This window comes from Micromonospora sp. DT4, from assembly GCF_049841675.1.
Lineage (GTDB): Bacteria > Actinomycetota > Actinomycetes > Mycobacteriales > Micromonosporaceae > Micromonospora.
This window is the reverse complement of record NZ_JBNCKT010000010.1, coordinates 1-57671: the sequence shown is the minus strand read 5'-3', so window position 1 is coordinate 57671 and position 57671 is coordinate 1. Positions and strand designations below refer to the sequence as shown.

The 57671-nt window shown below is 70.4% G+C and carries 50 protein-coding genes and 4 pseudogenes (1 of these 54 running past the window's edge); 32 read left to right on the top strand and 22 right to left on the bottom strand.

Translation table 11 applies throughout. From position 1 onward, the window contains the following. A protein-coding gene (locus tag ACLQ24_RS05885; RefSeq protein ID WP_425889423.1) for a prolyl oligopeptidase family serine peptidase crosses the window boundary here: on the top strand, positions 1-918 show its end. It extends 1227 nt beyond the left edge of the window; only the last 918 of its 2145 coding nucleotides appear in the window; its start codon lies off the left edge, out of view; its stop codon occupies positions 916-918. Between the two features lie 95 nt (positions 919-1013). Here ACLQ24_RS05885 and ACLQ24_RS05880 read toward each other — a convergent pair. Next, a pseudogene (locus tag ACLQ24_RS05880) lies at positions 1014-1151 on the bottom strand (uridylate kinase); the annotation flags it as partial. Between the two features lie 39 nt (positions 1152-1190). After that, positions 1191-1484, bottom strand: coding sequence for a hypothetical protein (locus tag ACLQ24_RS05875; protein ID WP_425889422.1), 294 nt, complete (start codon positions 1482-1484; stop codon positions 1191-1193). 313 nt (positions 1485-1797) lie between these two features. On the opposite strand from ACLQ24_RS05875, the gene ACLQ24_RS05870 reads away from it, so the two are divergent. Continuing rightward, positions 1798-2562: a DUF427 domain-containing protein gene (locus tag ACLQ24_RS05870; RefSeq protein ID WP_425889420.1), complete on the top strand. Its 765-nt coding sequence runs from the start codon at positions 1798-1800 to the stop codon at positions 2560-2562. An 82-nt stretch (positions 2563-2644) separates the two neighbouring features. Here the strand turns inward: ACLQ24_RS05870 and ACLQ24_RS05865 are convergent, their stop codons facing one another. The 5 genes from ACLQ24_RS05865 to ACLQ24_RS05845 all read right to left on the bottom strand — a co-directional run bounded on the left by ACLQ24_RS05865 (position 2645) and on the right by ACLQ24_RS05845 (position 8633). Then, positions 2645-4387 carry an ABC transporter substrate-binding protein gene (locus tag ACLQ24_RS05865; RefSeq protein WP_425889418.1) on the bottom strand — a complete coding sequence of 581 codons (1743 nt, stop codon included), beginning with the start codon at positions 4385-4387 and terminating at the stop codon, positions 2645-2647. Between the two features lie 146 nt (positions 4388-4533). Next, on the bottom strand, positions 4534-5520 hold the full coding sequence (locus ACLQ24_RS05860; protein WP_425889416.1) for an ABC transporter permease: 987 nt from the start codon (positions 5518-5520) through the stop codon (positions 4534-4536). A gap of 10 nt (positions 5521-5530) precedes the next feature. Further along, the gene (locus ACLQ24_RS05855) at positions 5531-6538 is read right to left on the bottom strand and encodes an ABC transporter permease (RefSeq protein WP_425889414.1); all 1008 of its coding nucleotides are present in this window, start codon (positions 6536-6538) and stop codon (positions 5531-5533) included. After that, a complete protein-coding gene (locus ACLQ24_RS05850) occupies positions 6535-7593 on the bottom strand; it encodes an ABC transporter ATP-binding protein (protein ID WP_425889412.1) in 1059 nt (352 codons plus the stop codon). The genes ACLQ24_RS05855 and ACLQ24_RS05850 overlap by 4 nt, the downstream gene beginning before the upstream one ends. Beyond that, complete coding sequence (locus ACLQ24_RS05845; RefSeq protein WP_425889411.1) at positions 7590-8633, bottom strand: ABC transporter ATP-binding protein; 1044 nt, start codon at positions 8631-8633, stop codon at positions 7590-7592. The genes ACLQ24_RS05850 and ACLQ24_RS05845 overlap by 4 nt, the downstream gene beginning before the upstream one ends. A 216-nt stretch (positions 8634-8849) precedes the next feature. Between ACLQ24_RS05845 and ACLQ24_RS05840 the strand changes: the two genes are divergently transcribed. The 6 genes from ACLQ24_RS05840 to ACLQ24_RS05815 all read left to right on the top strand — a co-directional run bounded on the left by ACLQ24_RS05840 (position 8850) and on the right by ACLQ24_RS05815 (position 16493). Further along, positions 8850-9398 (top strand): Uma2 family endonuclease, encoded by a 549-nt coding sequence (locus ACLQ24_RS05840; RefSeq protein WP_425889410.1) that lies wholly within the window; start codon positions 8850-8852, stop codon positions 9396-9398. A gap of 32 nt (positions 9399-9430) precedes the next feature. Next, the gene (locus ACLQ24_RS05835) at positions 9431-10867 is read left to right on the top strand and encodes a TldD/PmbA family protein (protein WP_425889408.1); all 1437 of its coding nucleotides are present in this window, start codon (positions 9431-9433) and stop codon (positions 10865-10867) included. 162 nt (positions 10868-11029) lie between these two features. Then, on the top strand, positions 11030-12436 hold the full coding sequence (locus tag ACLQ24_RS05830; protein WP_425889406.1) for a TldD/PmbA family protein: 1407 nt from the start codon (positions 11030-11032) through the stop codon (positions 12434-12436). 245 nt (positions 12437-12681) lie between these two features. Beyond that, positions 12682-13488 carry a hypothetical protein gene (locus ACLQ24_RS05825; protein WP_425889404.1) on the top strand — a complete coding sequence of 269 codons (807 nt, stop codon included), beginning with the start codon at positions 12682-12684 and terminating at the stop codon, positions 13486-13488. A gap of 12 nt (positions 13489-13500) precedes the next feature. Beyond that, positions 13501-15429: a fumarate reductase/succinate dehydrogenase flavoprotein subunit gene (locus ACLQ24_RS05820; protein ID WP_425889403.1), complete on the top strand. Its 1929-nt coding sequence runs from the start codon at positions 13501-13503 to the stop codon at positions 15427-15429. After that, positions 15426-16493 carry a succinate dehydrogenase/fumarate reductase iron-sulfur subunit gene (locus ACLQ24_RS05815; protein ID WP_425889401.1) on the top strand — a complete coding sequence of 356 codons (1068 nt, stop codon included), beginning with the start codon at positions 15426-15428 and terminating at the stop codon, positions 16491-16493. Before ACLQ24_RS05820 ends, ACLQ24_RS05815 begins: the two co-directional genes overlap by 4 nt. A gap of 237 nt (positions 16494-16730) precedes the next feature. Here the strand turns inward: ACLQ24_RS05815 and ACLQ24_RS05810 are convergent, their stop codons facing one another. Next, a complete protein-coding gene (locus ACLQ24_RS05810; protein WP_425889399.1) occupies positions 16731-17171 on the bottom strand; it encodes a (deoxy)nucleoside triphosphate pyrophosphohydrolase in 441 nt (146 codons plus the stop codon). Between the two features lie 183 nt (positions 17172-17354). Here ACLQ24_RS05810 and ACLQ24_RS05805 point away from each other — a divergent pair, with 183 nt between their 5' ends. The 3 genes from ACLQ24_RS05805 to ACLQ24_RS05795 all read left to right on the top strand — a co-directional run bounded on the left by ACLQ24_RS05805 (position 17355) and on the right by ACLQ24_RS05795 (position 19021). Next, the gene (locus ACLQ24_RS05805) at positions 17355-17663 is read left to right on the top strand and encodes a 4a-hydroxytetrahydrobiopterin dehydratase (protein WP_355248457.1); all 309 of its coding nucleotides are present in this window, start codon (positions 17355-17357) and stop codon (positions 17661-17663) included. A 45-nt stretch (positions 17664-17708) separates the two neighbouring features. After that, on the top strand, positions 17709-18071 hold the full coding sequence (locus ACLQ24_RS05800) for a PH domain-containing protein (protein WP_355050625.1): 363 nt from the start codon (positions 17709-17711) through the stop codon (positions 18069-18071). Positions 18072-18289: 218 nt separating this feature from the next. Next, positions 18290-19021: a class I SAM-dependent methyltransferase gene (locus ACLQ24_RS05795; RefSeq protein ID WP_425889397.1), complete on the top strand. Its 732-nt coding sequence runs from the start codon at positions 18290-18292 to the stop codon at positions 19019-19021. Positions 19022-19435: 414 nt separating this feature from the next. On the opposite strand, the gene ACLQ24_RS05790 is transcribed toward ACLQ24_RS05795, so the two are convergent. From ACLQ24_RS05790 to ACLQ24_RS05780, 3 genes are all read right to left on the bottom strand, one after another. Beyond that, positions 19436-19960, bottom strand: coding sequence for a hypothetical protein (locus ACLQ24_RS05790; RefSeq protein ID WP_425889395.1), 525 nt, complete (start codon positions 19958-19960; stop codon positions 19436-19438). 142 nt (positions 19961-20102) lie between these two features. Beyond that, entirely contained in the window at positions 20103-20903 is an 801-nt protein-coding gene (locus tag ACLQ24_RS05785; RefSeq protein WP_425889393.1) for a class I SAM-dependent methyltransferase, read from the bottom strand. A gap of 83 nt (positions 20904-20986) precedes the next feature. Continuing rightward, positions 20987-21457, bottom strand: coding sequence for an ArsI/CadI family heavy metal resistance metalloenzyme (locus tag ACLQ24_RS05780; protein ID WP_425889392.1), 471 nt, complete (start codon positions 21455-21457; stop codon positions 20987-20989). 93 nt (positions 21458-21550) lie between these two features. On the opposite strand from ACLQ24_RS05780, the gene ACLQ24_RS05775 reads away from it, so the two are divergent. The 5 genes from ACLQ24_RS05775 to ACLQ24_RS05755 all read left to right on the top strand — a co-directional run bounded on the left by ACLQ24_RS05775 (position 21551) and on the right by ACLQ24_RS05755 (position 24678). Then, positions 21551-21922 (top strand): ArsR/SmtB family transcription factor, encoded by a 372-nt coding sequence (locus ACLQ24_RS05775; protein ID WP_425889390.1) that lies wholly within the window; start codon positions 21551-21553, stop codon positions 21920-21922. Then, positions 21919-22656, top strand: a complete 738-nt coding sequence (locus ACLQ24_RS05770; protein WP_425889388.1) for an aquaporin — start codon at positions 21919-21921, stop codon at positions 22654-22656. The genes ACLQ24_RS05775 and ACLQ24_RS05770 overlap by 4 nt, the downstream gene beginning before the upstream one ends. Beyond that, the gene (locus ACLQ24_RS05765; protein WP_425889386.1) at positions 22653-23054 is read left to right on the top strand and encodes an arsenate reductase ArsC; all 402 of its coding nucleotides are present in this window, start codon (positions 22653-22655) and stop codon (positions 23052-23054) included. The genes ACLQ24_RS05770 and ACLQ24_RS05765 overlap by 4 nt, the downstream gene beginning before the upstream one ends. Positions 23055-23236: 182 nt before the next feature. Then, positions 23237-24163 carry a reverse transcriptase domain-containing protein gene (locus ACLQ24_RS05760; protein ID WP_425889384.1) on the top strand — a complete coding sequence of 309 codons (927 nt, stop codon included), beginning with the start codon at positions 23237-23239 and terminating at the stop codon, positions 24161-24163. Beyond that, the gene (locus ACLQ24_RS05755; protein WP_425889382.1) at positions 24097-24678 is read left to right on the top strand and encodes a site-specific integrase; all 582 of its coding nucleotides are present in this window, start codon (positions 24097-24099) and stop codon (positions 24676-24678) included. The genes ACLQ24_RS05760 and ACLQ24_RS05755 overlap by 67 nt, the downstream gene beginning before the upstream one ends. Positions 24679-24710: 32 nt before the next feature. Here ACLQ24_RS05755 and ychF read toward each other — a convergent pair whose 3' ends face one another. From ychF to ACLQ24_RS05740, 3 genes and pseudogenes are all read right to left on the bottom strand, one after another. After that, on the bottom strand, positions 24711-25796 hold the full coding sequence (ychF, locus tag ACLQ24_RS05750) for a redox-regulated ATPase YchF (RefSeq protein ID WP_425889380.1): 1086 nt from the start codon (positions 25794-25796) through the stop codon (positions 24711-24713). 217 nt (positions 25797-26013) lie between these two features. Continuing rightward, positions 26014-26582: pseudogene (locus ACLQ24_RS05745) on the bottom strand (Type 1 glutamine amidotransferase-like domain-containing protein); the annotation flags it as partial. A 226-nt stretch (positions 26583-26808) separates the two neighbouring features. Beyond that, a pseudogene (locus ACLQ24_RS05740) lies at positions 26809-27234 on the bottom strand (hypothetical protein); the annotation flags it as partial. 238 nt (positions 27235-27472) lie between these two features. Here ACLQ24_RS05740 and ACLQ24_RS05735 point away from each other — a divergent pair. The 6 genes and pseudogenes from ACLQ24_RS05735 to valS all read left to right on the top strand — a co-directional run bounded on the left by ACLQ24_RS05735 (position 27473) and on the right by valS (position 37568). After that, on the top strand, positions 27473-28885 hold the full coding sequence (locus tag ACLQ24_RS05735; protein WP_425889378.1) for an FAD-binding oxidoreductase: 1413 nt from the start codon (positions 27473-27475) through the stop codon (positions 28883-28885). A gap of 94 nt (positions 28886-28979) precedes the next feature. Next, positions 28980-30452 (top strand): DNA-3-methyladenine glycosylase 2 family protein, encoded by a 1473-nt coding sequence (locus ACLQ24_RS05730; RefSeq protein WP_425889376.1) that lies wholly within the window; start codon positions 28980-28982, stop codon positions 30450-30452. Further along, on the top strand, positions 30449-30958 hold the full coding sequence (locus ACLQ24_RS05725) for a methylated-DNA--[protein]-cysteine S-methyltransferase (protein ID WP_425889374.1): 510 nt from the start codon (positions 30449-30451) through the stop codon (positions 30956-30958). The genes ACLQ24_RS05730 and ACLQ24_RS05725 overlap by 4 nt, the downstream gene beginning before the upstream one ends. Before the next feature lie 37 nt (positions 30959-30995). After that, positions 30996-32800: pseudogene (locus ACLQ24_RS05720) on the top strand (ABC transporter ATP-binding protein); the annotation flags it as partial. A 161-nt stretch (positions 32801-32961) separates the two neighbouring features. Continuing rightward, a complete protein-coding gene (locus ACLQ24_RS05715; RefSeq protein WP_425889372.1) occupies positions 32962-34842 on the top strand; it encodes an ABC transporter ATP-binding protein in 1881 nt (626 codons plus the stop codon). Positions 34843-34898: 56 nt separating this feature from the next. Continuing rightward, a complete protein-coding gene (gene valS / locus ACLQ24_RS05710; protein WP_425889370.1) occupies positions 34899-37568 on the top strand; it encodes a valine--tRNA ligase in 2670 nt (889 codons plus the stop codon). A 28-nt stretch (positions 37569-37596) separates the two neighbouring features. Here the strand turns inward: valS and ACLQ24_RS05705 are convergent, their stop codons facing one another. The 5 genes from ACLQ24_RS05705 to ACLQ24_RS05685 form a co-directional block, all read right to left on the bottom strand. Then, positions 37597-38103: a hypothetical protein gene (locus ACLQ24_RS05705; protein WP_425889368.1), complete on the bottom strand. Its 507-nt coding sequence runs from the start codon at positions 38101-38103 to the stop codon at positions 37597-37599. Between the two features lie 86 nt (positions 38104-38189). Beyond that, positions 38190-38900 carry an ABC transporter permease subunit gene (locus ACLQ24_RS05700; protein WP_425889367.1) on the bottom strand — a complete coding sequence of 237 codons (711 nt, stop codon included), beginning with the start codon at positions 38898-38900 and terminating at the stop codon, positions 38190-38192. Position 38901: 1 nt separating this feature from the next. Beyond that, positions 38902-39816, bottom strand: a complete 915-nt coding sequence (locus ACLQ24_RS05695; RefSeq protein ID WP_425889365.1) for an ABC transporter ATP-binding protein — start codon at positions 39814-39816, stop codon at positions 38902-38904. Continuing rightward, entirely contained in the window at positions 39816-40718 is a 903-nt protein-coding gene (locus tag ACLQ24_RS05690) for an ABC transporter permease (RefSeq protein WP_425889363.1), read from the bottom strand. Before ACLQ24_RS05690 ends, ACLQ24_RS05695 begins: the two co-directional genes overlap by 1 nt. Beyond that, positions 40711-41625: an ABC transporter ATP-binding protein gene (locus tag ACLQ24_RS05685; RefSeq protein ID WP_425889361.1), complete on the bottom strand. Its 915-nt coding sequence runs from the start codon at positions 41623-41625 to the stop codon at positions 40711-40713. The genes ACLQ24_RS05690 and ACLQ24_RS05685 overlap by 8 nt, the downstream gene beginning before the upstream one ends. A gap of 225 nt (positions 41626-41850) precedes the next feature. Between ACLQ24_RS05685 and ACLQ24_RS05680 the strand changes: the two genes are divergently transcribed. The 4 genes from ACLQ24_RS05680 to galT all read left to right on the top strand — a co-directional run bounded on the left by ACLQ24_RS05680 (position 41851) and on the right by galT (position 46988). After that, positions 41851-43365 (top strand): glycosyltransferase family 2 protein, encoded by a 1515-nt coding sequence (locus tag ACLQ24_RS05680; protein ID WP_425889360.1) that lies wholly within the window; start codon positions 41851-41853, stop codon positions 43363-43365. A gap of 87 nt (positions 43366-43452) precedes the next feature. Beyond that, positions 43453-44982: an adenylyl-sulfate kinase gene (cysC, locus tag ACLQ24_RS05675; RefSeq protein WP_425889358.1), complete on the top strand. Its 1530-nt coding sequence runs from the start codon at positions 43453-43455 to the stop codon at positions 44980-44982. 111 nt (positions 44983-45093) lie between these two features. Further along, positions 45094-45918, top strand: coding sequence for a DeoR/GlpR family DNA-binding transcription regulator (locus ACLQ24_RS05670; protein WP_425889458.1), 825 nt, complete (start codon positions 45094-45096; stop codon positions 45916-45918). Continuing rightward, positions 45915-46988, top strand: coding sequence for a galactose-1-phosphate uridylyltransferase (galT, locus tag ACLQ24_RS05665; RefSeq protein WP_425889356.1), 1074 nt, complete (start codon positions 45915-45917; stop codon positions 46986-46988). Before ACLQ24_RS05670 ends, galT begins: the two co-directional genes overlap by 4 nt. Before the next feature lie 294 nt (positions 46989-47282). Here the strand turns inward: galT and ACLQ24_RS05660 are convergent, their stop codons facing one another. Next, positions 47283-48500, bottom strand: a complete 1218-nt coding sequence (locus ACLQ24_RS05660; RefSeq protein WP_425889354.1) for an NADP-dependent isocitrate dehydrogenase — start codon at positions 48498-48500, stop codon at positions 47283-47285. Positions 48501-48637: 137 nt separating this feature from the next. On the opposite strand from ACLQ24_RS05660, the gene ACLQ24_RS05655 reads away from it, so the two are divergent. After that, positions 48638-48874, top strand: coding sequence for a hypothetical protein (locus ACLQ24_RS05655; protein ID WP_425889353.1), 237 nt, complete (start codon positions 48638-48640; stop codon positions 48872-48874). Between the two features lie 346 nt (positions 48875-49220). Here the strand turns inward: ACLQ24_RS05655 and ACLQ24_RS05650 are convergent, their stop codons facing one another. Together ACLQ24_RS05650 and ACLQ24_RS05645 are read right to left on the bottom strand one after the other, a co-directional pair. Beyond that, on the bottom strand, positions 49221-50171 hold the full coding sequence (locus ACLQ24_RS05650) for a malate dehydrogenase (RefSeq protein ID WP_425889351.1): 951 nt from the start codon (positions 50169-50171) through the stop codon (positions 49221-49223). Positions 50172-50297: 126 nt separating this feature from the next. Further along, positions 50298-51158: a bifunctional methylenetetrahydrofolate dehydrogenase/methenyltetrahydrofolate cyclohydrolase gene (locus tag ACLQ24_RS05645; RefSeq protein WP_425889350.1), complete on the bottom strand. Its 861-nt coding sequence runs from the start codon at positions 51156-51158 to the stop codon at positions 50298-50300. 445 nt (positions 51159-51603) lie between these two features. On the opposite strand from ACLQ24_RS05645, the gene ACLQ24_RS05640 reads away from it, so the two are divergent. From ACLQ24_RS05640 to ACLQ24_RS05620, 5 genes are all read left to right on the top strand, one after another. After that, the gene (locus ACLQ24_RS05640) at positions 51604-53205 is read left to right on the top strand and encodes a peptide ABC transporter substrate-binding protein (protein WP_425889348.1); all 1602 of its coding nucleotides are present in this window, start codon (positions 51604-51606) and stop codon (positions 53203-53205) included. A gap of 198 nt (positions 53206-53403) precedes the next feature. Continuing rightward, a complete protein-coding gene (locus tag ACLQ24_RS05635; RefSeq protein WP_425889346.1) occupies positions 53404-54342 on the top strand; it encodes an ABC transporter permease in 939 nt (312 codons plus the stop codon). Between the two features lie 72 nt (positions 54343-54414). Beyond that, on the top strand, positions 54415-55371 hold the full coding sequence (locus ACLQ24_RS05630; RefSeq protein ID WP_425889344.1) for an ABC transporter permease: 957 nt from the start codon (positions 54415-54417) through the stop codon (positions 55369-55371). 6 nt (positions 55372-55377) lie between these two features. Continuing rightward, positions 55378-56415, top strand: coding sequence for an ABC transporter ATP-binding protein (locus ACLQ24_RS05625; protein ID WP_425889343.1), 1038 nt, complete (start codon positions 55378-55380; stop codon positions 56413-56415). Then, positions 56399-57433: an ABC transporter ATP-binding protein gene (locus ACLQ24_RS05620; protein WP_425889341.1), complete on the top strand. Its 1035-nt coding sequence runs from the start codon at positions 56399-56401 to the stop codon at positions 57431-57433. Before ACLQ24_RS05625 ends, ACLQ24_RS05620 begins: the two co-directional genes overlap by 17 nt. Positions 57434-57671 lie beyond the last annotated feature (238 nt).

Here is a 57671-nt window from a genome sequence, read left to right as displayed (position 1 = left end):
TCGGGCTGGCATACGGCGGCCGTCGGCGGGGACGTGCTGGTGGTCGGCACGGCATCGCTGGACCACGCCGGGGTGCGGTGGACGGTGTCGCGCGGCGGCCAGGAGCTTGCCGAGCTGCGGTCGCTGGCCGCCGAGCCGCCGTACTCGCCGCTGCCGCTGCTGGAACGGGTGACCGACCGGCGGCTGCCCGCGGCGGTGCTCTACCCGGACAACCACGTGACGGGCCGGCGGCTGCCGGTGCTGCTGGACATCTACGGGGGCCCGGGCCACCAGGAGGTGGTGGCGGCGCGGGCCGCGTGGTTGGAGCGGCAGTGGTGGGCCGATGCCGGGTTCGCGGTGGTCACGATCGATAACCGGGGTACGCCGGGAGTAGCCCCCTCGTTCGAGAAGGCGATCCACCGGCGACTGGCCGATGTCATCCTGACCGACCAGATCGACGCGTTGACCGCCCTCGCCGGCAAGCATCCCGACCTGGACCTGGGTCGGGTGGCCGTACGCGGCTGGTCGTTCGGCGGGTGGCTGGCCGGGTTGGCGGTGCTGCGCCACCCGGAGCTGTTCAAGTGCGGCATCGCGGGCGCCCCGGTGACCGACTGGACGATGTACGACACCGCGTACACCGAGCGGTATCTCGGCCTGCCGGAGGACGGCATGGACGTGTACGCGCACCACTCCCTCATCGAGCTGGCGGCCGAGCGGGTCACCGGCCCGGACCAGGCCCGCCCGCTGCTGCTGGTACACGGGTTGGCCGACGACAACGTGGTGGCCGCGCACACGTTGCGGCTGTCGGCGGCGCTGTTGTCGTCCGGCCGGCCGCACGCCGTGCTGCCGCTGACCGGCACCACGCACATGGCCGCGAACGGCACCGCCGAGCGGCTTCTCCCACTGGAACTGGAGTTCCTGCGTACGCACCTGCAGTGAGCGGTCGGCATGCCACTCGTTCCAGGTCACGTAACCGGCCGGTGGGTCGTCGACAGGTTCGGAGCCGTCGAGTTCGCCTGGCATCGGGATGTCCAGGCGAGGGTGGTCTTGCCGGTGGCTGGTGGCCCGTCGACGGCAACCCGCACCGGGTGTGCGACATCGATGGACCCCACCGCTGCGGCGAGATGGCCGAGCAACTCCGCACGGCGCGACCCCGGCCATACCTCACTCACCGCAACTCGCAATCTCGGATCTGCCGCCGCAGCCTCACGTCAGTCGTCCTCGATGCGCCCGGTGGTGGGATCGACCATGGCCAGGAAGTCGCGGATGTTCTTCCTGTGCTCGTCGAGCGACAGGCCCCGAGTCGGACCGACACCGAATCCGTAGCCGGGCCTCGGCCCGCTGAGCCACGTGTAGTCGGTGCCGTCGCACTCGTTCGGACGGAGGGCGAACGTCTCTCCGTCGACGTCAACCGTGACCGACGTCGCGTCGTCCGTGGGTACGGGGCGCAGACCGGGTACGGCGTTCCGATCGACATCGCCGTCATCGGGGTAGATGGGCTTCACATGGCCATCATCGCGCGGCAAGGACCACCTGCCGGCGGAACGGCAAGGGCCCCTCCCGACGACACTGTCGAACGAGGGCCCCAGCCTGCCGGCACTACGGCTTCACGTACGCGTTGACGAACGACGGGTAGCCGAAGACGCTGGAGACGAAGATCCCGCCGGCCTTGGAGCCATGCGCGTGCCGCGAAGAACTCGTCACGAAAGGCGACATCGGTTACGGTCTCTGCAACAAACGCATGTGACAACGCGGGGGCCACCCTGATCGTTGAACCGGCGCCTGCCCGAGCCGGCCGTCACATCACGGGAGGACAACGTGTCGGACTATCCGAAGATGATCGTCCCGGTCGACCACATTGAGCCGGTGCCTCGCCGGATCCGAGCCTTCCTCGGCGGCGAGCAGGTACTGGAAACCACGCGGGCGTTGTACGTGTGGGAATGGCCGTTCTTCCCGCAGTACTACATCCCCGTCGATGACCTGAATCGCAACCTGTTGATCGAGGGCCAGCGCACCGAGGTGTCCCGGCGCGGGACCGCGCGGCTGCACGGGCTGCAGGTTGGCGAGACGATCCGTCCTTCGTGCGGGCGGTTGTACGGAGACGACGCGCTGGCCGGGTTGGCGAACACGATCCGGTTCGACTGGGCAGCCATGGATGCTTGGTTCGAGGAGGACGAAGAGGTCTTCGTGCACCCCCGCAACCCGTTTGCGCGGGTGGACGCGCTGCGTTCCACCCGCAGCGTCAGGGTGGAACTGGAAGGGGTCGTCCTGGCCGAGTCGACATCGCCCGTGCTGGTCTTCGAAACCGGTCTACCGCCCCGCTACTACCTCAACCGGACCGACGTGAACTTCAGGCACCTCGTGGCGTCGGCGACGAGGACCGCCTGCCCGTACAAGGGCCAGACCAGCGACTACTGGTCCGTCCGTCTCGATGACCAAACCCACCCGGACCTGGCCTGGTCATACGACTTCCCGACCGCCGCACTCCTGCCGATCGCCGGCCTGATCGCCTTCTACAACGAGAAAGTCGATCTCGTCGTCGACGGCGAGCGACTGAGCCGGCCGACAACGCCCTTTCACTGAACCAACCGCACGCCCTGGCACCGCAAGGGTCCCCGCCCGACGGCGTTGTTGGGCGGGGACCCTTGCCTTTCCGCAGTGTGACTTACGGCTTGACGTACGCGTTGACGAACGACGGATAGCCGAAGACGCTGGAGACGAAGACCCCGCCGGCCTTGGAGCCGTGCACGTGGTAGGCCACGTCGACGTAGAGCGGCACCACCGGCGCGTACTCCTTCATGATCCGCTCGTCCAGCTTGGCCCACTCCGGGCCCTGGTCGGCCGGGGCGAGCGCCAGAATGCGGTCCATCTCGGCGTTGATCGTCGGATCGTTGAAGTAGGCCTGGTTGCTGTTGCCCTCGGCCTTGATGGTGCGACCGTCGTAGAGCACCGGCAGGATCGCCGCGCCGCTCGGCCAGTCCGCCGCCCAGTTACCGATGTACAGGTCCCAGGGGTTGTCCTTCTTCTTGATCTCGTCGAGCTTCGCGTCGTCGGAGATGCTCCGCAGCGTGATCTTGAATCCGGCGCGCTCCAGGTTGGCCTTGAGCTGGGCGCCCTGCTGCTGCTCGGTCGAGTTGTCGGCGACACCGAGGACCAGCTCCGGCGTCTGCCCGCCGAGCAGTTCCTTGGCCTTGGCGACGTCACCGTTGGGGCCCGCCGGGTACGCCTCGTACGCCTTGTAGCCGATCGTGGCCGGCGGCATCAGCGTGGTCAGGGGTGCGGCGACGTTCTGGCCGCCGAGCGCCTTGACCATGCCCTCCCGGTCGATGGCGTAGTTGAGCGCCTGGCGAACCTTGAGGTCCTTGACCCGCTGGTTGTTGATGACGAGCTGGTTGGCGCTCGGCGTCGGCGACAGGATGCTGCGCGACTTCAGCGCGGCGTCTCCGGCGACCTTGGCGACCAGCGAGGCGGGTACGGCGTTGAAGGCGAGCGCGCTCTGGTCGGCGCCGTTGTCGGCGATCACCCGGTTGTTGGCGGCGTCCGCGGTCGGGCCGAAGGACCAGACGAACTGGTCCGGGTACTGGTGCCGGACCGGGTCGGTGTTCGGGTCCCAGTTGGGGTTGCGGTCGAGCGTGATCTGCACGCCGACCTGGTTCTTGGCGACCTTGTAGGGGCCGGACGAGAACGGCTGCTTGTCCAGGTTGATGCCGGTGTCCTTGTCCGGCGGCAGCGGCGCGGTGGTCGGCAGCGAGACCGCGAACGGCAGGTCACAGCGGGGCTTGGCGAACTCGAACCGCAGCGTCTTCGCGTCCGGTGTGGTCAGGCCGGGCGGCAGGGACGTCTTGTTCTTCTTGAAGTCCCACTTGGTGTCGAACTGGGCGGTGTCGGCCAGCCACTCCTGGAGGTAGGTCGGGCCGCCGGAGAGGTCGGGGTCGAAGGAGCGGGCGATGCCGTACGCGATCTCCTTGGAGGTGATCGCCCGACCGTCCTCGAACTTCACCCCGTCCTTGATCGTGAATTCCCAGACCTTGCAGTCGTTGTTGACGTTCTTGCCCGGCGTCTCGGCGAGGTCACCGACGAGGACCAGGCCACCCTTGCCGTCGTCCTTCCAGGTGGTCAGGTAGCGCGCGAAGAGCGGGTTGGTCATGAGCCCGGCGAACGAGTACGTCCGCTGCGGGTCGAGGTGGGAGATCGGCGACTCCCGGATGATGGTGAAGGTGCCGCCCTTCGCGGCGCCGCTCACCTCGGCCGCCGGCCCCTGCGAGTCCTTGGGGTCGGTCGCGATGACCCCGGTCTGCTGCCGGTTGTTGTCCACCGTGCTGCCCTCGCCCGTGTTCTTCGAGCACGCACCCAATGCCACAACCAGAGCGATCGCGCCGCCTGCGGCAACCGCCACGCGTGGTCGCATGAAGTACCTCCTTCACCCAGGTGCCGTGCGGTTTCGTCGGGGCGGGAACCGCCGACGTTTCGAGGATCATAAGGAAAAAAACCTACGATTTTTGTAACAGTTGTCGATAAATTCCGCCACCGGCCACGCGCAGGACGGCGAACGGCTCAGCGCAGCCGGACCCGCGGGTCGATGGTCGCGTACAGCAGGTCCACCAGCACGTTCGCCAGTACCACGAAGACGGCCGCGATCAGCACGGTGGCCATGATGGTGGGCAGGTCACCCGAGCGCACGGCGTCCACCGCCGTACGCCCCAACCCCTGGATGCCGAACGTCGTCTCGGTGATCACCGTGCCGCCCAGCGCCCCGCCCACGTCCAGCCCCGCGATGGTCACCACCGGGGTGATCGCCGCGCGCAGCGCGTGTCGCCCGTACACGATGGGTTTGGCCAGGCCCTTGGCCCGCGCGGTCCGGACGAAGTCCTCGGACAGCGTCTCCAGCATCTGCGCCCGCGACAGCCGGGCGTAGATCGCCGAGAACAGGAAGGCCAGCGCCACCCAGGCGAGCACCAGCCCGCTGGCCCACTTCGCCGGATTGTCGAAGAGGGACGTGTAGCTGGGCACCGGTAGCCACCGCAGGTTGTAGACGAACACCAGCAGCAGCACCGCGCCCACGAAGTAGAGCTGCAACGAGGCGCCGGTCAGCGAGAACCCGATGGCGGCCCGGTCCAGCCAGGTGCCCCGCCGCAGCGCCGAGACCATGCCCAGCCCCACCCCGACTAGCAGCCAGAGGACCGCCGCCGGGATCACGATGCTCAGCGTCACCGGCAGCACCCGGGCGATGGTGTCCGAGACGGCTTCGTTGGTGACGTACGACCAGCCCAGGCAGGGCGCGTCGCACCGGCCACCCTGGGCGCTGCCCAGGTCCCGACCGGTCACGATGCCCTTCATGTAGCCGGCGTACTGGCTGATCAAAGGGTCGTTGAGGCCCAGGTCGTCGCGGACCCGTTCCAGCCGCTCCGGGTTGCAGTTCTTGGAGCAGATGCTGCTCACCGGGTCGCGTGGCAGGGCGAAGAACATGAGGAACGTCAGCACGCTCACCGCGAACAGAGTCAGCGTGGCGGAGAAGAGTCGCTTGATCAGAAACCGCGCCATGATTCCACCCCTACCGGGACGACTTCGGGTCGAGCGCGTCCCGCAACGCGTCGCCGAAGAGGTTGAAGGCGAACACCAGCGCGAAGATCGTGATGCCCGGGAAGAACACGTACGCCGGGTCGGTCTGGAGGTAGTCCAGACTGCGGTAGATCATCCGGCCGAAGCTCGGCGTCTCGTCGCTGAGACCGACGCCGATGAACGACAACGCGGCCTCGCTGGTGATGAACTGCGGCACCGCCAGGGAGAACGACACCAGGATCGGCGCCCAGATGTTCGGCAGGAGCTGCCGGAAGATGATGTGTCCCAGCCCGGCGCCGCTGGCCTTGGCGGCCTCCACGAACTCCCGCTCGCGCAGCGCGATCACCTGCCCGCGCACCAGGCGGGCCGTGCTGGTCCAACCGAAGATCGCGAACACGGCGATGAGCACGCCCACCCCGAACGCGGACGACACCTGCCCCCGCTCACCGTAGAAGCGCAGCGTGATCGTGGGGGTGAGCGCCAACGCGATGATCAGGAACGGCATGGCGAGGGTCAGGTCGGTGATCCAGTTGGTCACCGCGTCGAGCCAGCCGCCGAGGTAACCGGCCAGCGCGCCCAGCACGATCCCGATCGTCGCGGTGATCAGGGCCGCGGCGAACGCGATGAACAGCGACGTGCGCAGCCCGTAGATCAGCCGGATGAAGATGTCCCGGCCCAGCCCCGGTTCCAGACCGAACCAGTGCTCTCCGGTGACCCCGCCGACGTAACCGAGCGGCATGCCGAAGCCGTCGAGCAGGCTCTGGAACTGCTCGCGCGGCCCGACGCCGTAGACCATCTCGATCAGCGGGGCGGACAACCCCAACACCATGAAGAAGACCAGGAGTACGCCGCTGACCACGGCCGTACGGTCGCGGCGCAGCCGCATCCAGGCGAGCTGGCCGGGTGAGCGGCCGACGACACCCTTCGCCTCCGATCCGCCCGCGTCCGAGCCAGTCTCGATCTCGGCCAGCGCCACACCCTCCACCGGGGACAGGCTCACGACGACACCTCCTCGATGCTCGCTGCGGTGCCGCGACCCGCCCCTGCGGTGGCCACGCCGGCCGGCGCGTCCAGGCCGGCGTCGGCCGATTCGGGAAAGTGACACGCGGTGGCCTGCCGGCCGCCGTCGCGCGGCACCAGCGCGGGCTCCTCGGTGGCACACACGTCCTGCGCCTTCCAGCAGCGGGTACGGAACCGGCAGCCCGACGGCGGGTCGAGCGGCGTGGGCACGTCGCCGGTCAGCCGGATCCGGCCCGCCGGACCGAGCTGCGTGACGTCCGGGATCGCCGAGAGCAGCGCCCGGGTGTACGGATGCTGCGGGCGCTCGTAGATGTCCTCCCGGTCGCCGATCTCCACGATCCGGCCCAGGTACATGACCGCGACCCGCTGGCAGAAGTGCCGGACCACGGCCAGGTCGTGCGCGATGAACACGAACGCCAGCCCGAGCTCCCGTTGCAGGTCGCGCAGCAGGTTGACGACCTGCGCCTGGATCGAGACGTCCAGCGCGCTCACCGGCTCGTCTGCGACGATCAGCTTCGGCCGCAGCGCGAGCGCGCGGGCGATGCCGATGCGCTGGCGCTGGCCGCCGGAGAACTCGTGCGGGTACCGGTTGTAGTGCTCCGGGTTCAGCCCGACCAGCTCCAGCAGCTCCTGCACCCGCGCCTTGATCCCACCGGCCGGCTTGATGCCGTTGACCTGCAACGGCATCGCCACGATCCGGCCCACCGTGTGCCGGGGGTTCAACGACGCGTACGGGTCCTGGAAGATGATCTGAAGTTCCTGCCGCAGCGGGCGCAGCTCCCGCCGGCCCGCGTGGGTGATGTCCCGCCCGGCGAACTCGATGCTGCCGCTCGTCGGCTCCAGCAGCCGGACCAGCATCCGGCCGGTGGTCGTCTTGCCGCAGCCCGACTCCCCCACCAGGCCGAGCGTCTCGCCGGGGCGCACGTCGAAGTCGAGCCCGTCGACCGCCCGCACCAGACCGGTGGCGCGCAACCCCTGACGTACCGGGAAGTGCTTGGTCAGCCCACGGACCCGCAGCAGTGGTTCGTCGCTCATCGGGCCACCCCCACGGATGCCACGTTCTCGGCGTAGATCGCGGCGCGCTCCTCGGCGCTCAGATGGCAGGCGACCAGGTGACCGTCGCCGCCCGCCGGCCGCAACTCGGGTACCTCCGTGCGGGACCGGTCGCCGACCCGGTCGTCGTACCGGCAGCGCGGGTGGAAGGCACACCCGGACGGCAGGTTGATCAGGCTGGGCGGGTTGCCGGGAATCGGCACCAGGTCCGCGTCCGCGTCGCCGTGCAGCGACGGCACGCTGGAGAGCAACCCCCAGGTGTACGGATGCTGCGGCGAGCGGAGCACCTGCTCCACGCTGCCGTGCTCCACGGCCCGCCCGCCGTACATGACCAGCACCTCGTCGGCGACCTGGCCGACGACGCCGAGGTCATGGGTGATCAGGATGATCGCGGAGTGGAACTCGGCTTGGAGGTCGGCGAGCAGGTCCAGGATCTGCGCCTGCACGGTGACGTCCAGCGCGGTGGTCGGCTCGTCGGCGATCAGCAGCGCCGGGTCGTTGACCAGGGACATCGCGATCATCGCCCGCTGGCGCATGCCGCCGGAGAACTCGTGCGGGTACTGGTCGTAGCGGCGGGCCGGTTGCGGGATGCCCACCCGGTCCAGCATGTCCACCGCCCGCTGGCGGGCCTCGCGCCGGCTGGCCTTCGGGTGGTGCACCCGGTACGCCTCGGCGATCTGCCGGCCGACGCTGTAGTACGGGTGCAGCGCGGACAGTGGATCCTGAAAGATCATCGCCATGTCCCGGCCGCGCAGCCGGCGTACCTCCTCGTCCGGCAGACCGACAAGCTGTCGGCCGCCGACGGAGATCTCCCCGGTGATGGTGGCCCGCTTGGGGTCGTGCAGGCCGAGGATGGCCAGCGACGTGACGCTCTTGCCGGAGCCGGACTCGCCGACGATCCCGAGCGTGCGCCCCCGCTCGACGGCGAAGGACACCCCGTCGACCGCGCGCACCACGCCGTCGGAGGTGTCGAACCGAACCCGCAGGTCGCTCACCCGCAGGTAGGCGTCCAAGCTGTCCACGGCACCTCCCTCAGTGACGAAGAGAACTTACAACAATATCCAGAGGGTGAAAATAAGCTACAAGTTCGGCACGTGTCAGCGGGCCCGAGCGTAACGAGTCCGCATCAGCCCCGCACGCCCGTCACCTCGCACATTCGTGGCATCGGACGTACGTCAGGTGCGACCATTGGGCGCGCGGCCAGCAGAGGATGCCCGTGACACGAGGTGGAGGTGACGATGACCGCGGCGGTGTTCAACCACGAAGGCCCGTGGAGCGAAGAGGATTACCTCGCCCTCGGCGAGACGCAGCAACGCGTCGAACTCTTCGACGGGAGCCTCCACGTGACCCCAGCCCCCACCCCCCGACACCAACGCATCTCCCGCAGGCTCGGCAACATCCTCGAAGCAGCCGCCGGGCCGGCCGGCCTCGAACTACTGGAGGCGGTGAACGTCCGACTCCGGCCCGGTCGGATCCCAATCCCCGACCTCGTGATCACCGGTCCGATCGACTTCGACGAACTCAACGTCGGAGCGGGTGACGTGCGGTTGGTGTGCGAAATAATCTCACCGAGCAACGCATCCACCGACAAAGTGTTGAAGATGCACTATTACGCCGCCGCCGGGATCGGGTGGTACCTGCTGGTGGAGCAGGAGACCGGCGCGCTGCGCCTCTACCAGCGCCAGGGCGGCCACTACGTCGAAGCAGCGGCTGCGAAACGCGGCGAGGTCCTGGAACTGACCGAGCCGGTACGGGCCACGATCCGGCCGGAAGAACTTCTTCCCTGACGGGTGTCGGTCGGCTGCCCTAGGGTCGTCGCATGACCGAGTTCGACGCGGCCACCGCCGCCGTCCAGGCCGCCCTCGACGCGGGAGCGCGGTACGCCGACGCGCGGGTGATGCACCGCCGCTACGAGTCGATGACCGCGCGCAACGGCGACGTGGAGGAACTGACCCAGGACGAGAGCGTCGGGCTGGGCGTCCGGGCGCTGGTCGGCGCGAGCTGGGGCTTTTTCGCCGTACCCGATCTGTCGGACGCCGCCGCCCGCGACGCCGGCCGGCGCGCGACCCGGACCGCGATGGCGAGCGCGCGGGTGCCCGGCCCCCCGGTCGACCTGGTCGCGGTCGAGGCCGTGACAGCAAGCTGGTCCTCGGACTGCCGGATCGACCCGCTCGGGGTTCCGCTGTCCGACAAGGGTGACCTGCTGGTCGGCGCGACCCGCACGATGGCCGAGCACGGGGCGGACCTGACCGAGGGGCTCTACCAGATCTGGGACACCGCGAAGTGGTTCGTCTCCAGCGAGGGCCACCGCATCGACCAGCGGATCCGCGAGTGCGGCGGCGGCATCTCGGCCACCTCGATCGGCGACGGCGAGACACAGCGGCGGTCCTGGCCCAGCTACCGCGGGCAGTACGGCAGCACCGGGTGGGAACTGGTCGAATCGCTCGACCTGGCCGCGCACGCCGCGCAGATCGCCGAGGAGTCCCGGGCGCTGCTCACCGCGCCGCCCTGCCCGGCCGGCGAGACGGATCTGATCCTCGGCGGCGAGCAGTTGGCCCTGCAGATCCACGAGTCGGTGGGGCACGCCATCGAACTGGACCGGATCCTCGGCTGGGAGGCCGCGTTCGCCGGCACGTCCTGGCTGGACCTGGCCCAGCTCGGCTCGCTGCGCTACGGCTCCGAGCTGATGAACATCACCATCGACCCGACGATCCCCGGAGCGTTGGGCAGTTTCGCCTTCGACGACGAGGGCTCCCCGGCGGTCAAGCGGGACGCGGTGCGCGACGGTCGCTGGGTGGGTGTGCTCGCCGGCCGGGATTCGGCGGCCATGGCGGGCCTCGACTACGGCGGCAGCGTACGCGCCGACGGGTGGGCCCGGCTGCCGATGGTGCGGATGACAAACGTCGGCCTGGAACCCGGCCCGCACACCCTGGAGGAGATCATCGCGGCCACCGACGACGGCGTGTTGATGGATCTCAACCGATCCTGGTCGATCGACGACAAGCGGCTCAACTTCCAGTTCGGCTGCGAGGTCGGTTGGGAGATCAAGAAGGGGCGGCGGGGGCGGATGCTACGCAACCCGACGTACACCGGGATCGGGCCGCTGTTCTGGCGTTCGATGGACATGCTCTCCGGCGAGACCGTGCCCTGGGGGACACCCAACTGCGGCAAGGGCCAGCCGGGCCAGATCGGGCACACCGGCCACCCGGCCGCGCCGGCCCGGTTCCGCAACGTCCGCGTGGGGGTGTCAGCGTGAGCGCGAGGAGTGAGCCGGGTTTGCGAGCCCCGCAGTCGCGAACGAAAGGCGGCTCCGCGTGAGCGCGAGGAGTGAGCCGGTCTTGCGAGCCCCGCAGTCGCGAACGAAAGGCAGTTCCGTGAGCGCCGTGCGAGCCGCGCAGTCGCAACTGAAGGAGCTGCCGTGAGTGGGTCGACGGAGTCAGAACTGGCCGGCCAGGTCGTCGAGCTGGTCCGGCGGCTCGGCGGCCCGGCCGTGCAGGCCGAGGCGGTGGTGACCCGGGCGGATCTGGCGCTCACCCGCTTCGCCAACTCGGCCATCCACCAGAATGTCTCCGAGTCGACGGTCGGCGTCCGGCTGCGGTTGCACGCCGACGGACGGACCGCCGCCGGCAGCGGCAGCATCGTCACACCGGACGGGCTGCACGCGCTTGTCGAACGGACCCTTGCCGCGGCGCGCCTCGGCCCACTCGACCCGGGCTGGCCCGGTCTGGCGCCGCCCACGCCCGCACCGGTCGCGCCGCCCGTCGATGAGGCGACCGCCTACGCCGAGCCGGACCAGCGGGCCGACCGGGTGGGCGCTTTCGTGGCCGCTGCCGGCGGCCTCGCCACGGCGGGTTACTGCCGTACCGCGCACCGCTCGGCGGCGTTCGCCAACTCGGCGGGGCACAGCGCGTACGGCCGCTCGGCGGAGGCCGCGATGGACGGCATAGCTCGACGCGACGGCGCGGACGGTGTCGCGCGGCGCAGCGCCGATCGGCTGTCCGACCTCGACGGAGCTGAGTTGGGCGCGCACGCCACCGCGAAGGCACAGGCGGCGGCCGATCCGGTCGAGTTGCCGCCGGGGCGCTACGAGGTGGTGTTCGAGCCGGCCGCCGTGGCGGACCTGTTGCAGAACCTGGCCTGGTACGGCTTCAACGGCAAGCGGTACGCCGAGCGGCAGTCCTTCGCCGAGCCGGGAGCGGCCCAGTTCGACCGGCTGGTGACCCTGGTGGACGATCCGCTCGGCGCGTCGGGCCTGCCGTTCGACGCCGAGGGCACCGGCCGGCGGGCGGTGACCCTGGTCGAGGAGGGCACCACGCGGGCGGTCGCGCACGACCGGCGGACCGCCGCCGAGGCGGGTGTGGAGTCCACCGGGCACGCGATCGCGGGCGGTGCCACCTGGGGCCCGATGGCCCGCAACCTGCGGCTCTCACCCGCCGTGGCCGGCCCTCCCAGCGCGGTGGGCCGAAACACCACGGGCGCGGCGGCCGGAGCGGTCGTCGACGCGGACACCGCGACGCTGGTCGCCGGGGTACGACGAGGACTGCTGGTCACCGATCTCTGGTACACCCGTGTGCTCGACCCGAAGAGCCTGGTCGTCACCGGATTGACCCGCAACGGGGTGTGGCTGATCGAGGACGGCGCGGTCGTCCGGGCGGTCCGTGACCTGCGGTTCACCGAGTCGTACCCCCGGGCGCTCGGACCGGGCGCGGTGCTCGGGCTGGGCTCTGAAACCGTGCGCCAACCGGATCGGGTGGACGGCGCGTGGTGGGCGGCGCCGTCGGTGTGGCTGGCGTCCTGGCACTTCACCGGAGGCGCGTCGGGCTGACGTTTCGGCAATGCGCCACTAACGTGCGGGATTGACGGCGTTTCCGCAGGCCAGACACACGGGACACTCCCTTGCGCGGACGGCTCGCAAAGATCGGCGTAACGTGTGTCACTTAGCTGCGTCGGTCGATCCGGCGTGGTCGTTGGTGTGCGCATGACGTGGCAGCGGGTGCGGGTTCGCCGGTCCGCGTGCCGACCGGGAAGAGACCAGCCCGCCCGTACGGGCCCGTCGAGGAGACGACTCGAATGACTTCAACGGCAACGAGGCCGCGGGGGGCGCGGGCGCGCGCCGCCATCGCGGCGAAGACGTTGCGTACCGACCGATGGTGGTTCGCCCCGCTGATCACGGTGATCGGGCTCAGCGCCTGGGTGGCGTACGCGACGGTCCGGGTCTTCATGCACAAGTGGTACTGGGTGGACCAGTTCCGCTACCTGACCCCGTTCTACTCCCCGTGCGTGACCGACCGGTGTGTCGAGCAGGCCTCCCACTTCGGCCGGTTCCTGCCCGGCTGGTGGATCATCCCGGATGCCGCGCTGACCCTGCCGTTCCTGCTGCTGTTCCGGCTCACCTGCTACTACTACCGCAAGGCGTACTACCGGTCGTTCTGGCTGTCGCCGCCGGCCTGTGCGGTCCCGGACGGTCACAAGGAGTACGGCGGCGAGACCCGCTTCCCGCTGCTCGGCCAGAACCTGCACCGCTACTTCTTCTACGCCGCCGCGATCATCTCGCTGATCAACACGTGGGACGCGATCCTCGCCTTCCACTCGCCGAAGGGCTTCGGCTTCGGCCTGGGCAACCTCGTCCTGCTGCTCAACGTGGTGATGCTCTGGGCGTACACCATCTCCTGCCACTCCTGCCGGCACATCATCGGCGGGCGGCTCAAGCACTTCTCCAAGCACCCGGTGCGCTACCGGGCGTGGACCTTCGTCTCGGCGTTGAACGTCCGGCACATGCAGCTCGCCTGGATCACCCTCGGCACCCTCGCCCTGACCGACTTCTACGTGATGGCGCTCGCTGCCGGCTGGTTCAACGACCTGCGGTTCATCAACTAAAGGGCCCCTGACATGACCACAACCACTCGCATCGAACGACACCACTACGACGTCGTCGTCATCGGGGCCGGCGGCGCCGGTCTGCGCGCGGCGATCGAGGCCCGCCTCGCCGGCAAGAAGACGGCGATCATCTCGAAGTCGCTGTTCGGCAAGGCGCACACGGTGATGGCCGAGGGCGGCGCCGCCGCCGCGATGGGCAACGTGAACAGCCGCGACAGCTGGCAGGTGCACTTCCGCGACACCATGCGCGGCGGCAAGTTCCTCAACAACTTCCGGATGGCCGAGCTGCACGCGAAGGAGTCGCCGCAGCGGATCTGGGAGCTGGAGACGTACGGTGCGCTCTTCGACCGCACCAAGGACGGCAAGATCTCCCAGCGCAACTTCGGTGGACACGAGTACCCCCGACTGGCGCACGTGGGCGACCGGACGGGCCTGGAGCTGATCCGCACCCTCCAGCAGAAGATCGTCTCGCTACAGCAGGAGGACAAGCGCGAGTTCGGCTCGTACGACGCCCGGATCAAGGTCTTCTCCGAGACGACCATCACCGAGCTGCTGCTCGACGGTGACCGGGTCGCGGGCGCCTTCGGCTACTACCGCGAGTCGGGCGAGTTCATCCTCTTCGAGGCGCCGTCCGTGGTGCTGGCCACCGGCGGTGTCGGACGCTCCTACAAGGTCACGTCGAACTCCTGGGAGTACACCGGGGACGGTCACGCGTTGGCGCTGCGCGCCGGGGCGACGCTGATCAACATGGAGTTCCTCCAGTTCCACCCGACCGGCATGGTCTGGCCGCCCTCGGTGAAGGGCATCCTGGTCACCGAGTCGGTCCGTGGCGACGGTGGTGTCCTCAAGAACTCCGAGGGCAAGCGGTTCATGTTCGACTACGTCCCCGACGTCTTCCGCAAGCAGTACGCGGAGACCGAGGAGGAGGCGGACCGCTGGTACACCGACCCGGACAACAACCGGCGTCCGCCGGAGCTGCTGCCCCGCGACGAGGTGGCACGCGCGATCAACAGTGAGGTCAAGGCCGGTCGGGGCTCCCCCGCCGGCGGTGTCTTCCTGGATATCGCCAGCCGGCGCTCGGCCGACGAGATCCGCCGCCGGCTGCCCTCGATGTACCACCAGTTCAAGGAGCTGGCCGACGTCGACATCACCTCCGAGCCGATGGAGGTCGGGCCGACCTGCCACTACGTGATGGGTGGCGTCGAGGTGGACCCGGACTCGGGCGCCGCCTTCGGCCACGTACGCGGCCTGTTCGCCGCCGGCGAGGTGTCCGGCGGCATGCACGGCTCCAACCGGCTGGGCGGCAATTCCCTGTCCGACCTGCTGGTGTTCGGCAAGCGGGCGGGCGGGCACGCGGCCAGCTACGCCGACGGGTTGTCCGCCCGGCCGAAGGTGGCCGTGGACGCCGTCGAGGCCGCCGTGGAGACCGCGCTGGCCCCGTTGCAGCGGGACACCGGCGAGAGCCCGTACACCCTCCAGCAGGATCTCCAGGCGGTCATGGGGGATCTGGTCGGCATCATCCGGCGCGAGGGCGAGTTGACCGACGCGCTGGTGCGACTGGCCGAGCTGCGCGAGCGGGTCGCCAAGGTGAGCGCCGCCGGCGGCCGACGCTACAACCCCGGCTGGCACCTCGCCCTGGACCTGCGCAACATGCTGGTGGTCTCGGAGTGCACCGCGAAGGCGGCGCTGGAGCGGCAGGAGTCACGCGGCGGGCACACCCGGGAGGACTACCCGGCGATGGAGCCGAAGTGGCGGCAGGTCAACCTGGTCTGCTCCCTGGACGGCGACACCGTACGGCTCACCCGCAAGCCGCTGCCGAAGATGCGGGCGGAGCTGATCGGCCTCTTCGACCGGGCCGAGCTGGCCAAGTACCTCACCGACGAGGAGCTCGCCGACTTCGACTCCCTCGTTGCCGACGCTGGAGAGGCGGACAATCGATGAGCGCGAAGCGTCAGTTCCGGATCTGGCGGGGTGACGAGACCGGCGGCGACCTGCAGGACTACATGGTCGAGGTGAACGAGGGCGAGGTCGTCCTCGACGTCATCCACCGCCTCCAGGCCACCGACGCCCCTGATTTGGCCTGCCGGTGGAACTGCAAGGCCGGCAAGTGCGGTTCCTGCTCGATGGAGATCAACGGCAAGCCGCGGCTGGGCTGCATGACCCGGATGTCGACCTTCGGCGACGAGGAGACCGTCACCGTCACGCCGCTGCGGACCTTCCCCGTCATCCGGGACCTGGTCACCGACGTCTCGTTCAACTACGAGAAGGCGCGGGAGACGCCGGCGTTCGCCCCTCCGGCGGACGTCGCCCCGGGCGACTACCGGATGCAGCAGGTCGACGTCGAGCGCTCGCAGGAGTTCCGCAAGTGCATCGAGTGCTTCCTGTGCCAGAACGTCTGCCACGTGATTCGTGACCACGAGGAGAACAAGCAGGCGTTCTCCGGTCCGCGGTACTTCATCCGGGCGGCCGAGCTGGACATGCACCCGCTGGACACCAAGACCGACCGCAAGGAGTACGCGCAGGCCGAACAGGGCCTCGGTTTCTGCAACATCACCAAGTGCTGCACCGAGGTCTGTCCCGAGCACATCAAGATCACTGACAACGGGATCATCCCCATGAAGGAACGCGTCGTCGACCGCAGGTACGATCCCCTTGTGTGGCTTGGTAGCAAGATCTTCCGTCGGGGCGAGACGCCCCAGACCAGCGTGACCACCGCCCGCCAGGGCTCGGCGACGTCGTCGGGTGCGACCCGGGGCGGGGTGCACTCGCACGCGGGTGGCTCGCACGACCCGCGGGCCGAGGCGCAGGCGCAGTCCGGCGTCAACTGGGACCGGGAGGTGCCCCACCCGACCGCGCCGGCGGTCGACGACCGGGGCCGGCTGCCGCTGACCGAGCTCACCTTCGACCGGCCGGCCGCGCCGTCACCCTTCGGTGACGACGTGACCTTCCCGCTGCCTCCGGAGCACCTCAACTTCGCTCACCCGGACCAGGACGACAAGCACTGAGCACAGACCACCAGGGGCGGGGGCTGTCGACGACGCCGACAGCCCCCGCCCCATTCCCCCCACCCCCCACCCACCCACACCCACACCCACCCGCCCCCCACCCACCCCCCGCCCACCCCCGCCCACCCCCGCCCACGTTGATCATGAAGTTAGCGTCCTGCCTGCCGGCGTGTCGTGACGCCAACTTCATGATCAACGGCGCCCTGAGGGACCGGGGGTGGGATGGGGTGGGTGGGTTTAGGGGGTTCTCAGGTGGGGGCGTAGGGCTGCCACGATGGGGGCGTCGGCCGGCAGCCAGGTGACCGAGTCCAGTTCGTCGACGGTCAGCCAACGCAGTTCCTGGTGCTCCAGCGCCTGCGGCTCGTCCCCGTGCAGCAGACGAGCGGCGTACACCTTGAGCGCCGAACGGCCGTGGGCCATCCGGACGTTGCGGCCGACCCGAGCACCGATCTCGACGCGTACGGCCAGTTCCTCGGCGCACTCCCGGATCAGCGCCTCGGTCTCGCCCTCCCCCGGCTCGACCTTCCCACCAGGGAACTCCCACATGCCGGCCACCTCCGGCGGGGCGGATCGCGCACAGGCGAGCACCCGTCCATCCCGGATGATCGCCGCTCCCACGATCACTTTCAGGTCCCGTTGTTGGGCCTGCCCGCCACCATTAGCCCGTTCGGTCTGCACGGGCGTCCAGGGTGCCAGATCAATCGGCGGTTTGGGTACCGACACCGTCCGCTAGGCCAATAGAACACGGAAGTGTGGGCGTGGACACCCCTAGCGAGCGACGACAGACTAGGAGGCACCGACAAGACACGGGATGGCGACGATTTGGCCACAAGCCGGCAACGGCGCTTGGGGGGAGCGGTGATGCGCGTGCTGTTCAGCAGCCGAGCGAAGCACGACTACCTTTCCGACGCGTTGACCTTGCTAACTGGTTGGACGCGGGAAGGTGAACAGATCCGGCGGACGCTGGTGATCGACGATACCCAACACGCGGCCCTGACTGAACGGGTCAAGGTCGTGGCGGACGCTCTGCACCTGCGCCCCGAGATCAGCCGCCGGTCCGACAGCACCCTCATCCGGGTCGGGCACGGCAACGGTGAGCCACTGACCGAGGGTGAGGTCCTACTGGCCGCCCGCATCGAGGACGCCTACCGGGCGGTCACCGAGTCCTGACGAGCCACCCGGGCGCGGTGGCGCCGGTTTCCTAACCTGGGTCGCATGGCGAACATCGCGTACGACCGCAAGGAGCAGGTCCAGCAGATCGAGAGCGGGCTTCTCGACGGCGAGCAGATCATCGCCGTCTACGATGCCGTCGGCACCGGCACCGGGTTCATCGGGCTGACCGACCGGCGCGTGATCATCCAGGACCGCTCCTTCGTCGGCAAGCGGTATGCGATCACCAGCATCCCGTACTCGAAGATCACCAGCGTGAGCGTGGTCAGCAACAAGTCCTGGGGTGGGTCGTTCTTCTCCACCGGCGCGATCGCGATCCACGTCGGAACGCACACCTACGAGGTGGAGTTCCGCGGCGCGCAGAAGAGTCACCACGTACACAACGTGATCCTGCACCACATCTCCTGACCGCACGTCCTGCGCGGGCCCGGCGGGCATAAATGCCTTGCCGGGCCTCGGCGTGTCTGGTGTCCTCGGTTGGCAGCCCATGCGAAGGGAGCAGTGCCATGCCCAACACGACGAAGTCCCCCCGACCGAACGTCATCCGACTTGAGGAAACGAGGCTTCGTGAGCAGAACTGCTCTGCAGAGGACACGCGTCACTGAGCACAACCCCGGAGGCCGCTGATGTCGGTCTTCGACGATCCCGGCCTCTTCGGCCGGTTGTGGTCCGCCGGATACGACAGCCCCGGCAACCCCGACCCGGCCCCCGCCGTAGACTTCCTGGCCGAGCTGGCCGACGACGGGCCGGTCCTGGAACTGGCGATCGGCACCGGCCGGGTCGCGCTGCCACTGGCCGAGCGTGGCCTCAGCGTGCACGGCATCGAGGCGTCCGAGGAGATGCTGGCGCAGATGCGGGCCAAGCCCGGCGGCGACCAGATCCCAGCGGTCGTCGGTGACATGGCGGACGTGGGCGTGCCAGGCCCGTTCCGCCTGGCGTACCTGGTCTTCAACACGCTGTTCAACCTGGTGGACGCCGAGCGGCAGGCGGACCTGTTCCGCAACGTCGCCCGGGTGCTGTCGCCCGGCGGGGCGTTCGTCATCGAGACGTTCGTCCCCGACCCGCGCAGCTTCGACGCGGACGAGCAGGTGCAGGTCCGCGAGGTGACCGAGGACTCCGCGACGATCCGGCTGCACCGGTACGACCGACCGGCGCAGCGGTTCATCCGGCAGACCATCACCTTCGACGGGAACGGTGTGCACCTCAAGCCGTTCGCCATGCGGTACGCCTGGCCGCACCAGATCGACGAGATGGCGCGGCAAGCGGGCCTTGCGCTCACCGAGCGATACGCCGACTGGCAGCGGCGGCCGTTCACGGCGGACAGCCCGTCACACATCTCCGTCTACCGGGCGGAGTAGCGACGGTCGACTCGGGTTCCGCGCCTCCAGACGTGATCGCGGAACCCGAGTCGATCCCGACACCTGAACCGACCGCTTTCCGCGCTGGGCTGATTCTGCTGACAGCAGTCCCTGCTGGCCGATCGCGTCGATACCGTACATGTCGGTGTCGATGGCGCTGTTCCAGCGCAGCGCGTCGACCGCCCAGCTCCCCGCGGTGCTGGCCGCGAACGGCGCGATCACCGTGCTGGCGGTGCCCCTGGGCACCATGCTCGGCGGACCGCTGGTCGGTGCCATCGGGCCCCGACCGACGCTGCTCCTCTGCGCTACGGCGATCCTGGCGCTCGGCTGGCCACCGCAGGGCTCGCGATGCTGCGGCGGAGCGCGGGAGGCCCGGTCAGAATGCCGCGCCCGTCCAGCTCGCGGCTCTTGCAATCACAGTGCGAGCGCGAACCCGAGGCCGATCAGCACCGATGCGGCGGCGCCCGTCGCGAAGACCCGCCTGCTTCGAGGCCGCATTCCCCAGGTGTTGTCCCAGAACGGCACCCGCTTGCCGCGAATCTTGCCGCGCAGCCACCTCGCGCTGAGGAATAGCAACGTCCAGACCATGGCGGCACTGAGCGCACCGACCAGGCCGGAGGCCAGCGCTTCGCCAACAGGGGTGTGGGCGGCCAGCCGATAGGCGTCCGAGGAGCGCCGGTCTTTCCGGAGGATGGTGGGAACCTGGCCTGCCAGCACGAGGGCACACAGCGCTATCGGGGTGAGCCAGGGCTGCCGCATCGGCGGCGCGTCGAGGCGTGCCGAGTCCGCAAGGAGAAGCAGGATGATCGACCCGAATGGCAGCCAACTCAGCACGACGACCAGCGGCAGCCACGTCCCGGACATGACATCGGCCAGCATGACCATCAGGTCGTCACCGACGAGGATGCCGGCACCGAAGATCGCGAACCACAGCACCACATAGCCGAAGCCGAACCTTCGTAGATCCTGAGGCGACATGGTCGAGGAGTGTATTCAGCAGCGGTGACGCGCCAGCCTCAGACGGCGGGTCATCGATCCGCAAGGGAATCTGTACCGCCCGGACGACGGCCGTCGGCGACCGTCAGAGTCGGCGGGCGCGGAGGACACCGGTCAGTAGCGGCAGGGTGAAGTCACCCTCGGCGGTCTCGGCCCTCCCGGCGAGGAAATCGCGGATCCGGTCGAGTGTGGCAGTCCGGTCCGATTCCGGCATGACCAGCAACCCGGCCCGGGTGGCAAGCGTCGCGACCAGGGAGTTGGCGCTCCGGCGCTGCCCGTGGGGAAACTCGGCCTGCTCGGGCGCACCGAACCGGTCGGCAACCTCGCTGCTCGGGTTGAGCAGGTCTGCCGTCGCCGCACGCCAACTGCTCAACGTGTCACGCGGGCCGATGGCCGCGCTTCCGCTGACCCGTTCGAGGGCAGCAACCCAGTCGACCCGGTCGTCCAGGACGTTCCACAAACCGGCCAGGATGCCGCCGGGACTCAGGACCCGGGCGATCTCCGGCCCTGCGACGGCCATGTCGAACCAGTGCAGGGCGTTGCCGGCCAGCACCGCGTCGACGGACGTGTCCGGCAGGGGAATCGCCTCCGCGCTACCCGCGAGGGCCCGTACGGTCGGCAGCGCGCGGCCCAACTCGGTGAGCATCGCCGGGTCGGGCTCCACCGCCACGACGTCGACACCAAGCGCGATCAGCGTGGCGGACAGTTTGCCGGTGCCGGCGCCGAGGTCGAGGACTCGCGAGCCGGGCGCGAACTCGAGCGCCCACCGCGCCGCGGCCTGCGCGTAATCCGGGCGATGCCGGGCGTACGCGGACGCCTCCGAACCGAACGACGAGCTGAGCACCACCGGTACCACCGTCCTTCTGCTGCCCGTGTTCCACATCATCGCTCGGGATCCTGGATGTCGGGGTGTCCCGCCCGGCCGGACACCCCGATTTCTAAGAAGCCGGAGACGTGAAGCTGCCGTCGTCAGCAGCAGCGCGAGCCGACTCCGCTGGCTGCTGGCTCCTGCGTCTCGGCATCAATCGGTTCGCCGCAGCGACACTCTTCGTCGGTCGCCTTGGTGAGCGTGTCGGCGTCGGCCTTGACGGTGTAGACCTCCCAGCGCTCGTCACCCGGGCCGCGTACCCAGACCTTGTCCTGCAGGGCGTAGCAGCACTCGGTGTCGTTCTCCTCCAACGTGATCAGGCCGGAGTCGGTGAGGCGCCTGGTGGCGGCGGTGACGTCGTCCGTGCTGAACACCTCGACGCCCAGGTGGTCCAGCACGGTGGGCTGGTCGGCTTCGCCCTCGATGAGGACCAGCTTCAGCGGCGGGTTCTCGACGGCGAAGTTGGCGTAGCCGGGCCGGCGCTTGGCCGGGTCGACGCCGAACAGCTTCGAGTAGAACGCGACCGAGCCGTCGAGGTCGGACACGCACAGAGCGAGTTGGACACGGGACATGAAACACCTCCTGCTGGAGCGGACTGCTGTCTAGACGGATTTCGAATCAACCCCACCGTTGCACCCTGATTCGACGCCTGTCAAGCTAGACAAGTGTCGAAACAAAGTTTGCCAATCGTGGACCTGCAAGCGGTGGCCTGCTGCGCGCCGCTCGCGGTCCGCCCGATGGACGCCGAACAGGCGGCGGTCGTCGCGCCGATGTTCAAGGCCCTCGGCGACCCGGTCCGGCTGCGGTTGATGTCGATGATCGCCTCGGTGCCGGAGATCTGCGTGTGCGACCTGACCCCGGCGTTCGACCTGTCCGGGCCGACCATCTCCCACCACCTCAAGGTGCTGCGGGAGGCCGGTCTCGTCGACGCCGACCGTCGCGGCACATGGGTGTGGTACACGGTCAAACCCGAGGCGCTCCGTCAGCTCGGCGTGCTGCTCGACCTGCCCGCCACGACCGCTTCTCCCACCCGGTGAACCGAACCCTCAACCGCCGCGCCTCCGCCGAGTTCGCCGGCACCGCGCTCCTGGTCGCCGCCGTCGTCGGGTCCGGGATCGCCGCGGCTCGCCTCTCCCCCGGTGACGTCGGGCTCCAGTTGCTGGAGAACGCGATCGCCACCGCGTTCGCGCTGGGGTCACTCATCCTCATGTTCGGGCCGGTATCCGGGGCGCACTTCAACCCCGTCGTCTCCGCCGTCGACTGGTGGCTCGGCCGCCGCGCCGGCACCGGCCTGGCCGGCACCGATCTCGCCGCCTACACCGCCGCCCAGGTCACCGGCGCGGTCGCCGGATCCGTACTGGCGAACCTCATGTTCGACCTCCCGGCAGTCACCTGGTCACAGACCGACCGCACCGGCGAGAACCTGTGGCTGGCCGAGATGGTTGCCACCGCCGGTCTGGTCGTCCTGGTCTTCGCCCTCGCCCGTAGCGGCCGGACCGCCACCGCGCCCGCAGCCGTCGGCGCCTACATCGGTGCGGCCTACTGGTTCACCTCGTCCACGTCGTTCGCGAACCCCGCCGTCACCATCGGCCGGGCCTTCACGGACACCTTCGCCGGCATCGCGCCCACCTCGCTGCCCGGCTTCGTGGTCGCCCAGTTCGTCGGCGGCCTGGTCGGCGTCGCCGCGCTCGCCGCCTGGTACCCCCACGCCGCAGACGCCGCCGACGATGTCCTCGTACCCCACCTCCCCCAGGAGCCAAAAGCCCGATGAGCGACAAGCCCAGCGTCCTGTTCGTCTGCGTGCACAACGCCGGCCGCTCGCAGATGGCGGCCGGCTGGCTCCGCCACCTCGGCGGCGACACCGTCGAGGTCCGCAGCGCCGGCAGCGAACCCGCCGAGACGATCAACCCGGTCGCCGTCGACGCCATGCGCGAGGTCGGCATCGACATCACCGACCAGACCCCGGTCCGGCTCACCTGGGACGCCGCCGAAGCCAGCGACGTCATCGTCACCATGGGCTGCGGCGACGCCTGCCCCGTCTTCCCCGGCACACGCTACGAGGACTGGAAACTCACCGATCCGGCCGGGCAATCCATCGACGTCGTCCGTGAGGTCCGCGACGACATCAAGGGTCGCGTCACCGCACTGCTGCGGGAGTTGCGGCGCTGACGCCACACATCCTCACTCGTTGGCGGTCGGCCGTCGTCGACGATTCTGGGACACGGGTGGAGGTAACCGGAGTTCAGTCTTTCCGGCGGAACTCGATCAGGTCGCAACTGTCCGGGTCGCCTTCGAACCGGCACAGCCAGGGTTTCCGGGACCGGGCTTAACTGTCGTCGGTGAATACCGACGTGCCGCCGCTCAGCCTGTCCCAGGCTGAGCGGCGGGTACTGGAGATCCAGACCAAGCTGCACCGATGGACCCGCGAGGATCCTTATCGCAGGTTCGATGACCTCTACAACCTCGTCGCAGACCCGGCCTTCCTGATGGTGGGTTGGGAACGGGTACGGGGAAACAAGGGAGCCGGCACGGCCGGGGCGGACGGGCGCACCGCGTTGTCCATCACGGTCGGCCAGGGGGTGGAGGAGTTTCTCGACGAGCTGCGGGCACAGATCAAACAGCGCAGCTTCCGCCCGTTGCCAGTGAAGGAACGGATGATCCCGAAAGCGAACGGCAAGCTGCGTCGTCTGGGGATCCCGACCATCGCCGACCGGGTGGTCCAGGCATCCCTGAAACTGGTGTTGGAACCGATCTTCGAGGCGGACTTCCACCCGTGTTCCTACGGGTTCCGTCCCGAACGCCGGGCCCATGACGCGATCGCCGAGACGCGTCTGCTCACGTCCAAGCGCTACGAATGGATCGTGGAGGGCGACATCACGGCGTGCTTCGACGAGATCTCGCACCCGGCGCTGATGGACCGGGTGCGGCAACGGATCTCCGACAAGCGCGTCCTGGCATTGGTGAAAGCGTTCCTCAAGGCCGGGATCCTCGGTCAGGAGGGAACGCTGCGGGACAACGACACCGGCACCCCACAAGGAGGGATCCTGTCCCCGTTGCTGGCCAACATCGCGTTGTCGGTGCTGGACCAGCACATCGCCGGGCATCCGAGCGAGGGCGTGACCCTGCCGCGAGCACGCCGCGCCGAGGCGGCGATGGAGCTACCCACCCCTGCGCAGGTTCGAGCCCTGCTGGACGCCGCTGCCCCCGGTTCGTGGCCTTCATCGCCCTGGCCGCGTTCGCTGGGCTGCGTCTCGGCGAGACATCCGGCGTGCAGGTGACCGACGTCAACTTCCTCGGTCACAGCCTCCGGGTGAAGCGACAGGTCCAACGTGGCCCAGGCGGCACGGTGGTGATCTCACCACCGAAGTACGGCAGCGAACGAACCGTATTCCTCGCGCCGGCACTGGTCGAGGTCCTCTCGCGGCACGTCGCCAAGCACCGAGAGGGCACGGACCCCCGGCGCTGGCTCTTCGAGGGCAAGCCCGGCGACCCGCCGCACCAGAACACCGTCGGCTACTGGTGGCGCAAGACCTGCCGAGACGCCGGGGTTACCGGCTTCACGCTGCACGACCTACGTCACTACTACGCGTCCGGCCTCATCGCGCAGGGCTGTGACGTCGTAACCGTCCAGCGGGCGCTCGGCCACGCCAGCGCCACCGTGACCCTGAAGACCTACAGCCCTCTGTGGCCGACCGCCGAGGATCGGACCCGCAAGGCGACGGCCGCTCTGATGACCGAAACGCTGGGTCGCGCCGAACGGTCTGCGGACTCCCTGCGGACCAAGGAGGCGTGACATAGCCCGTGACCTGCACGAACGTGGCCCACTTAGACGTTGAAGCGGAACTCCACGACGTCGCCGTCCTGCATGACGTACTCCTTGCCTTCGATGCGGACCTTGCCCGCCGCCTTGGCCGCTGCCATCGATCCGGCCGCGACCAGGTCGCCGTAGGAGACCACCTCGGCCTTGATGAAACCGCGCTGGAAGTCGCTGTGGATGACACCTGCGGCCTCCGGCGCGGTCGCGCCGACCGGGACGGTCCAGGCCCGGGCTTCCTTGGGGCCGGCCGTGAGGTACGTCTGAAGCCCGAGCGTGCGGAAGCCGACGCGGACGAGTTGGTTGAGGCCGGGCTCGTTCTGCCCGATCGACTCCAGCAGCTCGCGGGCCTCCTCCTCGGGCAGATCCACCAGCTCGGATTCGATCTTGGCGTCCATGAAGACGGCCTCGGCGGGGGCGACCAGGGCACGCAGTTCGTCGAGGAACGACTCGTTGGCCAGTTCGGCCTCGTCCACGTTGAAGACGTACAGGAAGGGCTTGGTGGTGAGCAGGTGCAGCTCGCGCAGGTGCTCCAGCTCGATCTTTGCGGCGGCGGCCCCGGAGTAGAGGGTGGTGCCGCCGTCGAGCACCTCGATCGCGGCCTTTGCGGCGGCGACCGCTGCGGCCCGGTCCTTGCGGAGCTTGGCCTCCTTCTCCAACCGGGGCAGCGCCTTGTCCAGGGTCTGCAGGTCGGCGAGGATCAGCTCGGTGTTGATCGTCTCGATGTCGTCGGCCGGCGACACCTTGCCGTCGACGTGCACCACGTTCGGGTCGGAGAACGCCCGGACCACCTGGCAGATCGCGGAGGCGTCGCGGATGTTGGCCAGGAAGGCGTTGCCCCGACCCTGCCCCTTCGACGCGCCCCGCACCAGGCCCGCGATGTCGACGAACGACACCGGAGCCGGCAGCACCTTCTGCGAGGAGAAGATCTCGGCCAGCTTGCCCAGCCGCTCGTCGGGCAGCCCGACCACGCCGACGTTGGGCTCGATGGTGGCGAACGGGTAGTTCGCCGCCAGCACGTCGTTCTTGGTCAACGCGTTGAAAAGCGTGCTCTTGCCGACGTTGGGCAGGCCGACGATGCCGATGGTGAGACTCACGACGAGCCAGCTTACGCCGGTGCCGGACGGGCCGGTCCAGGCGGCTCCGATTCCACCGGGTCGGACTCCGCCCCTGGTCGTGCACAGGCACGTCTGCCGAGGTGGCAGACGTGCAGTTCCACATCATGGTCGACGGCCCGTTGACGGCGGCGGAGCTGGCGTTCGAGGATCGGGTTTGACCGGCGCTCAACGAAGCAGGCGGGGCGCGATGACCGACTCCCGCACCGACCAGCTCGTGCATCAACGGTCGGCGCTGGCCCTCGCTGTCGTAGTGCACGCCGTTGCCGTACGGCAGCCAGCCCAACGCCTCGGTGTAGCCCCGCAGCCGGGGGCCGAAGCTGTCGGTGGCACCGCCCACGTGCCAGCAGATCGAGCCGGCGGAGACGCCCGCCAACACCACGCCAGCCTGCCAGCACTCGTGCAGGATCTCGTCGAGCCCGTGCACCCGCCAGACCGCGACGAGGTTGGCGACGCTGCCGCCGCCGACCCAGATCACGTCCTGGGCGAGCAGGTGGGCGCGGACGTCGTCGACGTTCGGCATCGGGAACAGCGCGAGGTGGGACAGACGGAACCGCGTGTCGGCGAACGCTTCCGTAGACGGCCGTGAACGAGGTGGGCTGGTCGCCGACGGCCTGCCCGAGGTAGCCAGATCCGCGGTTGTGAACCGGCCTCGGCCAACTCGGCGGCCAGTTCGAAGACCGGGCCGGGACGCGGGTCGGCCGGCCCTCGGTCGCCTCGGAAGAAACCCATGCTGGTGGCGAGGATGGTGGGTTCACTGGCGGGCACGGGAGATCCTTCCGTCGGCGCGGTCCGCCGTCCCATCCTGCCGCAGTCGATCATCGCTGGCGTGGCGTTGGCGGGGAATGTGGGCGGACTGCGCGCTGCTCGGGTCGACGGTGCTCGACCCGCCGGGAGGGATCGCCTGCGCATCGTGCCGGCGCCTCGCCGCAGTGGCCCCGGCGCGAGGCTCGATCTCGCCGGACGGCAGGTCGTCGAACGGCCGCTCAGTCGCGGGCAGTTGAGCGGCAGCGGCGCGGGGCAGGGTGAACCGGTCCGCGGCTGCCGGGCCGGCGGAGACCGACTCGCGCAGCATCCAGCGCACCTCGTCGGCCGTCCAGCCCAGCCCCGGGCGGGCGGCGACCTCCCCGATCAGCCGCCGGCCGACGCTCGTGTCGTCGTCGTAGAAGCGCATGCACCAGTGATGCGTCCACATGCCGAGCGCCCGCAGACCAGCGTCGTCGAGCGACCGGACCAGCCGACCGCAGGCGGTGTCGGCGAACGGCTCCGCCTCGTCGGCGGACCGGTCCCGCTCGATGGCGCCGACCGCGGCTGGCGCGACGGCCCGCATCCGGCGGTAGAAGGACTGCGCCACCGCGCGGGGCAACGGAGGGAACGAGCCCTGTGTCGACGCCGCCACCCAACCCGCCACGCTCGCCATCGCCGCCCCCCTTCTTGAGTTGGTGGCGGACGTTACCCGGCGGGACCGACACTTCCGGGCCGAAATCCCCCACCCCGCCCTCTTCCCCCTGGTGATCAAGAGGCCTGCGTCACGGGGCACGGTGTGTCGTGACGCAAACCTCTTGATCACCACGCGGGGAGGGACTGGGTGGGGTGGGAGGGTTGTTGGGTTTCAGCAGTGGTGGGACCGGTGCAGCAGGGGAAGGAGGGGGGTTGGGATGGGCAGCGCTTTGGCTCGGGTGCCTGATTCGCTCGTGGGGCAGATCGTCACACCCGGCGACCGCCGGTACGCGCAGCTGCGCTCGACGTACACGACGACGGCCTCGCCGGCCGCCGTCCTGCTGCCGAAGACCACCGCGCAGGTGATCGACGCGATCCGGTACGCGCGGGAACAGCGACTGCCGATCGCGGTGCGCAGCGGCGGGCACGGCCTCTCCGGAGCCTCCTCCAACAACGGCGGCGTCGTCATCGACCTCTCCATGCTCAACCGGGTGCAGGTGCTCGACCAGCGGGCCGGCCTGGTCCGGATCGAGGCCGGCGCACGCTGGGCGAACGTCGCGAAGGCGCTGGCTCCGTACGGCCTGGTGATCAGTTCGGGCGATTACGGCGGTGTCGGCGTGGGCGGGCTGGCCACGGGCGGCGGCGTCGGCTGGCTGGTACGCGCCCACGGCCTGACCATCGACCGCGTCCGCGCGGTGGAGGTGGTGCTCGCGGACGGAACGCTGGTACGCGCCGACGCGGAACATGAACCCGAGCTGTTCTGGCTGGTCCGGGGCGCCGGGGCGGGGGCCGGTGTCGTGGTGGCGTTCGAGATCGAGGCCGCCGAACAGCGCAACGTCGGCGTGACGCAGCTGGTCGTCGAGGCGCACCCGGACGGCCGTACCGTCCGGGAGTGGGCGAGGTACCTCGCGCAGGCACCCCGGGAGCTGTCCGCCGCCGCCGTGCTCTTCGCCGAGGGCCGCTCGGCGCTCATGTCCGTCACCGCGGTGGTGGCCGCGGAGAGCCTGCGCCGCGTCCGCCCGGTGGTGGAGCCACTGCTCGCCATCGGGAAGGTGCTCGAACACCGGAGCGACCTGCGGCCGTACCCGACACTGGTGCCGACCGCGCACCTGCGCCCGAACGTCGGACAGCAGCGGGGTACGACCACCAACGGCCTGTTCACCGAGCTCGACGAGGCCGGCGCGCGGGCCGTGACACGGGCGGCGACCGGCCCGGGGCGGGCGGTCGTCCAGCTCCGCTCCATGGGCGGGGCGGTCAACGGCGTCGCGGCCGACGCGACGGCCTACGCCCACCGGCACCAGAACACCCTGGTCATCGCCTCGACGTTCCCCCCGCTGGGTGGCGCGGCGTTGGACACCGCCTGGCGGGCGGTCGGCGGGCGCGCCGACGGCGAGTACGTCAACTTCGAGAGCCAACCGGGCCCGGCGGCATTCGCCCGGATCTACCCGGGCGAGACCGGCGCACGGGTACGTCGGCTGTGGAAGCGGTACGACCCGGACGGCGTGTTCCGCTCGCCCCTGCTGGCCGGCCAGTCCTCCCGGTCGGGGCAGTCCAACCGGTCCGGCCAGCGGTCCGGCCAACCCGCCCGCTCAGGACAGCGGTCCGGCCAGCCGCACCGGCGTCGTCGCTGAGCGGTGCCCGGCCCTGAGGCGGCCCGGCAGCCCTGCACACTCAGGTCCGATTCCCGCCAGCCGAGGGCCGGACCAGCGGGGCATCATCGGTGACGTGGAGATGGACTTCGAGCGGTGCTACCGGGCGGTGGACAGTCGTGACCAGCGGTTCGACGGCTGGTTCTACACCGGGGTCACGTCGACCGGGATCTACTGCCGGCCGTCCTGCCCGGCGGTCACCCCCAAGCGGCAGAACGTCCGGTTCTTTCCGTCGGCCGCCGCCGCTCAGAGCGCCGGGTTGCGTGCCTGCCGCCGCTGCCAACCGGACGCCGCGCCCGGCTCGCCCCAGTGGGACGTCCGCGCCGACGTGGTGGGCCGGGCGATACGGCTGATCGCCGACGGGGTGGTCGACCGGGACGGCGTACCGGGGCTGGCCGCCCGCCTGGGCTACACCGAACGGCACCTGCACCGGATGTTGCGCGCCGAGATGGGTGCCGGGCCACTCGCGCTGGCCCGGGCCCAGCGGGCGCAGACCGCCCGGATCCTGATCGAGACGACCGGCCTGGGGATGGCCGAGATCGCGTTCGCCGCCGGGTTCGGCAGCGTGCGGCAGTTCAACGACACGGTCCGCGAGGTGTACGCGAGCGCTCCCTCCGAACTGCGGACGGCTCGTGGCCGACACCTGGCGGCGGTCGGGGCGGGGACGATCACGCTGCGGCTGGCGTACCGTCCGCCGATGCACGCCCGCGCGTTGCTGGACTTCCTCGCGGTGCGCGCGCTGCCCGGGGTGGAGGAGGTACGCGACGGGACGTACCACCGGGGGTTGCGGTTGCCGCACGGCCCCGGCCAGGTGGCCCTGACCCCGGCGGACGGGCACGTCTCGGCGACGCTGCGCCTGACCGACCTGCGCGACCTGGCGCCGGCGGTGGCCCGCTGCCGACGTCTGCTCGATCTGGACGCGGACCCGGAGGCCGTCGACGCCACGCTGGCGGCGGACCCGGCCCTGGCCCCGACGGTGGCCGCCGAGCCGGGCATCCGCGTCCCCCGCGCGGTCGACAGCTTCGAGATGGCCGTCCGCGCGATCGTGGGCCAGCAGGTCTCGGTGACGAGCGCGAGAACAACACTCACCCGCCTGCTGGCCACCCGCGTCGATCATGAAGTTGTTGCGCCCGACGACGGCGTGTCGCGCCAGCAACATCATGATCAACGGGGTGACCTGCGGGGGTTCCTCACGCCTGAGGAGGTTTTGGAGATTTCGGATGGTGCTTTTGGGATGCCGGTGCGGCGGCGGGAGACCATTCGCGGGCTCGCCCGTGCCGTCCTGGACGGCACTGTGGACCTGGCGCCGGGGGGTGACCGCGAGGAGACCATACGGCGACTGTTGGCGCTGCCCGGGATCGGCCCGTGGACCGCCAACTACCTCGCCATGCGCGCCCTCGGCGACCCGGACGTCCTCCTCGACAGCGACCTCGCGATCCGCCGGGGCGCGGCAGCGCTCGGCCTCCCCGACACGACCCTCGACGCGCACGCCGAACGGTGGCGCCCCTGGCGGTCCTACGCCACGATCAGACTCTGGAGAGCGGCATGAGCATCGACAGCACCGTCCTGACCACCCCGACCGGTCCACTGAGCATCCTCGCCGACGGCGACGGTCAGGTCCTGGCTGCCGGTTTCACCCCGGACTCCGAGGCTCTGCTGCCCCTGATCCACCCGACCCTGCGGGCGCCGGTCCGGCAACGCGCCGACCTCGGGCCGACCACCGTGGCCGTCCGGGCCTACCTGGACGGGGACCTCACCGCCATCGACACGGTGCCGGTACGGCAGCACAGCGGAGGCGAGTTCATGGCGTACGCCTGGCAGGTGTTGCGGGACGTGCCGCCGGGCGCCCCGGTCACCTACACCGGGTACGCGGCGCTGGCCGGCCGGCCACCGGCGGTGCGGGCCGCGGCGGCCGCCTGCGCGCGCAACGCCGCAGCGCTCTTCGTGCCCTGCCACCGGGTGCTGCGTACCGACGGGAGCCTCGGCGGCTACCGCTGGGGGCTGGACGTGAAGAAGTGGCTTCTCGGTCATGAGCGGCGGTTGACGGCAAGCTGACAACTACATCGGCACCCAATGACGCTACCGTCGGGTAGTGCCTGTGGAGAGCGACGGCGACCGGGCCGCCCCGGTCGCCGCGGGCCGCCACCCCGTGCACAACCTCTGGCGGCTGCGCCGCTACCTGCGCCCATACGCCACCGAGTTCGCCTGGTTGCTGGTCGCGGGGCTGGCCGGCACGGCCGCCGGGATCGCCGTACCCCTGGTGGTGCAGCGGGTGGTGGACGGGCCGGTGGCCCGCCACGACCCCGCCGGTCTGCTCCAGCTCGGCGGCCTGGCGCTGCTGCTCGGCGTGGTCGAGGCGGTGCTCATCTTCATCCGCCGGTGGGTGCAGTCGTCCTCGTCGGTGGGCATGGAGGCGGCGCTGCGCGCCGACGTCTACGCGCACCTGCAACGGCTGCCGGCCAGTTTCCACGACCGCTGGCAGTCCGGCCAACTGCTCTCCCGGATCACCAGCGACCTGTCGGTGATCCGCCGCTTCCTGTCGTTCGGTGTCTTCTTCCTGGTGCTCAACCTGACCACGTACGTGGTGGTGGTGCTGCTGCTGATCCACCTGCACGCGGCACTCGGGCTGCTGGTCGCGGCCAGCGCCGTGCCACTGCTGCTGATCACCCGCCGGTTCGGTCGGCACTACCACACCGCGTCCCGACGGATGCAGGATCAGCAGGGCGACGTGGCGACCCTGGTCGAGGAGACCGCGCAGGGCCTGCGCACCATGAAGGCGTACGGGCGGGGGCCCGAACTGGCCGCCCGCTTCGCCGACGGGGCCCGCACGCTGCACGACACCGGCGTGGGCAAGGGCCGACTGCTGGCGAACACGGCGGCACTGCTCGACCTCGTGCCCAACCTGACCCTGGGCGTGGTGCTGGTGGCCGGAGCGGCCGCCGCCGCGCGGGGCGTGCTCACCATCGGGGAGCTGGTGGCGTTCGCCAGCCTCCAACTGATGCTCATCTGGCCGGTGCAGTCGCTGGGCTGGATCATCGCCAACGGCCAGGAGGCGGCCACGGCGGCGGACCGTGTCCAGGAGGTGCTGGACACTCCGCCGAAGATCGTGGACGCTCCCGACGCGCTGGCGTTGACCCGCGACGCGGTGCAGGGTCGCCTCCGCTTCGAGCGGGTCGCCTTCCGCTACCCGGGCGCCGCCACAGGCGTCCTGCACGAGATCGACCTGACCATCGAGCCGGGCGAGACGCTCGCCCTGGTCGGGGCCACCGGGTGCGGCAAGAGCACGCTGCTCTCCCTGGTGCCCCGGCTGCACGAGGTGACCGGCGGCCGGATCACCCTCGACGGGCACGACCTGCGCGAACTGCGACTGGCCTCGCTGCGCCGACTGGTCGGGGTGGCGTTCGAGGAACCCACTCTCTTCTCCATGTCGGTGTGGGAGAACCTCACCCTGGGCCGCCCGGACGCCGACGACGACGAGGTCCGCGCGGCCCTCGCGCTGGCGCAGGCCGACTTCGCGTACGACCTGCCGTGGGGTCTGGCCACCCGGGTGGGTGAGCAGGGGTTGTCCCTCTCCGGCGGCCAGCGGCAACGGTTGGCGCTGGCGCGCGGGCGGTGCTCGGTCGCCCGGCGCTGCTGATGCTCGACGACCCGCTGTCCGCCCTCGACGTGCACACCGAGGCGCTGGTCGAGGGGGCGCTGCGGCAGGTGCTGCGTGCCAGCACCGCGCTCCTGGTGGTGCACCGGCCGTCGACGATCGCGCTGGCCGACCGGGTGGCCCTGCTCGACGGTGGACGGATCGCCGCGATCGGCCGGCACTCGGAGTTGCTCGCCACCGTGCCCGCCTACCGCGCGTTGCTCGCCGCCGAGCCACCTCCCGCGCAACCAGCCCCCGCGCCACCGGCCCCCACGCCGCAGCCACCACCCGCGCAACCGGCCCCCACGCCGCAGCCGCCACCCGTGCAACCGGCCGCCGCCCACGCGGCCGGGACCGAACCCGGGCGCACCGGGCCGACGGGGCCCGGCGCGTCCACCTCGGACGGTTGGGGGTTGGTGCGCTCGTGACGTCCCCGGAGCAGGTCGACCCGCCTTCCGAGAAGGAGCCGGAGCTGACCCGCTGGCGGGGGACGGCCACCGACCCGGAGGCCGACCGGAGTCGGGCCGAGGAGAGCACCCCGGAGGCGGTCGCCCGGCTGCGCCGGCACAGCCGGGCCCTGCTGGCCGACCTGCTGCGCCCGCACCGGGGGCGACTCGCCGCAGCGGTCGGCCTGCTGCTGGCGCAGAACGCCGCCGCGATGGCCGGCCCGTACCTGGTCATGGTCGGCATCGACCGGGCCATCGCCCCGCTGCGCGCCGGGGATGCCACCCCGCTGGTCGCCGTCGCCGGGGCGTTCGCCGTCGCCACCGTGACGGAGTACGCGGCCCGTCGCGGCTTCCTCACCCTCTCCGCCCGCATCGGCCAGGCCGTCCTGCTGGACCTGCGGCAGCGGGTCTTCGGGCACTTCCTGCGGCTGTCGGTGGGGTTCCACGAGCGGTACACGTCGGGCCGGATGGTGTCCCGCCTCACCAGCGACCTGGACTCCATCGCCGAGCTGGTCGACGGTGGGATCGACAGCCTGGTGCTGGCCGCGCTGTCGATCCTGTCGGTGGCCGCCATCCTGCTCTGGCTGGACCTACCGTTGGCCGCGGTGACGCTGCTCGCGTTCCCGTTCCTGTTCTGGCTCTCACGCTGGTTCGCACGGGCGTCGGCCACCGCCTACCGACGGACCAGAGAGGCCGTCGCGCTGGTCATCGTGCACTTCGTGGAGTCGATGCGGGGCATCCGCGCGGTGCAGACGTTCCGCCGCGAGCCCCGCAACCAGCGGATCTTCGTGGCGCTCGGGGACGACTACCGGCGTGCCAGCCTGGACGCCTTCCGGCTGATCGCCACGTACTCGCCGGCGATCAAGTTGGTCGGCAACCTCACCGTCGCGGTCGTGCTCTGCTACGGCGGATGGCGGGTGCTCGGCGGACGGACCGAGGTCGGGGTGCTCGCCGCGTTCCTGCTCTACCTGCGGCGCTTCTTCGAGCCGATGCAGGAGCTGAGCCAGTTCTACAACTCGTTGCAGTCGGCGACGGCGGCGCTGGAGAAGCTGGCCGGGGTGCTCGACGAGCGGCCCGCCGTCGCCGAACCGGCCCGGCCGGTGCCGCTGCCGCGCGGCCCCGGTCACGGCGAGCTGACCTTCCGGGGCGTCTCGTTCGGCTACCGCGCCGACACGCCCATCCTCGCGGGGCTCGACCTGAGGGTGCCGGCCGGGCAGACGGTCGCGCTGATCGGGCCGACCGGCGCGGGCAAGTCGACGATCGCCAAGCTCGTGGCCCGGTTCCACGACCCGGACGCCGGCACGGTCCTACTGGACGGGATCGACCTGCGCGCGGTGTGCGACGCCGACCTGCGCCGCGCCGTGGTGCTCGTGACCCAGGAGAACCACCTGTTCAGCGGCACCGTCGCCGAGAACATCCGGTTCGGGCGGCCGGGCGCCGACGACGCCGAGGTGCGGGCCGCCGCCCAGGCGATCGGCGCGCACGAGTTCATCGTCGCGCTGCCCGACGGGTACGCCACGCAGGTGCACCGGCGCGGCGGCCGGCTCTCCGCGGGGCAGCGGCAACTTGTCGCGTTCGCCCGGGCGTTCCTGGCCGATCCCACCGTGCTGATCCTCGACGAGGCGACGTCGTCGCTGGACGTGCCGACGGAACGGCTGGTGCAGCGGGCGCTCGGCACCATCCTGCGGGACCGGACGGCGCTGGTGATCGCACACCGCCTCTCCACTGTGGAGACGGCCGACCGGGTGCTCGTCCTCGACGACGGGCAGGTCGTCGAGGACGGCCCGCCGGCCGTGCTGGTCGGGTCCGGCGGCCGGTACGCGGCCCTGCACCGGCAGTGGCGCGACTCGCTCGTGTAGAACCGGCGATACGCAACTCCGTGGCTCGGCACCCTGCTGATGCCTACGATCGGCAGATGACCGATACGGCGAGGACGGCCCGCGCCGGCGTTCCCGAGCGTCCCAGTCTGGACGGGCTCGAGGAGCGCTGGGCGCAGCGCTGGCAGGAGGAGGGCACGTACACGTTCGACCGCGCGAAGGCGACCGTTCCGGGTCGCGGTGCGGCGTCAGACGCGCCGAGCCGGAATGGTCGTAGCAAGGACGTGTACGCGATCGACACGCCGCCGCCGACCGTATCGGGCGAGCTGCACATGGGGCACGTCTTCTCGTACACGCACACCGACACCGTCGCCCGCTACCAGCGGATGCGCGGCAAAACCGTCTTCTACCCGATGGGCTGGGACGACAACGGGCTGCCCACCGAACGTCGCGTGCAGAACGTCTACGGGGTGCGCTGCGACCCGGCGTTGGCGTACGACCCGGTGTGGCGGCCACCGGCCACCCCGGTGGACGACGCCGCCCGCCGCGACCCGACGCCGATCTCGCGGCGCAACTTCATCGAGCTGTGCGGGCGGCTGACGGTCGCCGACGAGCAGGTCTTCGAGGCCCTCTGGCGGCGGCTCGGGCTCTCGGTGGACTGGTCCCTGACGTACACGACGATCGGCCGGGTGGCCCGCGCCACCAGCCAGCGGGCGTTCGTGCGCAACCTGCGCCGGGGTGAGGCGTACCAGGCGGAGGCGCCAACGCTGTGGGACGTCGGCTTCGCCACCGCGGTCGCCCAAGCCGAACTGGAGGACCGGGACCGCCCCGGTGCCTACCACCGGCTGCGGTTCGCCGGGCCCGGTGGGCGCGAGGTGCTCATCGACACCACCCGGCCGGAGCTGCTGCCGGCCTGCGTCGCGCTGGTCTGCCACCCCGACGACGAGCGGTACGCCGACCTGGTGGGCGCGACCGTGCGCAGCCCGCTGTTCGACGTCGAGTTGCCGGTGCGCGCCCATCCGCTCGCCGATCCCGCGAAGGGCACCGGCGTGGCGATGGTCTGCACGTTCGGCGACCTCGCCGACGTGACCTGGTGGCGGGATCTCGACCTCGACACCCGGGTGGTCGTCGGCCGCGACGGCCGGCTGGTTCCGGAGCCGCCGGCCGGGGTGCCCGCGGGGCCGTACGCGGCGCTGGCCGGGCAGACCGTCAACGGCGCCCGACTGGAGATCGTCGAGATGCTGGCCGACGCGGGTGACCTGGTCGGCGAGCCGCGTCCGGTCACCCATCCGGTGAAGTTCTACGAACGCGGTGACCGGCCACTGGAGATCGTCTCGACCCGCCAGTGGTACCTGCGCAACGGCGGACGCGACGCCGACCTGCGGGCGACGCTGCTGGCCCGGGGCGCGGAGCTGCACTGGGTGCCGGCGCACATGAAGCACCGCTACGACAACTGGGTGGGCGGCCTGACCGGCGACTGGCTGGTCAGCAGGCAGCGCTTCTTCGGGGTGCCGGTGCCGGTGTGGTACCGGCTCGACGACACTGGCGAGCCGGACTGGTCCCACCCTCTCACGCCGGACGAGTCGGCGTTGCCGGTCGACCCGTCCAGCGATCCGGCGCCCGGTTTCGACGAGTCGCAGCGCGGCCGGCCGGGCGGCTTCATCGGCGACCCGGATGTGCTGGACACCTGGGCGACGTCGTCGCTGACCCCGCAGATCGTCGGCGGCTGGGAGACCGACCCCGACCTGTTCGCGCGGGTCTTCCCGATGGATCTCCGCCCGCAGGGACAGGAGATCATCCGGACCTGGCTGTTCGACAGCGTGGTCCGGTCGCACTTCGAGCACGGGGTGCTGCCCTGGCGGGACACCGTGCTGTCGGGCTGGATCCTCGACCCGGACCACAAGAAGATGGCCAAGTCCAAGGGGAACGTGGTCACCCCGCTCGCGCTGCTGGAGCAGCACGGCTCGGACGCGGTGCGCTACTGGGCGGCCAGCGGCAAGCCCGGCATGGACCTGGCCTTCGATCCGGCGCAGATCAAGGTGGGCCGCCGGCTGGCCACCAAACTGCTCAACGCGTCGAAGTTCGCGCTCGGCCTGGGCGCCGCGGACGCGCTGCGCGCCCCGTACGACAACTCCAGCTCGGCGCGTCTGACGCCACGCCGCGACCTGGAGCTGTCGGCCACCGCCCCGCTCGACCGGGCCATGCTCGCCGAACTGGGCACGGTGGTGAGCGCCGCGAGCACGGCCTTCGACGGGTACGACCACACGGCCGCCCTGCAGGCCACCGAGGCGTTCTTCTGGCGGTTCTGCGACGACTACATCGAGTTGGTCAAGGAACGGGCGTACGGCACCGGAGCGGCGGCCGACTCGGCCCGGGCGGCGCTGGCCTCGGCACTGTCGGTGCAGTTGCGGCTGTTCGCTCCCGTGCTGCCGTACGTCACCGAGGAGATCTGGTCGTGGTGGCGGTACGGGTCGGTGCACCGTGCGCCCTGGCCGACCACCTACGAGGTGGCCCGCACCATCGAGGGAACGGGCGAGCCCGCGCTGCTGCGGCTGGCCGGCGACGCGCTGGGTCAGGTGCGGCGGGCCAAGTCGGAGCGGAAACTGTCGATGAAGGCGGAGGTGCCGCTGGCCGAGGCGCTGGGCCCGGCGGCTCTGTTGGAGCGGCTCACCCTGGTCGCCGACGACCTGCGGGCGGCCGGACGGATCGGCAAGCTCGACCTCTTGCCGGACCGCACCCCGGAACTCGTGATCGCCTGCGCCTTCTGATGACGGGGTCCGCCGCCGCCCACCCCCCTCAGGCGGCGGACCGGCCCTCCCAGCCCGTCTCCAATTGGATCACCCGGACGTGGATCAGTTGCAGGGTCACACCGAGCAGCGCGCCGGTGAGCGCCAGCAGCGCCACCGCGCGGTGCAGACCACGGGCCAGCGGGTGGGCGGGCCGCCAGCCGTACGTGCCGGCGACCGCCAGGCAGGGCAGCGCCACCAGCAGTGGCCAGCCCTTCCCCATCGCCCCGAACATCAACAGCGCGCCCACCACGAACGCCAGCGTTCCGACGCAGGCGACGACGTAACCGGCGAAGGCACGACCGCCCCCGCGCGCCAGCAGTGGCCCGCCGCTGGCCGCGATCAACGCGGCCGGGATCAGGATGAAGCCGGCCCACCAGTGGAACCGGCCGCTGCCCTGGGCGGCCGTCGCAACCGTCGCGGACGCCAACCCGGCGACGGCCAGGCTGGTCAGCCAGGGCCGGCTGCTCCGGGAGTACTGGTCAGCCAATGGTCTGCGCTCCGCTTCGACACCCACGTCCACCAGCCTGGGCCCTGGTCCCGGTCCGGTCCATCCGGCCAGCCCTACCCGTCGCCGGAGGGTTGGCCGGACCCGTACCGCCGTCAGCTCGTCTCGCCGGCCACGCTGAACGAACGCAGGCGGTCGATCGCCAGCACGGTGAAGCCGACACTCACCAGCGCGGTCATCACGGCGGCGACGGGCACCGACACGCTGGCCTCCAGCAGCCCGCTCGGGGCGAGCCGGTCGGCGAGGGCGATCACGTACTGCTGGATGGAGAGCACCTTCGTGCCGCTGACGAAGTTGCCCAGCAACCCCTCCCAGATCAGCACGTAGACGAGACCGAGCAGCACCGGACGACGGGTGACGAGGCTGAGCGCGAGGAACAGCGCCGAGTACGCCAGCGCGCCGAGCGCGGACGCGGCGGCGAGCGCCAGTCCGAGGCGTACCGAATCGGCCAGCACGCCCGCGACGTAGAGCGGCACCGCGACGGTGGCCGCGCTGACCCCGGCGGCGACCGCAAGCTTCGGCAGCACGATCTGCCAGCGCGGCAGCGGCTTGGTGAGGAGGTGCACCACCGTGCCGTCGTCGATCTCCGCGCCCAGCACGCCCGTGCCGATGATCAGGGCCACCACCGGCAGTACCACCGCCAGGCCGAGGCCGACCAGCACCGGCGGGCCCCACTCGCGCGGGTCCACGCCCAGCGAACGGCAGAGGACGGCCAGGCCGAGCAGCACCAGCGGCAGGGGAAGTAGCAGCAGGAACCGACGCCGGCCGAACAGGCCACGCGCGGTGATCCAGGTAATGGTCGACATCTCAGGCCTCCACCAGGTAGGAGAAGACGCTCTCCAGGGACTCGTCGGACGGCACCAGCTGACGCACCCGGATGCCCTTGCGCAGGGCGATCCGGGACAGCGCCCGGGTGAAGGCGCCGTAGTCGCCGGCGCGCACGGTCAGGCCGGTACGGTCCAGCTCGACGCCGCTGACCGACGGCTCGGCGATCAGGGCGACGGCAAGCGCCCGGTCATCGGTGGAGCGCACCGCGAAGACATGCGGCCGGTTGGTCATGAGCCGACGGATGGTCCGGAAGTCGCCGGAGGCGGCCAACCGGCCCGCCACCATCACCTGCACCGTGCCGGAGACCTGCTCGACCTCCTCCAGGATGTGCGAGCTGAACAGGATCGTCCGACCGGAGTCGCCCAGCTTGTGCAGCAGCTCCATCATGTGCAGCCGCTGGCGCGGGTCCATCCCGTTGAATGGCTCGTCGAGGAGCAACACCTGCGGGTCGTGCACCAGCGCGGCGGCCACCCGCGCACGCTGTCGCATGCCCTTGGAGTACGTGCCGATCCGGCGGTCCTGCGCCGACTCCAACTCCACCAGGTCGATGGCCCGTCGGGCCGCCGCCGCCGGATCGGCCAGCCGGTGCAACTTGGCGCTGGCGAGCACGAACTCGTACGCGGTGAGGAAGCTCTGCACCGCCTCCCGCTCGCTGACCAGGCCCAGCCGACGGTAGACGTCGGGGTTGCGCCAGGTCGGCTCGTCGTCGAGGGTCACCGTGCCCCGCGACGGAGAGAGGAATCCGGCCATCATGTGCAGCAGCGTGGTCTTGCCGGCGCCGTTCGGGCCGAGCAGACCGGTCACCCCGGGGCCGAGGGTCATGCTGATGTCGTTGACGGCCACCACGTTGCCGTACCACCGGGACACCCCGGTCAGGCTCAGCGTGCTGCTCATCAGGAGGCGACCTTCCGGTAGCGGGCCAGCAGGAGGGCGGTCGCGCCGGCGACCAGCAGCACCGCGACCAGGGCGTAGACCGGGCCGAACCGACCGATCGACGGGCCGCCCTGGTCGTCGGAGACCAGCAGGTCACCGAGCGACCAGATGCCCACCCCCTGCACCAGGGTGGAGGGCGAGGCCAGCCCCGCCAGCTCGTTCGCCGCACGCGACGGCAGGATGCTCAGCACGCCCACGATCGGGGTGGTCATCAGGAAGACCGCGACCACGCCACCGGCGGCGAACGCGCGCTTGCCGGTCAGCGACGCGACCAGCAGGCCGACCGAGGCGAAGACCACCGCCCACAACCCGGCGTAGAGCAGCCCGGGGAGCAGGTCGAGCAGCTCGTTCCAGACGCCACGCAGCCCGTCCTTGGTGGTGAACGCGGCACCCAGGAACATCACCAGTTGCGGCCCACCGAGCAGCAGCCAGAGGCCGGTTACCAGCGCCAGCAACTTGGCGAGGGCGTAGTCGGACCGCGGCAGCGGGCGGGAGAAGTACAGCGGCAGCACACCACTGCGCAGGTCTCGGGAGACCAACTCCGGCGCGGCCACCGCCACGAAGAACAGGACCAGCCAGCTCATCGCGTCGGCGAACTGGGCGTACGTGGCGACCGGCTCACCGAGCTGGCTGCGTACGGCGGCCAGGGCCACCGCGACCAGGGTGACGATGCCGATCACCAGCCACGGGAAGATCTTGGCCTTGGCGCTGCGACCGAACCCGAAGATGGCGCGCAGACCGTGCAGGTAGAGCGCGCCGAAGACGTGCCGGCGGCCCAGTCGAGAACCCTCGTAGCGCTGGTAGCCGATGTCGTGGATGACGCCGGTGGGCGTGGACCGCACGGCGGATGACGGCTCAGGCATGGGTGAGCTCCCTCGTGGCGAAGAGTTCGGCCACCCGGTGCCGGCGCTGGTCCAGCCGGTGCAGCGGCAGGTCCAGTTCGGCGACCGCGCCGAGGATCAGGTCGTAGGTGCTGTCGTCGGCGAGCGGTACGAGCAGCAGTCGGCCGTCGCGCGCCACCGGCAGGTCGAGCGCGGTGAGTCGGGCGGCCAACTCCTCGGTGCCCTCGCTGACCTCGACGGCCAGCACGTCGGTGGCCGTCGTCATCGCGGAGATGTGGTCCGCGCGCAGCAGGCGACCGCCGTCGATGGCGATCAGCGTGTCGCAGATGCGCTCCACCTCACCCAGCAGATGCGAGCAGACCAGTACGGAGATGCCGAACTCGGTGCCGATCCGGTGCACCAGCGCCAGCATGGCGTCCCGCCCGGCCGGGTCCAGACCGTTGGTCGGCTCGTCCAGCAGCAGCAGGTCGGGGTCGTGGACCAGCGCCTGGGCCAGCTTGACCCGCTGCTTCATGCCCGTGGAGTAGCCGCCGACCGGCCGGTAGCGCTCCTCGTAGAGCCCGACGTGGCGCAGCGCCTCGGAGGCGCGCTCGCGGGCCACGGTGCGTGGCAGGCCGCTCATCCGACCGAGGTGGGTGACCAGCTCGGCGGCGGACAGGTCCGGTGGGAGGCAGTCGTGCTCGGGCATGTAGCCGACGCGGGCGCGAACCGCCGCCGATTCGGTGGTCGGGTCGATGCCGAGCACCGAGACCTGACCACTGGTCGGGGCGATCAGCCCGAGCAGAATCTTGATCAAGGTGGATTTTCCGGCGCCGTTCGCCCCCACCAGGCCAATGATCCCGGGCTCGACGGCGACGGTGAGGTCGGTGAGCGCGGTGACCCGACCTCCGTACGTCTTGGTGAGCGACTGGGTCGCGATCAGTGTCACAGGGCCAGCGTAGGGAGTCGATGCCCCGGGCGACACCGGCGCGCCCCCGGCGCTCCCCTGAAACTCGTCGCGGCGCACCCCTAAGGTCCGGTGGACGTTTGCGCCGGTCCCGCGTCCGGTCAGACCCCGCCGCCGGAAAGTCCACTCCGAGGTGACACGATTCACTTCCCGTTCACCCGGCAGCGTTCCGGGGGATATTCGACCGCCGACGCGGGAAGGATCGTGATGGTCGAGGTTGGCGTCCCCAAGGTGAGTGTCGTGGTGCCCGCGTACAACTGCGGCCCCCACCTCAAGAAGCTGGTGGCGTCGCTGCTGCGCCAGTCGTTACCGGCCGACGAGTTCGAGGCGATCTTCGTCGACGACGGGTCCACCGACGACACGGGTAAGCGGCTGGACCGGCTGGCCGCCCAGCATCCGCACATCCACGTGGTGCACATCGAGAACTCGGGCTGGCCGTCGCGCCCGCGCAACCTCGGCATCGAGCGGGCCCGCGGCGAGTACGTCTTCTTCGCCGACGACGACGACTGGTTCGCCGACCAGGCGCTGGAGCGGCTCTACGACTGTGCGAAGACGTACGACGCGGATCTCGTGATCGGGAAGATGGCCGGGCACGGGCGCGGCGTGCCCCGGGAGCTGTTCCGCAAGAACCGCTTCGACGCCACCCTGGAGAACGCTCCGCTGATCGACAGCCTGACCTGCCACAAGTTGTTCCGCCGCTCCTTCCTCAACGAGCACGGGCTGCGGTTCCCGGAGGGCGGCAAGCGGCGGCTGGAGGACCATTTACTGGTCGTGCGGGCCTACTTCGCGTCCCGCCGCACCTGCGTGCTGTCCGACTACACCTGCTACCACCACGCGCAGCGGGCCGATGCCCGCAACGTGACCGCCGCGCGGCTGGAGCCGTCGAGCTACTTCGCGAGCGTGCGCGACGCGCTGGACGTCGTCGACGCCCACACCGAGCCCGGGCAGCTGCGCGACCGGCTGCACCGGCGTTGGCTGCGCAACGAGATGATCAACCGGCTACGCGGCAAGCGGCTGTTGGACGCTCCCCGGGACTGGGTGGAGCAGGTCGCCGTCGAGGTCCAGAAGATCATCCAGGAGCGGTTCGCCCCCGGGGTCGCCGCTGGCCTGCCGCCGATACAGCGGGCCGTCGCCTACCTGGTCGAGCGGGGCCGGGTCGAGGACCTGCGGCGGCTGGCCCGCTGGGAGGCGGGCATCGCCGGGCACGGCAGGATCGACGCGCTCCAGCCGGACGAGCACGCCGTCACGGTGAGCGTGGCCGCCGAGCTGCGCTCCGCGCACCAACCGATCGGCTTCCGCGCCGACGGCGGGCGCGACGTGCTGGTGCTCCCGGTCAGCGAGATCTCCCCCGACGTGCTCGACTCCACCGCGCAGGTCCGTAAGGCACGTCTGGACATGGTCGCCCGCCGCCGGGAGACCGGCGACGAGATCTTCCTGCCGGTGACGTTCCAGATCGAGCGGGTCGCCGGCCCGGGCGGCGCGGAGACCGTCCATCTGGTGCACCGCGCCACCACCACGATCGACTTCCGGGCCCTCAACGGCGGTCGCACGCGGGGTAGTTGGCTCCTCAAGGCACGGATCACCAACGCCGGATGGACCGAGGACGCGCAACTGCCGCTGCTCTTCATCTGCCCGGCCGACGGCGCTGCTCCGCGTATCCGCGACGAGCGGAAGGTGTGGAACTGGCTGCGGTCGGCGGTGGGGCGCCGGGTACGGCGCTGACCCGACCGCTCGGGTCGTGGGGTGGCGGCCTCGACCGATCGGCGGTCAGCTGCGAAACTGTGTGCCGGTCAGCAAGTGGGGGTGTGGATGAGCAACGGCTGGGTGCTGCCCGACGAGGTGCTCCGGGACGCGCCGGCGTACACGCCGCGTCCCGGTGAGCTCGCGGATCTGGAGCTGCTGCTGACCGGCGCGTACGCCCCCCTGACCGGCTTCATGACCCGCGCCGACCTGGTCTCGGTGAGTCGACGCGGCCGGCTGGCCGACGGCACGCCGTGGCAGGTTCCGGTGACCCTGCAGGTGCCGGCCGCGCTGACACAGGGCTTCGACCCGCGCGATGAGGCCCGTCGGGCCCTGGTGCTGACCGACGGGGAGGGCGCGCCGGCGGCCGCCCTCGACGTGGCGGACGTCTGGCAGGTGCGCGAGGGCGTGGCGGGCGTGGGCGGCGCCCTCCGGCGGCTCGGCGACGGCGCTCACGGTCCTTTCCAGCGGCTGCGTCGCAGCCCCGAGGAGGTTCGCGCGCTGCTGCCCCCGGGTCGGGTCCTCGGGGTCATCGCCGACCGTCCGCTGCACCGGCCGCAGCTCGCCCAGATCGCACACGCCGCCCGTACCCTGGCCGCCCACCTGCTGGTGATGATCCCGGTCGGCGAGGGCGGTGTGGGTGGGCTCGCCCCGGAGGCGCTGGTGCGCACGATCTTCGCCGCCCGGGACCGGATGCCCCCGGCCACCCTGGTCGCCGTGCCGCTGTCGCACCGCCGGGACGAGATCAGCGACGCTCTGCTGCGAGCCCGCGTGTCCGCCGCGTACGGGGTCACCCACCTGCTCTCCACCGGGGAGATGCTCTCCGGCGCGGGTCTGCGGGTGCTGGTGCCCCGCGAGCTGGCGTACGACAACCGCGACGGGCAGTGGCGCTGGCGGGAGGACATTCCGCCGCGTAACCGTCGCCTCGCTCTCACCCAGGACGAGATCGACGACCTGCTCGACCGCGGCTTCCCCTTACCGGAGTGGCACACCCCTCCGGCCGTGGCGAAGGAGCTGGCCCGGGCCCGGCCGCCGCGTCGGCACCGAGGGCTCGTGGTGTTCCTGACCGGTCTCTCCGGCTCCGGCAAGTCCACCGTCGCCAGGGGTCTGGCCGACGCGTTGCGGGAGAACGGCGACCGGACGGTGACCCTCCTCGACGGCGACGTGGTACGCCGGGAACTCTCCGCCGGGCTGGGCTTCAGCAAGGCCGACCGGGACCTCAACGTCCGCCGGATCGGGTGGGTGGCAGCCGAGATCGCCCGGCACCACGGTGTGGGCATTTGTTGCCCGATCGCCCCGTACGCCGCGGCCCGCGCCACGGCACGGGAGATGGCCCTGGCCGCCGGGGCGGGCTTCGTGCTGGTGCACGTCGCGACACCGCTCGAGGTGTGCGAACAGCGGGACCGCAAGGGCCTGTACGCGCGGGCCCGTGCCGGTCTGCTGACCGGCATGACCGGCATCGACGACCCGTACGAGGCGCCGACGGACGCGGATCTGGTGCTGGACACCACCCACCTGAGCGTCGCGGAGGCGGTGCAGGCCGTCCTCGACCACCTGACCGAGACCGGCTGGGTGGAGTTGAAGATCCAGTCCGCCTGAGCCGACGCCCCACCCCTTTACTTCCGCCGCTGTCGGGCACGCGCTAGTGTTCATCTTTGTTGGAACACGTTCGACCACGTGAGAGTACGTGGACCCCGGGAGGCGCGGCGGATGCTCGCTCGACAGCGGCAGTCGGCCATCCTGGATCGGGTCCGTTCCGCGGGCGGTGTCCGGGTGACCGACCTGGCGACCGAGTTCGGCGTCTCCGACATGACCATCCGGCGCGACCTGGAGGCGCTGCACGAGCGCGGCCTGCTGGCCAAGGTGCACGGCGGGGCGACCGCGGCCGGCCCCAGCTCGACGGACGAGCCGGGCTTCCACGCCAAGTCCGTCCGACAACTGCCGGAGAAGGCCGCCATCGCGGACCGGGCGGCGCTGCTGGTCCGGCCCGGCGCGGCGGTCGCCCTCTCCGCCGGCACCACCACCGCCGAACTGGCACGCAGGCTGGTGGACGTTCCCGACCTGACCGTGGTGACCAACTCGCTGCCGGTGGCCGAGATCCTGCACGCCGGGGGCCGGCACGACCAGACGGTGGTGCTCACCGGCGGTGTCCGGACGCCGTCGGACGCGCTCGTCGGCCCGCTCGCGGTGGGCGCCGTCCGGCGGCTGCACCTCGATCTGCTCTTCCTCGGCGTCCACGGCATCACCGAGCGCGCCGGCTTCACCACACCGAACCTGATGGAAGCCGAGATCGACAGGGCGCTGGTCGCCGCGGCCGACCAACTGGTGGTGCTCGCCGACCACACGAAGTGGGGCACGGTCGGCATCTCCTCGATCGTCGAGCTGGCGGCAGCCCAGGTACTGGTCAGCGACGAGGCGTTGCCTCCGCCCGCGCGACGGGTGCTCGGTGAACAGGTCGGCGAGTTGATCATGGTTAAGGCGACGAGGGCGGGCCGCGCGACGCGCACGCCGACGAGTGAGGGGACGGCGCCGTGAAGCGCACCGCGATCGACCTGGCCGACGGCCGGGAGCTGATCTACTTCGACGAGAACGAAGACGCCGTCCGCGACCAGCCGGACCGCCGCGAGCTGCCGCCGCCACCACCCGCGTCGCAACTGCGCTACGACCCGCTGACCGACGAGTGGGTGGCGGTGGCCGCGCACCGGCAGACCCGCACCTTCCTCCCGCCCGCGAACGAGTGTCCCCTCGACCCGTCGGTGGGCGACCGACTGACCGAGATCCCCTCGCCGGACTACGACGTGGTGGTCTTCGAGAACCGGTTCCCCTCGCTGAGCGGCCGGGTCGCCGACGAGCCCGGCGAGATCACCCCGTTCACGCCGGTCCGGCCGGGCGTGGGTCGGTGCGAGGTGGTCTGCTTCACCTCCGACCACAACGCCTCCTTCGCCAGCCTCCCGCCGCGTCGCGTCCGCACGGTCCTGGACGCGCTCGCCGACCGGACCGAGGTGCTCGGCGAGCTGCCCGGGGTGGAGCAGGTGTTCTGCTTCGAGAACCGGGGCGTGGAGATCGGTGTGACGCTGCACCACCCGCACGGGCAGATCTACGCGTACCCCTTCGTGACGCCGCGCACCCGGGCGTTGCTGGCGGCGGCCCGCCGGCACGCCGAGCGGACCGGCGGCAACCTGTACGCGGACGTGCTGGCCGCCGAGCGTGCGGTCGGCGACCGGGTCGTCACCGAGAACGAACACTGGACGGCGTTCGTGCCGGCGGCGGCCCGCTGGCCGTTCGAGGTGCACGTCGCGCCGCGGCGCGTGGTGCCGGACATCCCGGCGCTCAGCGACGGCGAGCGGGACGCCTTCGGGCCGCTCTACCTGAATCTGCTACGCCGCTTCGACGGGCTGTTCGACATGCCGATGCCCTACATCGCGGCGTGGCACCAGGCGCCGGTGCGGATCGACCGCGAGCTGGGCCACCTGCACCTTCAGCTGTTCAGCATCCGGCGGGCCAAGGACAAGCTGAAGTACCTGGCCGGCTCCGAGTCGGGGATGGGCGTCTTCATCAACGACATCTCCCCCGAACGCGCCGCCGAACTGCTCCGCGCCGCCTGACCGGCCCGTCGGCCGCGTGCTCGACCGTGAGGGCCGGGGAACAGGGCGCGGGGGGCCCGGGACAGGGCCCCCCGCAGGGAAGGGACGGCTGGCTGTGCTCGACAGCCGGGAAGGCTGGCTGATCGGCACGCACACCGCGGTCGACCTCGGTCAACCTTCTGGACGCGACTGGCATCTCGTCCACCCTGGTCAACGAGGCGCGCCGGGCCGGGTGACGCCGCACGCGTGTCGCCCGCCGGACACAGCGGAGCCCGCCGGCGGGTGCCGGCGGACTCCGGTGGTGACGCTGTCGGATCAGGCGGAGAGCCGGCGAGCCAGGTTCTCGTCGAGCGCGTTCATGAACTCGTCGGTGGTCAGCCACGGGGCGTCGCGCGAGATGAGCAGCGCGAGGTCCTTGGTCATCTGGCCGCCCTCGACGGTGTCGATGATGACCTGCTCCAGGGTGTTGGCGAACTCGGTGACCGCCGGCGTGCCGTCCAGCTTGCCCCGGTGGGCCAGGCCCCGGGTCCAGGCGTAGATCGACGCGATCGGGTTGGTCGAGGTCTTCTCGCCCTTCTGGTACTGCCGGTAGTGCCGGGTGACAGTGCCGTGCGCGGCCTCGGCCTCGACGGTACGGCCGTCCGGGGAGAGCAGCACCGAGGTCATCAGACCCAGCGAGCCGAAGCCCTGCGCGACGGTGTCGGACTGCACGTCACCGTCGTAGTTCTTGCAGGCCCAGACGTACCCGCCCTCCCACTTGAGCGCGGCGGCGACCATGTCGTCGATGAGCCGGTGCTCGTAGGTGAGGCCGGCGGCGTCGAACTCGGCCTTGAACTCGGCCTCGAACACCTCGGCGAAGATGTCCTTGAACCGGCCGTCGTACGCCTTGAGGATGGTGTTCTTGGTCGACATGTAGACCGGGTAGTTGCGGTCCAGGCCGTACCGGAACGAGGCCCGGGCGAAGTCCCGGATCGACTCGTCGTAGTTGTACATGCCCATGGCGATGCCGCCGCCGGGGAAGTTGGCGACCTCCATCTCCATCGGCGCGCCGCCGTCGGCCGGGGTGTAGGTGATGGTCACCGTGCCCGGGCCGGGGACGACGAAGTCGGTGGCCTTGTACTGGTCACCGTGGGCGTGCCGGCCGATGATGATCGGCTTGGTCCAGCCGGGGACCAGCCGCGGCACGTTGGACATGATGATCGGCTCACGGAAGACGACGCCGCCGAGGATGTTGCGGATGGTGCCGTTGGGCGACCGCCACATCTTCTTCAGGCCGAACTCCTCGACCCGGGCCTCGTCCGGGGTGATGGTGGCGCACTTGACGCCGACGCCGTGCTCCTTGATGGCGTTGGCGGCGTCAATGGTGACCTGGTCGTCGGTCTCGTCGCGGTACTGGATCGACAGGTCGTAGTAGTGCAGGTCGACGTCGAGGTAGGGCAGGATCAGCTGCTCCCGGATCTGCTTCCAGATGATCCGGGTCATCTCGTCGCCGTCGAGCTCCACGACCGGGTTGTTTACCTTGATCTTCGCCATCGGCCGGCGCTCCTCTCGGGGGACACGTGCTCAAGCAGTACGAGCGTACTGCAATTGGGCCGGCAGCCCCCAGCCGGCCTCTGCCGAGCGGTGAAATTGGGCTGCACGGCACAGCAGTTCCCTGACACCATCGCGCGATGCCACTGAGCCGCACCTTCGGGTCTATCACGGCCACGGCGCTCACCGACGGCGAGGGCGCCTTCTTCCAGCTCCGCGACGAGGCATTTCCGCACGCCACGGCCGCGCACTGGGCGGAGGCCGACCGCCGCCACCCCACCTCCCCCACCGCCCACCTCCCCCACCGCCCACCCACCCACCCGCCCGCCCCCGTTGATCATGAGGTTATCGCCCCCTCACGCGGCGTGTTGGAGTAATAACCTCATGATCATCGAGCGGGTGGACGTGCGGGCCCGGTGATGACGCGGTGATCAAGAAGTTTGCGTCAGGAATTGGGGCTTTGGTGACGCAAACTTCTTGGTCAACCGGGGCGGGCGGGCGCGGGGAGTCCCGGGCGTGGAGCCGGCTCGGGACGCGGAAACCGGCTCGGGACGCGGAAACCGGCTCGGGACGCGGAAACCGGCTCGGGACGCGGGGGCTGGGATGGGGCCGCAGGGGCTGGGATGGGGCCGCGGGGGCTGGGGTGGGGTGCGGGGGCTGGGGTGGGGTGCGCGAAGGGCGCGCCGGCTTGGCCGGCGCGCCCTTTCCGTGCTGCTGGGTGGATCACATGCTGGAGATGTCGCCCTGCTTCGCGCGCACGGCCTCGGCTGCGGCCAGGAGGCTGGCCCGCTCGTCGGCGTCCAGGTCGGTCTCGACGACCCGACGGACGCCCTCGGCGCCGATCTCGGCCTCGACGCCCAGGTAGACGCCGGAGATGCCGTACTCGCCGTCGACCCAGGCGCAGACCGGCATGACGTCGCCGGAGTCCTCAGCCACGGCCTTCGCCATCCGAGCGGCGGCAGCGGACGGGGCGTAGTACGCCGAACCGGTCTTGAGCAGCGCGACCACCTCGGCGCCGCCGTTGCGGGTCTTGACGACCAGTTCCTCGATCTGCTCGGCCGGCATGGCGTCACGCAGCGGCTTGCCGTTGACGGTGCTCTTCGACGGCACCGGGACCATGGTGTCGCCGTGCGAGCCGAGGGTCAGCGTGCGTACCGACGCCACGGGCACGTTCAGCGCCTCGGCGACGAAGTTGCTGAACCGGGCGGTGTCGAGCATGCCGGCCTGACCGAGCACCCGGTTCTTGGGGAACTGGGTGGCGATCTGCGCCAGGGCGGTCATCTCGTCCAGCGGGTTGGAGACGACGATGACGACGGCGCTCGGGGCGTACTTGGCGACGTTCTCGGCGACCTGGCGGACGATCTTGGCGTTGGTCTCCAGCAGGTCCATCCGGCTCATGCCCGGCTTGCGGGGCAGACCAGCGGTGATGACGACGACGTCGGAGCCCTCGATGGCCTCGTAGCCCTCACCGTTCGGGCCGGTGGTCACGCCGACGACCTTGGTCTCGAAGCCCTCGATGGCCCGCGACTGGTTGAGGTCGAGCGCGAGGCCTGCGGGCTTGCCCTCCACGATGTCGGTGATCACGACGGTGTCGAAGACGTCGTACTCGGCCAGGCGCTGCGCGGTGGTGGAGCCGTAGAAGCCAGCCCCGACGACAGTGACCTTCTTACCCATGGTCGTCCCACTCCCTGATACCAGTCGGTTTTCCGGACCGTATCAGTCATCCTGGCACCGAACGGGCCAGGGGCGGCGGCCATCGTCGGGATGGGGCGAACGTCACCGGCGTCACCGGCGCACGGGTCAGCCGCGCTCGGCGCGCTCCACCACGTTTGTCAGCAGCATGGCGCGGGTCATCGGGCCGACACCGCCCGGCATCGGGACGAGCGCGCCGGCCGTCTCGGCCACCTCCGGGTCGACGTCCCCGGTGTAGCGGCCCTTGCCGTCGGGGCCGATCACCCGGGTGATGCCGACATCCACGACCACCGCGCCCGGGTTGATCATGTCGGGGGTGAGCAGGCCCGGTACGCCGGCCGCGACGATGACGATGTCGGCGGCACGCGTGTGCGAGGCGAGGTCGAGGGTGCCGGTGTGGCACAGGGTGACGGTGGCGTTCTCGCTGCGACGGGTGAGCAGCAGGCCGAGTGGACGGCCGACCGTGTTACCTCGGCCGACGACCGCCACGGTGGCGCCGCGCAGCGCGACGTCGTGGCGGCGGAGCAGCTCGACGATGCCGCGCGGGGTGCAGGGCAGCGGGCCGTCGTAGCCGAGGACGAGGCGGCCCAGGTTGACCGGGTGCAGGCCATCGGCGTCCTTGTCCGGGTCGATCAGCTCCAGCACCCGCTGGGTGTCCAGGTGGGCGGGCAGCGGTAGCTGGACGATGTAGCCGTGGCACGCCGGGTCGGCGTTCAGCTCGGCCAGGACGTCGTCGACCTGCTGCTGGGTGGCGTCGGCCGGCAACTCCCGGCGGATCGAGGCGATGCCCACCTCGGCGCAGTCACGGTGCTTGCCGTTGACGTACGCCTGGCTTCCCGGGTCGGCGCCGACCAGGACCGTGCCGAGACCGGGGGTGATGCCGCGCTCCGCGAGAGCCTTCACCCGTGTCCGCAGCTCGTCCTTGATCTCGGCTGCGGTTGCCTTGCCGTCCAGAAGCGTCGCCGTCACGACCAGATCGTCTCATGTCCGGCAGCCGGCGATCCCGGGACCTCGTTCCGGGCGGCTGTCGAAGCCCGGTCACCCACCAATCGGTAACGAAGAGTCACGTGCACTTCATCACTATGAGTGACACTGCGTGGAACCGATCACAGCCGAAACGGTCGGAGTCCGCAGGCGCGGCCGAGACTGGACGACGCGCCGAAGGGCGTCGAATCCACCTCAGCCGAGCACGAAGACGGCCCAACTCGTCGGAGATTGCGCAGGCCAGAGCCACCTGTCCGGTTTGGGCTAGCACGCGGTGTCGTGCCACGCAAGCAAGGCGTCGTCGGACCGTTACGTGCTCGCAACCGGGTCGTTGTCGACAGCCGGTAACCGACCTACCGTTGCCGCTTGTTGCGCAGCGTAAACCCAGCGTCGGGTCTGACTGCGCAGCGTGAGGAGATGAGGAGGCTCTATGCGAGTTCGTAGACTCGCCGCCTGGACCGCCCTCCCGCTCGCGGTGACGCTGGGCCTCGCGGCCTGCGGCAGCGGCGGAGACGGTGGATCCGGCGGCAGCGGCACGTCGGCCGTCAGCATCCAGATCGGCGAGCCGAAGCACCTGGTTCCCACCAACACCACCGAGACGGCCGGCGCACAGGTCCTCACCGGCCTGTTCAGCCCGCTCGTCGACTACGACGCCCAGAACAAGCCGTACGAGGTCGCCGCGCAGTCGGTCACGTCGTCCGACAACAAGGTCTGGACGATCAAGCTCAAGGACGGCTACACCTTCCACAACGGTGAGAAGGTCACGTCCGAGGACTACATCAACGCCTGGAACTACGGCGCGTACGCCCCCAACGGTCAGGACAGCAACTTCTTCTTCGAGAAGATCGCTGGTTACGCCGACCTGCAGGGCGACAAGCCGAAGGCCAAGGAGCTGTCCGGGCTGAAGAAGGTCGACGACCTGACCTTCACCGTGACGCTCTCCGAGCCGTACATCGACTTCCGGACGATGCTCGGTTACACCGCGTTCTACCCGATGCCGGACGCCGCGTTCTCGGCGCCGGGCGTGCTCAAGGACTCCTACGAGCAGGCCCCGATCGGGCAGGGCCCCTTCAAGATGAAGGGCACCTGGCAGCACGACAGCAAGATCGACATCGAGCGCTACGACGCGTACCCGGGCGAGAAGCCCAAGGCCAAGGACATCGAGTTCCGGATCTACCAGCAGCTCACCGCGGCCTACGCGGACGTCCTGGCGGACAACCTGGACGTGCTGCCGACGATCCCGACCGAGAGCCTGAGCACCGCGCCGACCGACCTGGGCGACCGGTACCAGACCAGCCCGATGTCGTCGTTCCAGTTCCTGGCGTTCCCGACGTTCGACAAGGACTACGCCAACCCGGACGTCCGCAAGGCGATCTCGATGGCGATCGACCGTGACGAGATCACCAAGTCGGTCTTCAAGGGTTCGCAGCAGTCGGCGCGCTCCTTCGTCTCGCCGGTCCTGCCGGGCTACCGGGAGAACACCACGGGCAAGGCGGGCGAGTTCAACCCGACCGAGGCCAAGAAGCTCTACCAGGCCGCTGGTGGCCCGTCCAAGATCGTCATCTCCTACAACAGTGACGGCGGTCACAAGGACTGGGTCGACGCCACGGTCAACCAGCTCAAGGCCAACCTGGGTGTCGACGCCGTCGGTGTCGCCGAGCCGAAGTTCGCCGACCTGCTGACCAAGGTCGAGAAGAAGCAGCCGGTGGGCGCGTTCCGGATGGGCTGGGTCATGGACTACCCGAGCATGGAGGACTACCTCGGCCCGCTGTACAGCACGAACGGCTCGTCGAACTACTACGGCTACAGCAACCCGGAGTTCGACAAGCTCGTCAAGGAGGGTTCCGCCGCCAAGACGCAGGACGAGGCGATCGCCAAGTACCAGCAGGCGGAGGACATCCTCGCCAAGGACATGCCGGTGATCCCGCTGCGCTTCGGCCAGAACGTGTACGGCCACTCGTCCAAGGTCAAGAACGTGGAGATGGACCTGTTCCAGCGGGTCAACCTCGTCAAGATCGAAGCGGCCAGCTGAGCTGACCAACGGTTGCGGGTCACCCAGGCAACGACGCCCGGGTGGCCCGGACCTCGCTATCCGGCACGGGCCGCACGCGGGCCAGGAGTCGGTGGCGCCGGCCTCCCCCGGGCCGGACGGCACGTCTCGGATATTTCGGGTACGACCAGAGATGCCGTCCTGCGACCCTTTCGCATATTTCCGGAGAGACTGCTAAGCATGTTCCGCTACATCTTGCGGCGCCTACTCCAGGTGGTCCTGGCATTCTTCGGGACCACCCTGATCGTCTACGCGCTGATGTTCGCCGGCCAGGGCGACCCCATCCAGGCACTCGCGGGCGAACGCCCGGTGACGCCGGCCCAACGGGCCTACCTGACGGAGAAGTACCACCTCGACGCGACAGGCGTCGGCGGTTTCTTCTACCGCTACTTCGACTACGTCAAGAGCCTGCTCCAGGGTGACCTCGGCCAGTCACTGACCGGCCGCCAGATCGGTGACATCCTGCAAGGGGCCTGGCCGGTCACCCTCAAGCTCGCGCTCATCGCGCTCGCCGTGGCGATCATCTTCGGAGTCAGCGCGGGCGTGGTCGCCGGCATCCGCCGGGCCAGCATCTTCGACAACTCGACGCTGGTGCTGACCCTGCTCGTGCTGGGCATCCCGACGATCGTGCTGGCGCCGCTCGCCCAGTACTTCCTGGGCGTCAAGTGGCAGCTCTTCCCGCCCACCGCCGGCTCCCAGCCGACGTTCTACGCGCTGCTGCTGCCGGGCATCGTGCTCGGCTCGCTGTCGCTGGCCACCGCCCTGCGGCTGACCCGTACCTCGGTGGCCGAGAACCTGCGCGCCGACTACGTCCGGACCGCGCGGTCCAAGGGCCTGGTCAAGCGCCGCATCGTCACCGTCCACGTGCTGCGCAACTCGCTCATCCCGGTGGTCACCTTCCTCGGTGTGGAGCTGGGCAACCTGATGAGCGGCGCGATCATCACCGAGGGCGTCTTCAACATCCCCGGCGTGGGCTTCAACCTCTTCCGCGGCATCCGCACCGAGGACGGCCCCCTGGTGGTGGGCATCGTGAGCGTGCTGGTCGTGGTCTACCTGGTCTCGAACCTGGTGGTGGACGTCCTGTACGCCGTACTCGACCCGAGGATCCGCTATGAGTGAGCGCAGCGAACGAATCATCAGCGCAGCGTGTCTGGGCTCTCAGGCCGGCATCGAGCGCAGCGAGGTGTCGGCATGAGTGACTTCGAAACCGTGGCGGCCAGCGAGAACCAGGCCGCACGGCGTGGCCCCTCGGGCGAGCCCGGCACCCCGAACCAGGTCGGTGCGCCGCAGAAGCCGCGCAGCCTGGCCGGCGACGCCTGGCGCGACCTGCGCCGCAACCCGATCTTCTGGATCTCGCTGGCACTGGTCGTCATCTTCACCCTGATGGCGCTCGCCCCCGGCGTGTTCACCGCCAACAGCCCGAACGACTGTCTGCTGTCCCGCCAGCACGCCGGGCCGTCCGGCGCGGCCATCTTCGGGTACGACTTCCAGGGCTGCGACACGTACTCCCGGGCGGTCTACGGCACGCGGGCCTCGCTGCTGGTCGGCGCGCTCGCCGCGCTCGGCACCGGCATCATCGCGCTGGTCGTCGGCATGCTGGCCGGGTACTTCGGCCGCTGGGTCGACGCCGTGCTCTCGCGGGTGATCGACGTGGTGCTCGGCATCCCGCTGCTGCTCGCGGCGATCGTGCTGCTCAAGCGGGTGTCCAGCGACAGCGAGAACGCCCGGATCGCCGCGGTGATCTTCGTGCTGGCCATCCTGGGCTGGACCACCGCCGCCCGGGTGGTGCGCTCCTCGGTGATCACCGCCAAGGAGCAGGACTACGTGGCGGCGGCCCGGATGCTCGGCGCCGGCAACGGCCGGATCATGTGGCGGCACATCCTGCCGAACTCGCTGGCCCCGGCCATCGTCGTGCTGACCATCGCGCTCGGCTCGTTCATCGCCGCCGAGGCGACGCTGTCCTTCCTGGGCATCGGCCTGAAGGCGCCGACCATCTCGTGGGGCCAGGACATCGACACCGGCCGGATCCACATGCGGGAGGCGGCGACGCCGCTGATCGTCCCGTCGGCCTTCCTCGCGCTGACCGTGCTGGCGTTCATCATGCTCGGCGACGCGATCCGTGACGCCTTCGACCCGAAGCTGCGGTGACATCCCATGACCCACTCCACCGTCGAACCCACGCCCGCCTCCGCCACTGGCGAGGGCGGCCACCTGCTGGAGCTGCGGGACCTGCACGTCGAGTTCCGGACCAACGAGGGCGTGGCCCAGGTCATCAACGGCGTGTCGTACCACCTGGACGCCGGGGAGACCCTCGCCGTGCTCGGCGAGTCCGGCTCCGGCAAGTCGGTCACCGCCCAGGCGATCATGGGCATCCTGGACACCCCGCCCGCGTTCGTCCGCTCCGGCCAGATCCTCTACCGGGGTCAGGACCTGCTCACGGCATCCGAGGAGCAGCGCCGGCAGGTCCGCGGCAAGGAGATCGCAATGATCTTCCAGGATGCGCTGTCCGCCCTGAACCCGGTGTTCCCCGTGGGGTGGCAGATCGGCGAGACGCTACGCCAGCGCTCCGGCATGTCCCGGGGCGACGCCCGCCGCCGCGCCGTCGAGCTGATGGACCTGGTCAAGATCCCGGGTGCCGCCAAGCGGATCGGCGACTACCCGCACCAGTTCTCCGGCGGCATGCGGCAACGCGTCATGATCGCCATGGCTCTGGCGCTGGACCCGAAGGTGCTGATCGCCGACGAGCCCACCACCGCGCTCGACGTCACCGTGCAGGCCCAGATCATGGACCTGCTGGCCGACCTGCGCCGCGACCTCGACATGGCGATGATCCTGATCACCCACGACCTGGGTGTGGTCGCCGGCGTCGCGGACCGGATCGCGGTCATGTACGCGGGTCGGATCGTCGAGCACGCCGACGTCCGCTCGCTCTACAAGGCGCCCGCCCACCCGTACACGAAGGGGTTGTTGGAGTCGATCCCGCGGATGGACGTCCGCGGCCAGGAGCTGTCGACGATCAAGGGGTTGCCGCCGAACCTGATGCGCATCCCCTCCGGCTGCCCGTTCCACCCCCGGTGCCCGTACGTGCAGCAGGTCTGCGTGGACGTGGTGCCGCACGACCTGGTCCTCGGCGACGGCCGGACCAGCGCTTGCCACTTCGCGCAGGAGGTCCGTGATGACAGCGCCCGCTAGCTCCACCAAGGTCCGGGGCGAGACCATCCTCTCCGTCGACAACCTGGTGAAGCACTTCCCGATCAGTCAGGGTGTGCTCTTCCAGCGGCAGATCGGCGCCGTCAAGGCCGTCGACGGCGTCAGCTTCGAGCTGCGCCGGGGCGAGACGCTGGGCGTGGTCGGCGAGTCCGGCTGCGGCAAGTCGACCCTCGCCCGGCTGCTGATGCGGCTGGAGACGCCCACCTCCGGGCGGGCCACCCTGGAGGGCAGGGACCTGTTCAAGGCGTCCGGGTCCGAGCTGCGCCGGCTGCGCCGCAACATGCAGATGGTCATGCAGGACCCGTACACGTCGCTGAACCCACGGATGACTGTCGGCGACATCATCGGCGAGCCGTTCGAGATCCACCCGGACGCCGCTCCCAAGGGCAGCAAGGCCAAGCGGGTCCAGGAGTTGCTGGACGTCGTCGGGCTGAACCCGGAGCACATCAACCGGTACCCGCACCAGTTCTCCGGCGGTCAGCGTCAGCGCATCGGCATCGCCCGGGCGCTCGCGCTGCGGCCCGAGGTGATCGTCTGCGACGAGCCCGTCTCGGCGCTGGACGTCTCCATCCAGGCCCAGGTGATCAACCTGCTGGAGCAGCTCCAGGACGAGTTCGGGCTGTCGTACATCTTCATCGCCCACGACCTGTCCGTGGTGCGGCACATCGCCGACCGGGTCGCGGTCATGTACCTCGGTCGGATCGTCGAGATCGGCACCGAGGACGAGATCTACGAGCGCGCCACCCACCCGTACACCCAGGCCCTGCTCTCGGCCGTGCCGGTGCCGGACCCGGAGGTACGCGACCAGCGCAACATGATCCGGCTGGTCGGTGACGTGCCGAGCCCGGCCGACCCGCCCAGCGGCTGCCACTTCCGGACCCGCTGCTGGAAGGCCCAGGAGATCTGCGCGGTCGAGGACCCGCAGACGGTCCCGAGAGCGGCCGACCCGCACCCGTCCGCCTGCCACTTCGCCGAACTCCGCCCCCCAACCCCGGCCTGACCCAACCCCGGCCTGGCCCAGCCCCAGCCCCAGCCCCAGCCCCAGCCCCATCATGGAGTTGTGGTGGCCGTTTTGTCGGCCGGCCGGCGCCCCTTTTATGAGGCACCACAACTCCATGATGGACGGGGGCGGGGGCGGGCAGCCAGGGTTGGCGAGTGGTTAGGGCCCGTGCGAGATTTACTTGGTCGATTTCAGGTTGGATGTCTTGTTCAGTGGGATTTCCGGGGTCGGTCCAGGG

Coding starts and splice junctions, on each gene's coding strand:
- ACLQ24_RS05835 (WP_425889408.1), top strand. CDS start 9,431: ATGACCGAGTTCGACGCGGCCACCGCCGCCGTCCAGGCCGCCCTCGAC.
- ACLQ24_RS05625 (WP_425889343.1), top strand. CDS start 55,378: ATGACCCACTCCACCGTCGAACCCACGCCCGCCTCCGCCACTGGCGAG.
- ACLQ24_RS05795 (WP_425889397.1), top strand. CDS start 18,290: ATGTCGGTCTTCGACGATCCCGGCCTCTTCGGCCGGTTGTGGTCCGCC.
- ACLQ24_RS05765 (WP_425889386.1), top strand. CDS start 22,653: ATGAGCGACAAGCCCAGCGTCCTGTTCGTCTGCGTGCACAACGCCGGC.
- cysC (WP_425889358.1), top strand. CDS start 43,453: ATGAGCAACGGCTGGGTGCTGCCCGACGAGGTGCTCCGGGACGCGCCG.
- valS (WP_425889370.1), top strand. CDS start 34,899: ATGACCGATACGGCGAGGACGGCCCGCGCCGGCGTTCCCGAGCGTCCC.
- ACLQ24_RS05650 (WP_425889351.1), bottom strand. CDS start 50,171: ATGGGTAAGAAGGTCACTGTCGTCGGGGCTGGCTTCTACGGCTCCACC.
- ACLQ24_RS05800 (WP_355050625.1), top strand. CDS start 17,709: ATGGCGAACATCGCGTACGACCGCAAGGAGCAGGTCCAGCAGATCGAG.
- ACLQ24_RS05620 (WP_425889341.1), top strand. CDS start 56,399: ATGACAGCGCCCGCTAGCTCCACCAAGGTCCGGGGCGAGACCATCCTC.
- ACLQ24_RS05670 (WP_425889458.1), top strand. CDS start 45,094: ATGCTCGCTCGACAGCGGCAGTCGGCCATCCTGGATCGGGTCCGTTCC.
- ACLQ24_RS05680 (WP_425889360.1), top strand. CDS start 41,851: ATGGTCGAGGTTGGCGTCCCCAAGGTGAGTGTCGTGGTGCCCGCGTAC.
- ACLQ24_RS05640 (WP_425889348.1), top strand. CDS start 51,604: ATGCGAGTTCGTAGACTCGCCGCCTGGACCGCCCTCCCGCTCGCGGTG.
- ACLQ24_RS05695 (WP_425889365.1), bottom strand. CDS start 39,816: ATGAGCAGCACGCTGAGCCTGACCGGGGTGTCCCGGTGGTACGGCAAC.
- ACLQ24_RS05860 (WP_425889416.1), bottom strand. CDS start 5,520: ATGGCGCGGTTTCTGATCAAGCGACTCTTCTCCGCCACGCTGACTCTG.
- ACLQ24_RS05735 (WP_425889378.1), top strand. CDS start 27,473: ATGGGCAGCGCTTTGGCTCGGGTGCCTGATTCGCTCGTGGGGCAGATC.
- ACLQ24_RS05690 (WP_425889363.1), bottom strand. CDS start 40,718: ATGCCTGAGCCGTCATCCGCCGTGCGGTCCACGCCCACCGGCGTCATC.
- ACLQ24_RS05850 (WP_425889412.1), bottom strand. CDS start 7,593: ATGAGCGACGAACCACTGCTGCGGGTCCGTGGGCTGACCAAGCACTTC.
- ACLQ24_RS05630 (WP_425889344.1), top strand. CDS start 54,415: ATGAGTGACTTCGAAACCGTGGCGGCCAGCGAGAACCAGGCCGCACGG.
- ACLQ24_RS05825 (WP_425889404.1), top strand. CDS start 12,682: ATGACTTCAACGGCAACGAGGCCGCGGGGGGCGCGGGCGCGCGCCGCC.
- ACLQ24_RS05660 (WP_425889354.1), bottom strand. CDS start 48,500: ATGGCGAAGATCAAGGTAAACAACCCGGTCGTGGAGCTCGACGGCGAC.
- ACLQ24_RS05655 (WP_425889353.1), top strand. CDS start 48,638: ATGCCACTGAGCCGCACCTTCGGGTCTATCACGGCCACGGCGCTCACC.
- ACLQ24_RS05840 (WP_425889410.1), top strand. CDS start 8,850: ATGACCGCGGCGGTGTTCAACCACGAAGGCCCGTGGAGCGAAGAGGAT.
- ACLQ24_RS05820 (WP_425889403.1), top strand. CDS start 13,501: ATGACCACAACCACTCGCATCGAACGACACCACTACGACGTCGTCGTC.
- ACLQ24_RS05700 (WP_425889367.1), bottom strand. CDS start 38,900: ATGTCGACCATTACCTGGATCACCGCGCGTGGCCTGTTCGGCCGGCGT.
- ACLQ24_RS05865 (WP_425889418.1), bottom strand. CDS start 4,387: ATGCGACCACGCGTGGCGGTTGCCGCAGGCGGCGCGATCGCTCTGGTT.
- ACLQ24_RS05815 (WP_425889401.1), top strand. CDS start 15,426: ATGAGCGCGAAGCGTCAGTTCCGGATCTGGCGGGGTGACGAGACCGGC.
- ACLQ24_RS05635 (WP_425889346.1), top strand. CDS start 53,404: ATGTTCCGCTACATCTTGCGGCGCCTACTCCAGGTGGTCCTGGCATTC.
- ACLQ24_RS05725 (WP_425889374.1), top strand. CDS start 30,449: ATGAGCATCGACAGCACCGTCCTGACCACCCCGACCGGTCCACTGAGC.
- ACLQ24_RS05785 (WP_425889393.1), bottom strand. CDS start 20,903: ATGATGTGGAACACGGGCAGCAGAAGGACGGTGGTACCGGTGGTGCTC.
- ACLQ24_RS05780 (WP_425889392.1), bottom strand. CDS start 21,457: ATGTCCCGTGTCCAACTCGCTCTGTGCGTGTCCGACCTCGACGGCTCG.
- ACLQ24_RS05805 (WP_355248457.1), top strand. CDS start 17,355: ATGCGCGTGCTGTTCAGCAGCCGAGCGAAGCACGACTACCTTTCCGAC.